Annotated in this window: 45 protein-coding genes, 1 tRNA gene and 1 pseudogene (1 of these 47 cut by a window edge); 27 read left to right on the top strand and 20 right to left on the bottom strand. The window is 35.3% G+C overall.

Translation table 11 applies throughout. The annotated features are described in order from the left end of the window. The 6 genes from DW721_RS15080 to DW721_RS15055 form a co-directional block, all read right to left on the bottom strand. Nucleotides 1-660, bottom strand: the 5' end (the start) of a protein-coding gene (locus DW721_RS15080) for a carbohydrate ABC transporter substrate-binding protein (protein WP_022013246.1). Its footprint begins 1,053 nt before the window's first position; 660 of the gene's 1,713 nt are visible here — the first part of the coding sequence; the start codon lies at nucleotides 658-660; its stop codon lies off the left edge, out of view. Between the two features lie 192 nt (nucleotides 661-852). Next, on the bottom strand, nucleotides 853-1,638 hold the full coding sequence (locus tag DW721_RS15075) for a DUF624 domain-containing protein (protein ID WP_182436350.1): 786 nt from the start codon (nucleotides 1,636-1,638) through the stop codon (nucleotides 853-855). A gap of 231 nt (nucleotides 1,639-1,869) precedes the next feature. Further along, nucleotides 1,870-2,835 (bottom strand): carbohydrate ABC transporter permease, encoded by a 966-nt coding sequence (locus DW721_RS15070; RefSeq protein ID WP_118746222.1) that lies wholly within the window; start codon nucleotides 2,833-2,835, stop codon nucleotides 1,870-1,872. Nucleotides 2,836-2,849: 14 nt separating this feature from the next. Beyond that, nucleotides 2,850-4,313, bottom strand: coding sequence for an ABC transporter permease subunit (locus tag DW721_RS15065; protein WP_118746221.1), 1,464 nt, complete (start codon nucleotides 4,311-4,313; stop codon nucleotides 2,850-2,852). A 366-nt stretch (nucleotides 4,314-4,679) separates the two neighbouring features. Then, nucleotides 4,680-5,546 carry a hypothetical protein gene (locus DW721_RS15060; protein ID WP_118746220.1) on the bottom strand — a complete coding sequence of 289 codons (867 nt, stop codon included), beginning with the start codon at nucleotides 5,544-5,546 and terminating at the stop codon, nucleotides 4,680-4,682. 178 nt (nucleotides 5,547-5,724) lie between these two features. Next, nucleotides 5,725-7,452: a sensor histidine kinase gene (locus tag DW721_RS15055; protein ID WP_182436349.1), complete on the bottom strand. Its 1,728-nt coding sequence runs from the start codon at nucleotides 7,450-7,452 to the stop codon at nucleotides 5,725-5,727. 312 nt (nucleotides 7,453-7,764) lie between these two features. Here DW721_RS15055 and DW721_RS15050 point away from each other — a divergent pair, with 312 nt between their 5' ends. Then, the gene (locus DW721_RS15050) at nucleotides 7,765-10,281 is read left to right on the top strand and encodes a hypothetical protein (RefSeq protein WP_147355420.1); all 2,517 of its coding nucleotides are present in this window, start codon (nucleotides 7,765-7,767) and stop codon (nucleotides 10,279-10,281) included. A gap of 155 nt (nucleotides 10,282-10,436) precedes the next feature. Here the strand turns inward: DW721_RS15050 and DW721_RS15045 are convergent, their stop codons facing one another. Then, entirely contained in the window at nucleotides 10,437-10,778 is a 342-nt protein-coding gene (locus DW721_RS15045; protein WP_022015471.1) for an Ig-like domain-containing protein, read from the bottom strand. Between the two features lie 367 nt (nucleotides 10,779-11,145). On the opposite strand from DW721_RS15045, the gene DW721_RS15040 reads away from it, so the two are divergent. The 11 genes and pseudogenes from DW721_RS15040 (at nucleotide 11,146) to rsmI (ending at nucleotide 24,062) form a co-directional block, all read left to right on the top strand. Further along, nucleotides 11,146-11,871 carry a flavin reductase family protein gene (locus tag DW721_RS15040; RefSeq protein ID WP_118746217.1) on the top strand — a complete coding sequence of 242 codons (726 nt, stop codon included), beginning with the start codon at nucleotides 11,146-11,148 and terminating at the stop codon, nucleotides 11,869-11,871. Nucleotides 11,872-11,978: 107 nt separating this feature from the next. Next, the gene (locus tag DW721_RS15035; protein WP_118746216.1) at nucleotides 11,979-13,838 is read left to right on the top strand and encodes an AAA family ATPase; all 1,860 of its coding nucleotides are present in this window, start codon (nucleotides 11,979-11,981) and stop codon (nucleotides 13,836-13,838) included. Between the two features lie 364 nt (nucleotides 13,839-14,202). Continuing rightward, on the top strand, nucleotides 14,203-15,504 hold the full coding sequence (locus tag DW721_RS15030) for a UDP-N-acetylglucosamine 1-carboxyvinyltransferase (protein ID WP_022015474.1): 1,302 nt from the start codon (nucleotides 14,203-14,205) through the stop codon (nucleotides 15,502-15,504). A gap of 40 nt (nucleotides 15,505-15,544) precedes the next feature. Continuing rightward, nucleotides 15,545-16,720 (top strand): DnaJ domain-containing protein, encoded by a 1,176-nt coding sequence (locus DW721_RS15025; protein WP_082440858.1) that lies wholly within the window; start codon nucleotides 15,545-15,547, stop codon nucleotides 16,718-16,720. A 183-nt stretch (nucleotides 16,721-16,903) separates the two neighbouring features. Continuing rightward, nucleotides 16,904-19,006, top strand: a complete 2,103-nt coding sequence (locus DW721_RS15020) for a hypothetical protein (RefSeq protein ID WP_118746215.1) — start codon at nucleotides 16,904-16,906, stop codon at nucleotides 19,004-19,006. A 35-nt stretch (nucleotides 19,007-19,041) separates the two neighbouring features. Next, nucleotides 19,042-19,671, top strand: a complete 630-nt coding sequence (tmk, locus tag DW721_RS15015) for a dTMP kinase (protein WP_118746214.1) — start codon at nucleotides 19,042-19,044, stop codon at nucleotides 19,669-19,671. An 87-nt stretch (nucleotides 19,672-19,758) separates the two neighbouring features. Continuing rightward, the gene (locus tag DW721_RS15010; protein ID WP_022015478.1) at nucleotides 19,759-20,199 is read left to right on the top strand and encodes a YaaR family protein; all 441 of its coding nucleotides are present in this window, start codon (nucleotides 19,759-19,761) and stop codon (nucleotides 20,197-20,199) included. A gap of 14 nt (nucleotides 20,200-20,213) precedes the next feature. Then, complete coding sequence (gene holB, locus DW721_RS15005; protein WP_022015479.1) at nucleotides 20,214-21,203, top strand: DNA polymerase III subunit delta'; 990 nt, start codon at nucleotides 20,214-20,216, stop codon at nucleotides 21,201-21,203. A gap of 18 nt (nucleotides 21,204-21,221) precedes the next feature. Further along, nucleotides 21,222-22,142, top strand: a pseudogene (locus DW721_RS15000) (stage 0 sporulation family protein); the annotation flags it as partial. A 281-nt stretch (nucleotides 22,143-22,423) separates the two neighbouring features. Next, nucleotides 22,424-23,188, top strand: coding sequence for a tRNA1(Val) (adenine(37)-N6)-methyltransferase (locus DW721_RS14995; protein WP_118746213.1), 765 nt, complete (start codon nucleotides 22,424-22,426; stop codon nucleotides 23,186-23,188). A gap of 22 nt (nucleotides 23,189-23,210) precedes the next feature. Beyond that, nucleotides 23,211-24,062, top strand: coding sequence for a 16S rRNA (cytidine(1402)-2'-O)-methyltransferase (rsmI, locus tag DW721_RS14990; RefSeq protein ID WP_055946672.1), 852 nt, complete (start codon nucleotides 23,211-23,213; stop codon nucleotides 24,060-24,062). Here the strand turns inward: rsmI and DW721_RS14985 are convergent. Next, nucleotides 24,054-24,470 carry a hypothetical protein gene (locus DW721_RS14985; RefSeq protein WP_118746212.1) on the bottom strand — a complete coding sequence of 139 codons (417 nt, stop codon included), beginning with the start codon at nucleotides 24,468-24,470 and terminating at the stop codon, nucleotides 24,054-24,056. The genes rsmI and DW721_RS14985 overlap by 9 nt on opposite strands. A gap of 300 nt (nucleotides 24,471-24,770) precedes the next feature. Here DW721_RS14985 and DW721_RS14980 point away from each other — a divergent pair, with 300 nt between their 5' ends. From DW721_RS14980 to DW721_RS14955, 6 genes are all read left to right on the top strand, one after another. Beyond that, nucleotides 24,771-27,281 carry a hypothetical protein gene (locus tag DW721_RS14980; protein WP_118746211.1) on the top strand — a complete coding sequence of 837 codons (2,511 nt, stop codon included), beginning with the start codon at nucleotides 24,771-24,773 and terminating at the stop codon, nucleotides 27,279-27,281. Nucleotides 27,282-27,748: 467 nt separating this feature from the next. Next, nucleotides 27,749-28,816: a hypothetical protein gene (locus DW721_RS14975; RefSeq protein WP_147355419.1), complete on the top strand. Its 1,068-nt coding sequence runs from the start codon at nucleotides 27,749-27,751 to the stop codon at nucleotides 28,814-28,816. Continuing rightward, on the top strand, nucleotides 28,780-30,489 hold the full coding sequence (locus tag DW721_RS14970) for a leucine-rich repeat domain-containing protein (RefSeq protein ID WP_118746209.1): 1,710 nt from the start codon (nucleotides 28,780-28,782) through the stop codon (nucleotides 30,487-30,489). Before DW721_RS14975 ends, DW721_RS14970 begins: the two co-directional genes overlap by 37 nt. A 138-nt stretch (nucleotides 30,490-30,627) precedes the next feature. Then, a complete protein-coding gene (locus DW721_RS14965) occupies nucleotides 30,628-32,685 on the top strand; it encodes a carboxypeptidase-like regulatory domain-containing protein (RefSeq protein WP_182436347.1) in 2,058 nt (685 codons plus the stop codon). 187 nt (nucleotides 32,686-32,872) lie between these two features. Then, the gene (locus tag DW721_RS14960) at nucleotides 32,873-33,889 is read left to right on the top strand and encodes a glycosyltransferase family 2 protein (RefSeq protein WP_022015488.1); all 1,017 of its coding nucleotides are present in this window, start codon (nucleotides 32,873-32,875) and stop codon (nucleotides 33,887-33,889) included. Between the two features lie 363 nt (nucleotides 33,890-34,252). Further along, nucleotides 34,253-34,996, top strand: a complete 744-nt coding sequence (locus DW721_RS14955; RefSeq protein WP_022015489.1) for a GTP pyrophosphokinase family protein — start codon at nucleotides 34,253-34,255, stop codon at nucleotides 34,994-34,996. Nucleotides 34,997-35,289: 293 nt separating this feature from the next. Here the strand turns inward: DW721_RS14955 and DW721_RS14950 are convergent, their stop codons facing one another. From DW721_RS14950 to rpmH, 12 genes are all read right to left on the bottom strand, one after another. Further along, nucleotides 35,290-35,817, bottom strand: coding sequence for a DUF4446 family protein (locus DW721_RS14950; protein ID WP_118746207.1), 528 nt, complete (start codon nucleotides 35,815-35,817; stop codon nucleotides 35,290-35,292). Between the two features lie 2 nt (nucleotides 35,818-35,819). Beyond that, complete coding sequence (locus DW721_RS14945) at nucleotides 35,820-36,764, bottom strand: ParB/RepB/Spo0J family partition protein (RefSeq protein WP_022015491.1); 945 nt, start codon at nucleotides 36,762-36,764, stop codon at nucleotides 35,820-35,822. A 21-nt stretch (nucleotides 36,765-36,785) separates the two neighbouring features. Beyond that, nucleotides 36,786-37,547, bottom strand: a complete 762-nt coding sequence (locus tag DW721_RS14940; protein WP_022015492.1) for an AAA family ATPase — start codon at nucleotides 37,545-37,547, stop codon at nucleotides 36,786-36,788. Nucleotides 37,548-37,878: 331 nt separating this feature from the next. Next, nucleotides 37,879-38,169: an antibiotic biosynthesis monooxygenase gene (locus DW721_RS14935; RefSeq protein WP_118746206.1), complete on the bottom strand. Its 291-nt coding sequence runs from the start codon at nucleotides 38,167-38,169 to the stop codon at nucleotides 37,879-37,881. A gap of 645 nt (nucleotides 38,170-38,814) precedes the next feature. Then, nucleotides 38,815-39,534 carry a 16S rRNA (guanine(527)-N(7))-methyltransferase RsmG gene (gene rsmG, locus DW721_RS14930; RefSeq protein ID WP_118746205.1) on the bottom strand — a complete coding sequence of 240 codons (720 nt, stop codon included), beginning with the start codon at nucleotides 39,532-39,534 and terminating at the stop codon, nucleotides 38,815-38,817. A 111-nt stretch (nucleotides 39,535-39,645) separates the two neighbouring features. After that, a complete protein-coding gene (gene mnmG / locus DW721_RS14925) occupies nucleotides 39,646-41,514 on the bottom strand; it encodes a tRNA uridine-5-carboxymethylaminomethyl(34) synthesis enzyme MnmG (RefSeq protein WP_118746204.1) in 1,869 nt (622 codons plus the stop codon). 16 nt (nucleotides 41,515-41,530) lie between these two features. Further along, the gene (mnmE, locus tag DW721_RS14920) at nucleotides 41,531-42,949 is read right to left on the bottom strand and encodes a tRNA uridine-5-carboxymethylaminomethyl(34) synthesis GTPase MnmE (RefSeq protein WP_022015496.1); all 1,419 of its coding nucleotides are present in this window, start codon (nucleotides 42,947-42,949) and stop codon (nucleotides 41,531-41,533) included. A gap of 81 nt (nucleotides 42,950-43,030) precedes the next feature. Then, complete coding sequence (gene jag, locus DW721_RS14915; protein ID WP_118746203.1) at nucleotides 43,031-43,831, bottom strand: RNA-binding cell elongation regulator Jag/EloR; 801 nt, start codon at nucleotides 43,829-43,831, stop codon at nucleotides 43,031-43,033. A gap of 69 nt (nucleotides 43,832-43,900) precedes the next feature. Continuing rightward, nucleotides 43,901-45,226 (bottom strand): YidC/Oxa1 family membrane protein insertase, encoded by a 1,326-nt coding sequence (gene yidC, locus DW721_RS14910; RefSeq protein ID WP_118746202.1) that lies wholly within the window; start codon nucleotides 45,224-45,226, stop codon nucleotides 43,901-43,903. Nucleotides 45,227-45,264: 38 nt separating this feature from the next. Next, on the bottom strand, nucleotides 45,265-45,477 hold the full coding sequence (gene yidD, locus DW721_RS14905) for a membrane protein insertion efficiency factor YidD (RefSeq protein WP_022015499.1): 213 nt from the start codon (nucleotides 45,475-45,477) through the stop codon (nucleotides 45,265-45,267). Next, entirely contained in the window at nucleotides 45,474-45,815 is a 342-nt protein-coding gene (gene rnpA / locus DW721_RS14900; RefSeq protein ID WP_055946637.1) for a ribonuclease P protein component, read from the bottom strand. The genes yidD and rnpA overlap by 4 nt, the downstream gene beginning before the upstream one ends. A 60-nt stretch (nucleotides 45,816-45,875) precedes the next feature. Then, nucleotides 45,876-46,010 (bottom strand): 50S ribosomal protein L34, encoded by a 135-nt coding sequence (gene rpmH, locus DW721_RS14895; RefSeq protein WP_022015501.1) that lies wholly within the window; start codon nucleotides 46,008-46,010, stop codon nucleotides 45,876-45,878. A gap of 920 nt (nucleotides 46,011-46,930) precedes the next feature. On the opposite strand from rpmH, the gene dnaA reads away from it, so the two are divergent. From dnaA to DW721_RS14850, 9 genes are all read left to right on the top strand, one after another. Then, on the top strand, nucleotides 46,931-48,310 hold the full coding sequence (gene dnaA, locus DW721_RS14890) for a chromosomal replication initiator protein DnaA (RefSeq protein ID WP_022015502.1): 1,380 nt from the start codon (nucleotides 46,931-46,933) through the stop codon (nucleotides 48,308-48,310). A gap of 346 nt (nucleotides 48,311-48,656) precedes the next feature. Continuing rightward, entirely contained in the window at nucleotides 48,657-49,757 is a 1,101-nt protein-coding gene (gene dnaN / locus DW721_RS14885) for a DNA polymerase III subunit beta (RefSeq protein WP_055946632.1), read from the top strand. A 17-nt stretch (nucleotides 49,758-49,774) separates the two neighbouring features. Next, a complete protein-coding gene (locus tag DW721_RS14880) occupies nucleotides 49,775-49,987 on the top strand; it encodes an RNA-binding S4 domain-containing protein (protein ID WP_055946629.1) in 213 nt (70 codons plus the stop codon). Between the two features lie 11 nt (nucleotides 49,988-49,998). Then, nucleotides 49,999-51,084 carry a DNA replication/repair protein RecF gene (gene recF / locus DW721_RS14875; protein WP_118746201.1) on the top strand — a complete coding sequence of 362 codons (1,086 nt, stop codon included), beginning with the start codon at nucleotides 49,999-50,001 and terminating at the stop codon, nucleotides 51,082-51,084. Between the two features lie 49 nt (nucleotides 51,085-51,133). Continuing rightward, nucleotides 51,134-53,056 (top strand): DNA topoisomerase (ATP-hydrolyzing) subunit B, encoded by a 1,923-nt coding sequence (gene gyrB / locus DW721_RS14870; protein WP_118746200.1) that lies wholly within the window; start codon nucleotides 51,134-51,136, stop codon nucleotides 53,054-53,056. A 106-nt stretch (nucleotides 53,057-53,162) separates the two neighbouring features. After that, nucleotides 53,163-55,658: a DNA gyrase subunit A gene (gene gyrA, locus DW721_RS14865; protein WP_022015507.1), complete on the top strand. Its 2,496-nt coding sequence runs from the start codon at nucleotides 53,163-53,165 to the stop codon at nucleotides 55,656-55,658. Nucleotides 55,659-55,739: 81 nt separating this feature from the next. Continuing rightward, nucleotides 55,740-56,582, top strand: coding sequence for a fumarate hydratase (locus tag DW721_RS14860; protein WP_118746199.1), 843 nt, complete (start codon nucleotides 55,740-55,742; stop codon nucleotides 56,580-56,582). A gap of 250 nt (nucleotides 56,583-56,832) precedes the next feature. After that, nucleotides 56,833-57,366 (top strand): Fe-S-containing hydro-lyase, encoded by a 534-nt coding sequence (locus DW721_RS14855; RefSeq protein WP_055946610.1) that lies wholly within the window; start codon nucleotides 56,833-56,835, stop codon nucleotides 57,364-57,366. A 133-nt stretch (nucleotides 57,367-57,499) separates the two neighbouring features. Then, a tRNA-Ser gene (locus tag DW721_RS14850) sits at nucleotides 57,500-57,587 on the top strand. The last annotated feature ends 84 nt before the right edge of the window (nucleotides 57,588-57,671 follow it).

Below are 57,671 nucleotides of genomic sequence, written 5' to 3'. Positions count from 1 at the left end.
GAGTGAAACGGCATATGTAGGATTTCCGTTATCATCCTTAGGACAAATTTCGTGCATCTTAATAAGCATATTCTTGAATTCATCAAGATTTTTAACCTTCGGGTAACCCATCTTCTTATATAAATCCCAACGAGTATCCCATGTATAGAAGAATGCATCATGATCCTTACTGCTTGTTGCGATACTGTGTCCAATACCATAAGTAGTATCTCTTTCGCCATCTGTAATTGTCTTTGTAAGACCACTGTTCTTCTTAAGAGCATCTGACATATGCTTCTTAATATATGGTCCGCAGTCTGTAAGAAGATCATCTTCGTTCCAGTCGAGGAGAAGGTTGTTCTTAACAGCATCTACATAATCCTTTGAATCACTTCCCCAGATAACGATGTCTCCAAGGTCACCTTTCTGGGCACGTGTCTGGTAAACACCATCTGCATCAGGAATAATATTAAGCTCAACATTGAACTTTTCTTTAAGCACATCTGCTCCCCATCCTGTCTGCATACCCTGTGTGTTAGCCAACTGGCTGTAAACATCTAATTTAACGACGCCGTTTTTCTTTTTAGTACCACATCCGGAAAGCACTGATGCAGAACCTACAACCATACTGCCTGCAAGCAATACAGAAAGCATTTTTTTACTAAATGCACCTTTTCTCATAATTTTCCTCTTTTCTGTGTTGTATAATAAATCTCATATAAATTTGTGCACAACACAACACAAATTCATTTGTCTTATGTATATATTTTACATTTTCAAGGGCAAATGTGCAATATTTTTAAGCACTTTTATTACCCTCACTTTTTTTGAAACTTTATATTATTATTTCTACATTTTTTGTTTACATATAGTTTATTCGTTCTTTTTTGCTCTCTGAGCAAGTTTTTCATAATCTATAGTCTCATATTCAGATACATCTACATCCTCTTCTGTTTCTTCTTCCTCATCATCAGAACCGCTGTTATCTTTTTCAATCCGGAGGAATATCGGTTTTGCCATTCCGCTTATCGTAAACATTATACATACCGGTCCAATAATAAGTCCAATAAACTCTGTTGTACCCGACCATACAAACAACAGGATTTCAAATGCAACAACCAAAAATATAAGTATCGTTTTCTTAAAATATCTGAGAGAAATCGTAAATGAATTTCTAAGCGTATTTATAACGGTATTCTCATATCTTCCCATAAGTGCATACGCATAAACATAATGCGTAAATAATAATATCAGCCCCAGTATAAAGACTATAAGAAACATTATATTTGAATCTTTGACATTATTAAAAAGCTGGAAATCAAGATACAGTGCATATACTGCAAATGTCTGTATCATGCCTGCTATTCCACCCTTGAAGAAACTCGCTTTAAACTCTTTAAAGAAAGGTTTAAATATATAACCCTCCTCGTCATCCACCATTTTAAGCGTAATCGAAAATGCCGCCACCGATGCAGCTCCCATGGTAAACGCTCCTATGATACCACATGGTATCCAGAACAATCCGAGCCACTTAGGAAAAGCAAGTGCCAGCAATAACGGCAGACTGCAAAAGAGCCATAAAAAATTGAGTTCGAGCACATCCACAAGTCTTGTGCCAAATTTGTATAACGGGCTTTCAAAGAAACCATTTTTGAACATATAAATATTATCCCTCATTTCTGCACACGTTTTTTGTGCATATTAAGTTTGTGTCAAGTGTGCGCAGACACAAATCTTGTGTGCGAAAAATCTTGCATATATGGATTTTTCACACTATCCCCACTATCTGACTGTAAATTTTTTAATGGGTGACTGTTTACACAATCACCCATTTATAAAAACTATAATCAGATTATCAAATCTTGAACCAAATTGCAATACATTACAGCATCAACCCTTGACTGCACCGAGCATGATACCTTTCTCGAAGTATCTCTGCATAAACGGATATACGCAAAGGATAGGAATAACTGATACCATTGAGATAGTGTACTTAATAACCTTTGAATTCATAGCCTGTTCCATTGCATTCTTAGCTGTAGATGAATCTGCACCGTCCATCAATGTGCCGAGATTTGATGACTGGTTCAGGTAAATGTAAAGTCTGTGCTGCAATGTAAAGAGTTTTGAATCACTCATAAGTATTAAAGAATCCTGGAATGAGTTCCAATGACCTACCGCACCGAAAATTGCGATTGTCGCAAGGATTGGTTTACTAAGAGGCCATATAAGTTTCCTAAATACCATCATATATGAAGCACCATCAATAAATGCACTTTCCTCAAGTTCCGCCGGAATCGACTCTATGTATGTCTTTACCAGAATGATATTATACGGAGCCACAATAGCAGGTATAATATATGCTGAGTAATGATTTGTCATACCGAGCATTGCAAAGTTCATGTACCATGGAATAAGACCTGCATTAAAATACATTGTAATAACAAGGAAACGATACCAGAAACTTCTGTGCCACATTTCCTGTTTAGTAACGAGATAACCTATAAACGCCGATGCAATTACCATAAGTGCAGTACCAATAAGTGTTCTTGATACTGATATAATAAATGCTGAACCAAGGTCACTAACCTCTTTAAGTGCAAGGTAATTTTGAATATTAAATCCCTTTGGCCAGAAGTTTACGATACCTCTCTGAACATAATCATTTCTTGATACTGTATTTACAAACAGATACCAGAATGGGAATATACAAGTAATTGTAAACAAAGTAAAGAACAAATAGTTAAAAATATAAAATACTATATCACCAGGTGTAAGACGATATTTTCTTTTATGCTTCTTTTCATACTCTCTTTCTCTCTTAGCATCTTCTTTTTCCTGTTTTGTCTTTGCCATATCGTACTCACCTCCTATATGATACTCTCACCACGAAGCAGCTTAGATGCTCCATTGGCAACAAACAACAATACTACGGATATTACTGATTTAAACATACCTACAACCGTTGACAACGGAATACTTCCGCTGCTTCCCATACCTAACTGGTAAACATAAAGGTCAAGAACTCTGATTGACTGTGCGTTCTGTGCGTTTGTGAAGCAGAGGTACTGGTCAAGACCGTTTGTAAGGATGTTTGCGATTGACATAAGTAAAAGTACAAAGAATGTTGGCAGAAGTCCCGGAAGTGTAACATGCCACATCTTCTGGAATCTTCCGGCACCATCAACCGTCGCCGCCTCATAAAGACTCTGGTCGATACCTGAAATACCTGCTATATAGATAATGGCACTCCAGCCGACACCTTTCCATGTGCCCCACGCCCACATCTTAATCCACATATGTGAGTCAGCCATCAGATAGTTCTTACCCTGTGCATTCTGTGCTAACATTCCAAACTCTTTCATGAATGTATTGATGAAACCATCTGTAGAGAAGATAGCTATAGCTATAGCATATACAAGTACCCAGCTTATGAAGTTAGGGATTGTTGTAAATGTCTGTACAAAACGACGGAATCTGAGACTCTTAATCTCGCAGAGAAATACAGCGAACATCATAGGAATCCAGCTTGTCAATACATTTAACATACTAAGACCAAGTGTATTTTTAATAACATTTATAAGGTCACGCCTTGTAGCTTCATTCTTAAATAAATATGTAAACCACTTAAAACCTACAAAATTGCTCATTGATAAAGTTCCACCGGCTTTGTAATCGAAGAATGCATATCTCCAGCCCCAAAGTGGTAAATAGCAGAATACGAAAGCAAGTGCTGCAAATGGAAGGAACATAAGGAAAAGCTTATATTTTGATTCCATTTCAAATTTCTCATTCTTGTCTGCCTTAGGCATACCCGCCATAAGGATAAGTGTTGTAACAAGAAGTATAATTGCAAATACTGCATATAAAATCATTCCATTAGGGAATACAGGTTTTACGCGTTTTACATTTTCACTGTTCTGAATCATGTTGTAACTTATATAACAAAAGACAACACCGACAATCTCAGCTAACGAACCGCCAAAAGAAAACTTAAGTCCAAGTCTCTGTAATCTGAGATTTCCTAATGACATACATCCCCCTGCAATCGCAAGGCAAATACCAATCATCAATACAAGTGAACCAATAAATACTACAACAAATACAGTTTCATCAACCCATTCCATACGAAGTGCTCTGCTCGCACCGTCTGTAAGACTTGAGTATGAAACACCTGATGTAAACAATGAAATCGTGTCGTCGATCAATTTTGTAATTCTTGATGGACTAAATGCCGGAAAGAACGCTGCAACTATGGCTAAAATAGTAACAAGTCTCTGAACTATATAAACATAGTCTAGCGTGCCTCTCCTTTCCTTTTTTTCTTCTTTCATAATGACCTCCTAAGTTATGATTGGATAATCTTTTTGGCTATATAAATCTTTTATAACCATTTATCTTTTATCTGACCTTCTTCTTGATTTAATTATATAAATTTGGGGTGTAAAATACTACCACAAATTATTGACCGAAAATACATTTATTTTTCATACAAGTTTAATATTAGTTTATTTTTTGAATGTATTTTTAATATATTTCAATAACCTGTATATTTACTGATACATACATTTTCCTTTAAGCACCTACACCGCAGATACACATCAAAAAACCGCCGCATCAGCACGATACGGCAGTTTTATTTAAACATTTATTATCCTTATAATAAATCCTAACTAAAGGTCATATGTTTTTATTTCTGATTAGTTTTTCTTTTTCTTAACGAATACTATAACACCTGCGACAACTACTACTGCAACAACTACAACTACTGCAACTGCTGTTGTGTTTGTACCTCCATTACTTTCAGTACTGCTTTTTGATGAAGTTGATGATGATGCACTTGAGTCTGCTGCCGGTGTAGGAGTAGCTGCAACTGCATTAGGATTGTCATTTGTAAATCCGCTTATAGTAAATGTAATCTGGATAGAATCAGATGGGCAAAGGATTGAAGGATTTTCAAACTGATCCTTTTTGTATGTATTTGTGCAGTCAAACTGGTAAAGTTTAACAAGCTCTGTATCCTCGTTTGTATAAGGCTCTCCTGAGAATGCCTCTCTGCCGTCGATAGACATCTTTACATCTGAAATCTTAACTGTGCCGTCTTTGATAGCACTGATAGGAATATCTGTTGATGCGTAAATCATTGATATAGGGTTTGCATCAAGGTCTGTGTCGATACAACCGTTAAGACCTGTTACACCGATAGTGTAAGTACCGTTTCCTGTAATCTCGGCATCAGTAACGGTTCCGTCCTTCTTTAATACTTTTCCATCTTTTGACTGAAGAATACTTGCATAATCATTTCCTGCAAGGTCAGTTCCCTTTACACCTAATGTAGGGCTGAACCACTGATCACGGAAAATCCATGTATTCTGCTGCTGAAGTCCGAAGTATGCATGATATGTTCCATCAGGATTAAATTTTGCTTTACCTGCTTTTTCACCGTCTTTTGTGCACTGTGGTTTTACTGCCGCATTTGCTGCATTTGGAACTGCACCAACCGTAAGTGCCATTGCGAGAGCACATCCTGCGATTGCTGCTGAAATTTTTCTTAAAGATTTTCTCATAGTAAATCTTCCTCCTATACTTTTTTGTCCGGTGACCTTACTTTTACCTGATAATCATGTAGCCACCACATTTCCAATATCTTAACATAATTCTAGGGGTAAATACCGTAAAATAAAACCATACTTTTTTGACATATTTACCCCTAGAATTAGTTAAATTATTTGATTTTAAGCAACATTACTCCCCAAAAACAAACGGCATCATTATTGTTATTTTTGTTCCTTTTCCAAGAGTGCTGTCTACCGTAACTCCAAACTGCTCTCCATATTGCAGCTTAAGTCTTTGATTTACATTGCTTACACCTATATGACCTTTTTCTGCCGCCTCACCTGAATTTATGGCATATCTCAATTTTCCAAGCTGATAATAGTCCATTCCGACACCGTCATCCTCTATTGTCACGACGATGACTCCCATGTCACGGCTCACATGCACTGTAAGATTTCCACCGTCCTCACTTGACTCCAGACCATGCACAAAGGCATTTTCGACAAACGGCTGTATTATAAGAGGAAGAACTTTTGCATCCTGTTCCACATCATCATCAACGATAACCTGCGAATGTATCCTGTCTCCAAACCTGTAATTTTGTATTTTTAAATAATATTCTATAAGCTGGACTTCCGATTTAAGAGTGACCTTTTTGTCGCTTACCTGAATATTTCTTCTCATTATCTTTGCAAGCATCTTTACAAGTTCCTCTATTTCAGGCTCTTTGTTTATTTTTGCTTTCATTCTTATTGTTTCGAGTGTGTTGTAAAGGAAATGCGGATTTATCTGACTGGCAAGCATCTTAAATTCCACTTCTCTTTGTTTCGTATGAATCTTTTCTTTCTGAACCTGTTCCTCAACAATTTTTTGCATAAGTTCACGATTGTCATCCCGCATCTTTTCGACTTCCTTATAAAGTTCAGCAATCTCGTCAGTCCCCTCAATAGGCGTAACCTTATCATATTCTCCAATAGCAACATAATGCATCTGTTTACGCAAAAGTTCCATTCGATTTGAATACATTTTGGAAAACACAAGTATCAGAATAACTGACGCAAAAAGCCCTACGATAACAGCAGTATAACTTTTCAGGCTGTTAATATTTATACTTGATGTAAGATCCTGAAATCTCTCTATCGTTGTAATTGTAAAATGCGGCGGGTCTTCATACTCATATCCCTTTATCCGTGGATATATCTTATTATAAACAAGAAGATAGTCTTCAACTCCGACCGTAATCTGTCCTGCATACTCATGCTGCTTCTTTTTTTTAAGCCGTTCTGCCAAAAACGGTGTATCATCATCCATGGCATAATTTGTGTATATTATTTCACTATCATTATACAAAAGCACCGTATGCATAGAGCGTTCTGATATGGTATCTATAATAAAATCATTTTGTAACTGCACACACAATACCGCTATAATCTTTCCATATTTGTCCTTCATTGCCCTTGTTACCTGGATATGTTTCTGTCTGGTAGTTCGTCCAACGCCATAATTCCAGCATACATCTCCGTTTCTTTCAATCGTCGGCTTATACCAGTTCTCTGTCTTTACGGCATCACCCAGATAAAAGAAATACTTATTTGCACTTATCGGCTTATTATCAACAAATATCTTTATATCAGATATATCTCTTTTATAATAAGACAGATAGCGGTCAATAATCCCAAGTCTTGCATTGCACTCGTTTTCAAAATCAGATATGCTGTCGTAAGTTTTTCTTGTAACATCATTGACTGCCGAACTTACATATAATTGATTTAACACATCAACGGCCACAGTCATTGACTCTGAAATCTGCCGTTTTAGTATTTCAATCTCACTTTCCTGAGTATTTTTATTTAATTTTATCATGTTAGATTGGTTTTTTGCATTTGTATATAAACTTGCAGCTATAAAAGGGAGCATTCCACCTATAATATATATTAGAAGCATCCTGTTATGCAGTCTCAGGCCGCCTTTAACTTTATTTTTAATTTTTTGTCTTAAACCCATTGCTATATTTCCTTAACTTTTATTTTTATGTATGACCTATTATTGCCATTTTTTTATTTTACCATATTTATACTATTATTTATAGAAAAAATTTGCCATTATTTGAATTTTATTTTATACTTATATATATTTTTGTAAGGTGTTTTAACTAATGGTATTTTTAGTTTTCCACCTAAGTATAATAATTTGGGTAAAAGCCTTTTTGGGGGCAGAATGGAGTTTTATATGTTTAATAAGAAAAAGAAGAAGAAAATATTTATTTTTTTTGAAGCCGCACTTGCACTTTCAATATGCTGTTTTGCAGCCCGTATGATAAAGGCACACGCCTCATCAACCGACTCTGCCGACAGCTTACCTAATAAATTTATCAGCATTTTCTCGGAAACATTTTCGGATAATTCATCATCAGACGGCTCACCATCAGACAACACAACCGATGTGACACCTGAAGCCACCCCGGAACCTACGATTCCTGCAGCCCTCGAGGGCACAGTTACGGAATCTCACACCACATCCGCCACGACTTCTGCCGTGTCTATAGAATGGACACCAGTCGAAGATGCCGAGGGTTACAGTCTCACCCTTACATATAACAACAATACAACTACAATCGAAACTACTGAAAACACTTACAATATAACAGATTTGTCACCTGCAACAGTTATTTCTTATCATCTGAGCTTTTATAAGACAATTTTAGGTCAAAAAGTTTACAGTTCTCCATCTGCAGAGTTTTCCACAAGTTCTTCCGTGACAAAAGTCACCGGATTGACACTTACAGATAGGACTTCACCTTTAGAAGATAACGGTCAGGTTACTTTGAGCTGGGATGCCATGAGCAACGCTCTTTACAATGTTTACTACAAACAAAAAAATGCTTCTGACTATACTTTAGCCGGAACTGCAACAACCAATTCACTCGTCATTTCGCAGCTTAAAGCATCTGAAAACTATGATTTTTATGTTCAGGCATATTGTCTTTCACCGGACAATGTTGGCGAAGCCTCAGATGTTATTTCCGTTACAACGCTCCCTTACACCGTATATGGTTTTTCTGCTGACTTGGAAACTGAAACACAGATTGACCTTTCGTGGGACGAAAATACAAGCGGTAATTACTACAAAATATACAGAAGTGTCAATGACGGACCTGCAGAATTTCTTTTACAGACTGAACAGACATCTTATTCGGACACAAATCTGGAGCCCGGAACTGTCTGCTCATATCAGATTTCTGTCGTAAACACAACTACAGGACTTGAGAGTACATTAACCAGTGTTTTGCGTTGTGCATCACGCCCAACTGCCGTAACAGGTGCAGCTATAGAAAAAAGCACTGCTACGACCATCTCTTTTAACTGGGAGCAAAACACCTCTGCCACAGGATATATTATATACAGAAAAAAGGGGTCCGGCTCATATGTATATCTCACAAGCACGACTGAGACATCATATACAGACACTTCCCTTGCATCAGGCTCAAATTACAGATATAAACTTCTTGCATATGCAGATACCGAACAGCATCCAAGTTTAAACTATTCTAATGAAATAAAAACTTCTACTTTACCTGCAAGACTTACGGTAAAAGGAAAAGCCGGCTACGGAAAACTCAGGCTTTCATGGACTGCCACCACAGGTGCGAGCGGTTACTATATTTATCAGCTTAAAGCTGGCAGTTACGAACTCATAGATACCTTAGAGGGCAAATCAAATGTATCTAAAGTTTACGAAAATATGACTATAGGCACTTTCTACAAATACAAAGTAACTGCTTATAGAAATGCATTCAGTCAGAAATTTATCGGTCAGAATTCTGTTGTAACAACCGTAAAACCGGTAAAAACAAAGAAAACACTTACAACACCAAGTTACTACTCCACAAAGAAAGCATTGACTTCAAGCTATGCGTGGAGCAAAGTTCCTTATGTTAAAAAATATGCTAATTACAAAAAATGCATAACTATTCCCGGTATCCGTTCAACAAATGTTGCCGGATTTGAGAGTACAAAAATGTGTCCTCAGGCAATTACATTTGCCGGAAAATATCTGCTTATAACAGCATATGACACTTACTCAGAAGAAAAATCAGTAATATATGTAATGAACAAATATAACAGAAAACTGCTTACGGTTATCGTGCTTCCAAACAAGACACATGGCGGCGGCATATGTTATGACGGCAAGACCGTATGGGTTACAAACGGTCAAAAGATAAGCGGTATTGCTTTTACCGACATAAACTATGCGGCATCTAAAAGACTTGCCTACAAAGAAGTTGAATATACGAAAACACTTGCAACAAACTATAAGTGTTCATTCCTTACATATTATAAGAAGCAGATTTGGACAGGTAACTTTGAATATACAAAAAATGGAACACTCAGAAGTTACACTATTATCAATCCAAATTCAGAAAATACAACATTAAAAGAGCGTTCAAGCGTAACCATCCCTCCTGCAGTTCAGGGTATCACTTTTGCAACCGGCGGAAAGCTTATCGTTTCAAGAGCATACGGATATACAAATGAGCTTGACATTTACAAACCGGCAAAACCGGGAACAACTTCCATGCGTCTTGGCAAGAGACTAAAAAAGATAACAATGCCTGCATTAAATGAGGGAATCGCCATAAACGGTGCATATTTATATGTAAACTTTGAATCAGGTCTTCCGGGTTCACTCGCACTTAATCATATGGATCGTATCCTCGCACTCAAACTTAAGGCGATATTAAAGTAAACTGATGCCGCTTTCTAAAATGCTGCAATACAGGGCATCAGTCCGCAGTGAAATAAACAATAAAATTAAAGCGAAACACTTATATAAGTGCTTCGCTTTAATTTTATTGTTTTGCTTTTATATTATTTGAATTAATATTAACAATACTTCACAGATTAATCAATCTTAAACTGAACCTGTATCGGCTCTTTAAGTGGTTTTCCGTTTAAAGACTTTACATTTGTCGTAATGTTTAAAATATAAGATTCATTCTGTGCGTATGCCTCCATAGGCTCTATTTCTATCTCATTTTCAAGTGAATTATATCTTATAGCAGTCTTTAACGGCGAAAGATTTAATGATGTAACATAAAGATTTACATTATTTACCGTCTTAGGATCAAGTGGAACATTAAACTTAATCTTCCATACAAAATTGCCTGTCTTAAACTTGAGATCCTGCTTTACCTTATTTTCCATACCTGCACTCATGGACTCAAACTCCAAATAGTTTGCCATACCTTATCCCCTGCCTTTCATTATGTATATTAAAATAATTTTATTTTTATCTTATAAGGCTTCATGCTCCACATGAAGTATTTTTCCAATTTAGATATATCTCGCAATTTCTATTACAATTCTATCACAATTATTTTCTTTTGAATAGTGTTTTTGAACACAAGATTTGTTATACTATATATAATATGGTTAGGTAATTGCGAAGCTAACTATATGCTGTGATAATTGCACACTTGTAACACTATCAGATAAATTCTTTTGGATAGTGTTATGAGCAAGCAGCAGAGCGGATTACGAATATCCGTTTGACCAGCATATTACAAGAGTTCCGCAAATATCTATATGTAGATGTAAGAAAGGAAAAAGAATGAGCAAGATAAATTTTAAACCAGGCAACATGATATATCCGCTTCCTGCGGTCATGGTTTCATGTGGTGATATTGAAACAGAGTCAAATATCCTCACTGTTGCATGGACAGGCACCATATGTACTAATCCGCCGATGGCATACATATCAGTCCGTCCTGAGAGATATTCCTATGACATGATTAAAAAATCAGGTGAATTTGTGATAAATCTCACAACCGAACAGCTTATAAAAGCCACCGATTTTTGTGGTGTGCGCTCCGGCAGGGATGTAGATAAATGGCTCAAATGTAATCTCACAAAAGAAAAAGCCGACACTGTAAAATGTCCTCTTATTGCCGAGTCCCCGGTAAACATTGAGTGCAAAGTGACTGAGATAAAAGAACTTGGCTCTCACCATATGTTTATCGCCAATGTAACCGCTGTCCATGTCGATGAGAGTTATATGGATAAAAACAATTCGTTCCACCTAAATGATTCAAACCTGCTCGCCTACTCACACGGTTCCTATTTTGGACTTGGAAATGAACTTGGAACCTTCGGCTACTCTATCCGAAAAAAGAAGGCAGCGGCAAAGAGTTCACAAAAAGCTGAAAAAAAGTCACACACGGACAAGAAACGAATTGTTAAAGAAAAAAAGAGTATGTCTCAAAAAGTAATGGCAAAGCAAAACATAAAACACAGCAAAGCAACTGTAAAAAACAAACGAATAAAAAAACATAAATAAAAGCACTTACAAAATATAAGACAAAACTTACCGTTTAAACATTATAGCCGGTAACAAAACAGTACCTCAAAACATAAAATTATTATACAAAGAGAGAAGGCAGCCGTATGAAAATAATTTATATAAAAATCAAAAATTTTAAATCAATATCAGAACTTGAAATAAACGACATTGAAAATGCACTTATCCTTGTCGGTAAGAACAATACAGGTAAAACCTCCATAATAGATGCTATACTTTTGGCATCAAACTTAAAAGCTGCATCAGAACATGAGTTTCTCGATATAAACAAACCCATCGAGATTTCCATGCAGATAGAGTTTACCGAAGATGACCTTAATTATTATTATTCAAAAGGAATTTTGTGCAAGGCAAATAATTTTGAAAAGTGGTTTGAAGAATTCAAAGAAAAGATACCGTCTTATAATAATGGAATTGTATCTTTTACTTTCCACAATAACCCAAACGGTGCAACACGCTACAGTGACGGTTTCAGCAAACACAATCCTTATATCGAAAAGATATTTCCACGCATTTACCACATCGACCAGACACGCAATCTCGATGCATTACAAAATGATGTGTTTAGTTTTTATGACAAGGAATCTTTTCAGAAACTTAAAGACAATGAGTGTACCTTTGACCCAAAAAGGAAATGTAACCGTTGTTTCCAGTGTATAGGACTCATCAACAAAAAAACACCTGAGGAGCTGACGCTTTTTGAGACTATACGCCTGCTTCAGTTCAAACTTTTCCACACAAACCTCAGTGCGTTTGAGCATAAAGTCAATGAATATTTTCGTGCTAACGGCAGTCCGTCACAGGAAATACGCTACGAATTAAATTCAAATATCGACAATCTCCTCAAGGTAGAAACAAAAGTCTACAATAAAGAAAGAGAAAAGATAATCGGCTCACTCAATGTACTCGGTGAGGGACTAAAAAGCATCTACACACTCTCATTACTTGAGGCATATATTGATGAGAAAGACACTCTCCCATGTATAATACTTATGGAAGACCCTGAGATTTATCTTCATCCTCAGCTTCAGAAAGTGGCGAGTGAAATATTATATAACCTTTCAAAGAAAAATCAGGTTATCTTCTCAACTCACTCACCAAACCTGATATTCAACTTCTCAACAAAACAGATACGGGAAGTTATATTAAATGAAGAATATTATACTGATATAAGAAAAAATACTGACATTGACATGATACTCAATGACCTCGGATATACGGCAAACGACCTTATGAATGTCAGTTTTGTATTTATCGTTGAGGGCAAACAGGACAGCAACCGTCTGCCTCTCCTGCTCAAAAAATATTACTCTGAGATTTATGACGAAAACGGGCAGTTGCAGAGGATTACAATAATTCCGACAAACAGTTGCACCAATATAAAAACTTACGCAAACCTTAAATATATAAACAAACTTTACCTTAAAGACCAGTTCCTTATGATAAGGGACAGCGACGGCAAAAATCCAAAATATCTAAAAAAACAGTTGTGCAGTTACTACACACAGCGTGCAAAAGAAGATGTTGGAAACCTGCCGAGAGTAGAGCCAAAAAATGTTCTTATATTAAAATATTATTCCTTTGAAAATTATTTTCTCGATCCGAAAATAATGGCAAGGATAGGAGTAATAAAATCAGAAGAAGATTTTTATAACATACTTTTCAAAAAGTATAAGGACTATCTGTATAAGCTTACAAGTGTCAAAAAAATGCAGCGTGTCATCGGCAAACACATAAAGACAAAACAAGACATAAAAGACAATATTGAAAACATAAAAATTTATGTACGCGGTCATAATCTTTTCGATATATTTTACGGCAGGTATCATGGAACGGCAGAACAGGAAATATTACAAAAATATATTGATGTTGCACCAAGGGACACCTTTAAAGATATATTTGATGCTATAGATGCTTTTGTTTATTTTGAAAACAGAAAGAAATAAAATACTTTGTAACAGTTCTACCTAAAAAGATAATAAACAATAAAATAAGCAAGCTTATTTATTGCCAATTATCTTTTTTGTGCTGAACTGTTACAAAGACTTAAACTTTTCTTAATAAAATTTAGGTTGACATAACTGTACATTTGACTATAATAGTTTTATGTGTTGAACTCTGCCTATTGTGATTAAATCACTGTTTTTCAGGGCATTTTACCAACACATATATATACTGCTCACACTTATGTGTATTTGGCAGCTATATTTTTACAAAAGTACAGATATGTATAAAAAAAGATTTACTTGAATATAACAGACTTAATATAGATAGAAAAATAAATAAAAATCCGTTCTAATGAGGTGTAAAATGGAAAATCAGTATATTATAAAAGGTGGCACCCCTCTCAAAGGTGAGGTAACAATCGGAGGTGCAAAAAATGCAGCATTAGGTATTCTTGCCGCTGCTATTATGACAGACGAAACAGTAACTATCGAAAATCTGCCTGATGTCCGTGACATAAATGTATTATTACAGGCAATAGAGGGAATCGGTGCAACAGTTCAGCGTATCAACTCTCACACTGTCAAGATTAACGGTAGTACCATAGGTAATATCACCATAGATTATGATTCAATCAGAAAAATCCGTGCATCCTACTATCTTTTAGGTGCGTTACTCGGAAAATACAACAAAGCACAGGTAGCTCTCCCTGGCGGCTGTGACATAGGAAGTCGCCCTATTGACCAGCATTTAAAGGGCTTTAGGGCACTTGGTGCAACAGTTACCATTGAACATGGCATGATAAACACATTTGCTGACTCACTCGTTGGAAATCATATATTCCTCGATGTTGTATCAGTAGGTGCAACGATAAACATTATGCTTGCTTCATGTATGGCAGAGGGCCGTACAGTCATAGAAAATGCTGCAAAGGAGCCACATATCGTTGATGTTGCAAACTTCTTAAACAGTATGGGTGCAGACATCAAAGGTGCCGGTACAGACAAGATCCGTATAAATGGCGTGAGCAAACTTCATTCGAGCGAGTATTCTATAATTCCCGACCAGATTGAAGCTGGTACTTTTATGGTCGCTGCTGCCGCAACTCACGGTGATGTCCTTATCAAAAATGTTATTCCTAAACATTTAGAGGCAATTTCCGTTAAACTTATCGAAATCGGTGCAACCGTTGAGGAATACGATGATGCAGTCCGTGTATCTGCCGACCACCGTCTCGGTCACACTCAGGTAAAGACTCTCCCATATCCTGGATTTCCTACGGATATGCAGCCACAGATTGCCACTCTTCTCGCTCTTTCAGAGGGTACAAGTACGGTTACGGAAAGCATATTTGAAAACCGTTTTAAATATGTTGATGAACTTGCCCGTATGGGAGCTTCAATAAAAGTTGAGGGCAATGTTGCCATTATCGAGGGTGTTGAGGGCTTTACAGGTGCGGCTATTTCTGCCCCTGACCTTCGTGCCGGTGCTGCACTCGTCGTTGCCGGTCTTGTTGCAGAAGGCTACACTACTATTGATTCAATACACTTTATCGAACGCGGTTACGAAAACTTTGAGGGAAAAATAACCGCCCTAGGTGCGTCCATGGAAAAGATTCCGGTTGATGATGAACGTGCCGTGATGAAATTTAAATTAAAAGTCGGTTAAACCTATATAAGGGCAAGCATCACGCTTGCCCTTGCTTATAATGAGGGGGTGTATTAAAATCAGGCATTTATTTAAAGATTATTATCAGATTTTACAGGTGCATTATGACGCTTCTCCTGATGTTATTAAAGCAGCTTATCGCAAGCTCTGTACCCTGTATCATCCGGATACCAGCCACAACCCAAATGAAGACAAAAGAATGCTCGATATAAACGAAGCCTACAGCATACTTTCAAATCCAGAAAAACGGACAACCTATCATAAACTCTGGCTTCAAAACCGTACAGACCGCTCAAGACAGGTTCACCCCGCTTCTGCTTTTAACGCATCCTTATCAGACATATCGGCAAAGGATGTACTTGACAGATTTTTTCATGCACTTCTTACAAAAAACTGGAAAAACGCTTATGCCTGTCTCACTCTTGAGGACCAGGAACACTTTACCCTTGACGAATTTTCTGCCTGGAAAGATGCAGTAAATTCATGTTTTGAGATGCAGGATTACAGGATTTCTTTTTATAAAAATTATAGCAAATGCCGCATTGAAGGTACCGTATATCCTTTCGTAAAGGAATTTGCAGTCACGATAACTGATACCGACCTTCAGCTTTCACAGACTTCCCAAAATATGTCTCACAAATATGTTGCATATGACGGAAATTCATGGAAAGTATGTCTCGGTATGCACTCTCTTAAACAAGCAACATTAAAATTTAAGCTGATGGCATCAAGAAGACAAAATTATGACCCGATTATGATTTATAATAATGCTGTATCAAGAACAGACCCGCTTACCGGACTGCTAAGTGAAAAAGGCTTTTATGACGATTCATTTAAAGAGATAGAACGACATAAACGCTACCATAATCCGGTCAGTTTTGCCGTCTTTCAGATAGACTGCTACAGACCGGAGCGTGAAATCTACTGTCTTTGCCAATGTGCAAGTATTTTAAAAACGGAATGTCGTATAAATGACATTATAGGCCGTCTCGGAAATAAGCAGATAGTATGTCTTTTTGCCGAGACAAATGAAAAACAGGCAGAAGCAGCCGTAAATAAATTTTTAAAGTCAATAAAAATACGGCAGAGCGAGCCTTTCACCGTAAATGCAGGAATATTGCAATACAACCGGATTCATTCTCTTGAAGATACCGTTTTTACCATATCGTCAAATGTCAGTAAACAGCAGAACACGATAAAAATGAACAATACATAATGTACTCTCTGAATCTTCTGAACGAAGAATTTCGAGATGGATTTTCGATATACAATGACATTTTCGCAGTGCGTACACGGTGTGTACAACGAGAAAATTCAAACAGTATATCGGAAAAGCATCCAAAATGACCCGGTTTGAGAAGATACCTAGAGTACATCACATAAATAAGGGGGACTAAGTATGAATATGACTACTGCAAAAAGAACGACAAATACAATATTTAAAATAGCCGTTTTAAGTATTTTAATAATAGCCGCCGCTGCTCTTTACCTTCCGTCAGAGTCATCGGCAGCTACAAAAAAAACAACTTTAAAAACAAAATCAGCAACAATATATGTAAACGGAAAATACACTATCTCACTTAAAAACAAACTTAAAAATGCTACTTATTTTTATACTTCAAACAAAACATCAATAGCCAAAGTATCTGCAAAAGGTGCTATTACCGGATGCGGTAAAGGTACGGCGAAAATAAGTGTACGATACAAATATAAAAAAGAATTTAAGTCTGTAGGTACATTTAAGGTAACTGTCAAAAAAGCGTCATTAAAAAGCAGCTACAAAAAATTCACTGCTACTGTAGGTGATGTATTCCAGCCGTCTGATTATCTAAACAGCGTAAACAAATCGGCTGAATATCTTTTTACAAACACATCCTCAAAAGTTGCCAGTGCAGTGACAAGCGGTGCTATAACCTGTTTGAAAGCAGGTTATACAAATCTGTCAATCCACGAAGTTTACAACAAAAAAAGCCGCACTATAGGTCATATGGAACTTACTGTAATGGGAGCTTCTCTTCGTGCTGACTCATTTAAACTCGCATATTTAAAACAGCTTCCAATCGATGACATTGTAGAAAATATTGACAACACAGCTACATACAGCTTTACTTCAGACCATCCGGAGCTTTTTGAGCTAAATGACAGTGGAGTTATATCAACCACAACCGGTAACACTGTCCAGACCAGCAATATCACGCTTACCGAGACAACTCCCGACGGCATTAAAAGAGTTCTCGGAACATTTAAAGTTGAACTCACAAACGAGCCGTTTATATCCGCTTCAGACCAGAGTATAACAGTAGGGCTTGGTTCAACCATCCAGGCATCTGATTACGAAGGAATAAGCATTACAAACCCTCGTGCCGGTGCGTCTTATTTCTTCACACCTAAAGATACAAATATAATATCAAATGATATGGTTGCCGTTAATTACGGAACCACCACCGTCGAAGTAAAAGAATATTATAACAACCAGATAACCACTCTTCCCGAGACAGTTCAGGTAACGGTTACTACTGCATCAATAAAGAAATCACTTTCACTAAACGGTTTTACAACAATGGTTGACGGTGATGTTTACGGTGATTACCCTGTTGACTGCCGTAACCATACAAAACTGTATCATTATGAATCTGCCAACACATCAATCTGTACTGTCACGACAGGTGGGGACAAACAGGATCAGGATTATCTTGTTATATCACCACTCAAGGTTGGAATAACTTCAATATCAGTTTACGAAACTGTTTCCGGTGAGTCAGATAAAACAAAAATCGGAAGCTTTAAAGTAACAGTAAAAGAAGATACAAGTGATCTTCCTGACCTTGATACACTCAAAGCAAGCCAGATTTTTAGAAGCATTGCTTACACACACAATGATAAAACAATAAATGGTGTTGTAAATACCAACTCATTATCATGCAGTTTCTATGACAGCTATGGCGGATATATTGACTATGGTACTGATTTTTCAAGTCTTACAGCCGGCAGCTTTACATATGTACTCAAAAAATCAAAATACAAGGTTACAAATGTTGAGACAATTGACGGTGGCATGAACTGGACATTCACCATTGATCTCGGTGACACAGACCACACACTTGTAAATGTACCGGTTACATTATCACCGGCACAGCTTGACACAAGCACAATTATTGACAATATCGTTGTCAAACTCGGAACAACGACAAACCGGATAACAGATATAAAAGCCGCAGATTCATCATTTGAAACAACATTTACTGCCGCACAGTACATTGCAGCCGGTGCAACAGAATACAGTAATACTGCCGTAAAACCTGTCGCACTGAGTGATCTCACAAATGTAACCTGCACCGTAACACAAAAAACTTACAATGCGGTAAACACACCTAACGCAAATATAGCAGTGAAACATATTACTGAGCCTGCAACAAAAGACAACAAAACATGGCTGTTTACAGTAACTTTTGAAGATGGCACAAGCAAAGATTACACTGTTACATTAGGATTAAAAAAGTAAAAAACATCAAATTAAACACACGGAGGAAAACGGACATGGCATCAAAAAAGGGAAAATTTATTGTATTTGAGGGAATTGACGGGAGTGGCAAAACCACACAGATAAATCTCCTCAAACAAAAAATTGAGAACACGGGAACAAAATGTTTAGAAACCCGTGAGCCATCAGATGGTCCTGTCGGTGTCATGATCCGCCAGTGCCTTACCGGACGAATGAAGATAGACGAAGCGGCTCTGGCAGCACTTTTTGCCGCAGACAGACTTGACCATATTAACAACTCCGTAAACGGTCTGAAATCAAAAATTGATGAGGGCATATCCGTAATATCTGACAGATTTGTGCTCTCAAACTATGCATACCAGAGCGTGAAAGCCCCGCTCGAATGGGTGATGGAGTTAAACCGCATATCACTTGATACTCTCCGCCCCGACTGTCACATATACATTGATGTAGACCCTGAGATAACACTCGACCGTATGCAAAACGGCCGTTTCCAGACGGAACTTTTTGAAAACAAAAAAAGACTTACCGAGGTAAGAAACCGTTATCTCGAACTGATAGAAAAATTAAAAGAAACAGAAAACATTATTGTTATTGATGGAAACAATTCAATAGAAGATATTTCCGCTGCGATATGGGATAAAGTCGCTCATTTTTACAAATAAGAAAATACTTATATATATTCCAAAGATTGCTACCTCATATAAATTTGTGGTACAATAATATACATAAAAATGAAAGGAGGCACCTGTTTGGATCTTAAAATAACACCTATGCAGCAGCTACAGCAAATTGAACAGGCTGCAAAAACAAACGAATCAGATGGTTCCTTTCGCTTTACTCTGCTTAGTACCATAGAAGAGCAGGAACTTCAGGCTACCCTTTTTACCATGATGGAGGAGATAACCCAGCAGGGTGACAAACTCGGCAAACGCATGGACATAAGAGATATGAAAAACTACCGCAGGCTCATCAAAGAATTTATGAACGAGATAGCCTCACATACACATGAATTCAGCCGCGAAAATTTTCTCGACAAAAAAGGCCGCCACCGTGTATATGGTATTGTAAAACAGATAAATCAGACCTTAGACGAACTGGCCGCAGAACTTCTCAAAGAAGAAAAAGACCACTTGGCGATACTTGGAAAAATTGATGAGATTCGAGGTCTGATACTTGATATTATCACATAATTGGAGGTTTAGTTATGGCAAACTTTAAAGACATTATTGGCCAGGAAAGTATAAAAAAACATTTGCAGACAGCTATCAAAACAGGCAATCTGTCACACGCATATATAATCAACGGAGAATACGGTTCAGGACGGCAGACTATTGCTTCTGCACTCGCAAAGACAATTCAGTGCCAGTCAAAAACAGACGATACTGATGCCTGCGGAGTGTGCACATCATGCAAACAGGCTGAATCGCACAATCACCCTGATATTAAATATATCACTCATGACAAGACCAGCATAAGTGTAAATGATATTCGAGAGCAGCTCAACAACGATATTTCCATTAAACCATACAGCAGCGAATATAAGATTTACATTATACCTGATGCAAATAAAATGACTGAGCAGGCACAGAACGCACTTTTAAAAACAATAGAAGAACCACCCGTGTATGCAATTATTATATTGCTCACGGAAAATTGCGACAGTCTTTTACCAACAATAAGATCGCGTTGTGTCACTCTCACGATGAATCCTGTAGAAAAAGACAAAATATGCACCTACCTTGAAAATAAATTTCAATTAGAACCCGAACAGGCACAGATAGCAGCAAATTATTGTCAGGGAAATATAGGAAAAGCAATCCGTTTTGCAAGTTCAAGTGATTTTATAGAGATGAAAAATCAGGTATTAAAATTACTTAAAAATCTCGACTCAATGGATATTGCTTCAATAATAGATACAATTAAAGAATTTTCAACGCACAAAAATGATATAAATGATTATCTTGACCTTATGCTTTTATGGTATCGCGATGTACTTATGTTTAAAGTTACAAAAGATGCAAATCTTTTATTATACAGCGATGAATATTCTGCCATTTCCGAGCAGGCAACAAAACGCGATTATGAAAATATTGAAAACATTATTGCTGCCATTGACAAGGCAAAAGTTCGTCTCAAAGCAAATGTAAACTTTGATGTGACAATAGAATTAATGATTCTTGCAATGAAAGATTAATTGTATATGGAGGAAAAAATGATTTTAATTATTGGAGTAAGGTTCCGTAAATCCGGCAAAGTGTACTATTTTGCCCCAAACGGACTTGATATAAAAAAAGGCGATCATGTCATAGTTGAAACGGCACGAGGAATAGAATACGGACTTGTTGTTCTCGGTCAAAAAGAAGTCACTGATGACAAAGTTGTCCAGCCATTAAAAGATGTTATCAGAATAGCAACAGAGAGTGATTATGAAATACACGCTGAGAACGAAGAAAAAGAAAAAGAAGCATATAAAATATGCCTTGAAAAAATAGCAAAGCATGAACTTCAGATGAAACTTATCGACTGTGAATACACCTTTGATAAAAACAAGCTTCTATTTTACTTTACGGCAGATGGCAGAATAGATTTCAGAGAACTTGTAAAAGACCTTGCTTCTATTTTCAGAACAAGAATAGAACTTCGTCAGATTGGTGTTCGTGATGAGACAAAACTTATAGGTGGCATAGGTATATGCGGAAGACCACTCTGCTGCCACACATATCTTTCAGATTTCGCCCCTGTGTCTATCAAAATGGCAAAGGAACAAAATCTTTCGCTTAATCCAAGCAAAATATCAGGTGTATGCGGAAGACTTATGTGTTGTCTGAAAAACGAGGAAGAAGCCTACGAATATCTCAATGCAAAACTCCCTCACATAAATGAAGATGTAAAAACCATAGACGGTTACAACGGTATTGTGCAGAGCGTAAGTGTATTAAAACAGCTTGTAAAAGTAATTATCACAAAAGACAATGACGAAAAAGAAGTCCGTGAATATCATGTTGACGACCTTAAATTTGAGAAATCAGCTTCAAGAACTTCCGTATCGCCGGGACAAGCTTTACCCGATGAGGAATTAGACGAAAATGCCTTAAAAGAACTTGAGCAGATGGAAAAAGGCGATATTGAAGATATGACCGAAGAAGAAGAACAGAATAAAAAGTACAAAAACAATCACTACCAGAAAAAGAATTTCAATAAACGCCCTAAATATCCGGATACAAAAAATAAACCGGCTGAAAATTTTTCAGGAAAAAAAGGTAAACACTATAACCGTGAGCGTGATAACAATAACTATCGTCACAACAACAATAATAACAATAATCAGCCACGCAAAAATTATCACAAATCATCCGGCGGAAACGGCGGTTATGGTAATGGCTACAACAACATTAAACCTGAATAAGAGATAATATGAAAAAAGAAAATTATTTAAAAGACGGAGAACGCCTTGATGATCTCCAGCTAAACGGTTTGCACATAATACAGAATCCCGAAAAATTCTGCTTTGGCATGGATGCGGTTTTACTGTCATCATTTTGCACTAAAACCATACGAAAAAAAGACAAAGTTCTTGATTTAGGTACAGGTACAGGTATCATTCCGATACTTCTGTCCGCAAAAGCAGAGCCGGCACATATCAGTGCTCTTGAAATTCAGGATGAAAGCGTTGATATGGCAAAAAGAAGTGTAAACTTAAACGGTCTTGACGAAAAAATAGATATTATTCATGGCGATATTAAAACAGCTTCACTAAATTTCGGTGCGGCTGTTTTTGATGCTGTCACAACAAATCCCCCATATATGAATGACAATCACGGCATTAAAAATCCGGATGTTCCAAAAGCGATAGCACGACATGAAATATTATGCAATCTCGATGACATTGCAAGAGAAAGCTCAAAACTTTTAAAGACACAGGGGCGTTTCTATATGGTACACCGCCCGTTCAGAATGACCGAGATAATTTGTACATTAGCTAAATATAAGCTTGAAACAAAACGCATCTGCATGGTTCATCCTTTTGTATCAAAAGAGCCTAATATGCTGCTTATCGAAGCTGTAAAAAATGGAAAACCTTTTGTCAAATTTGAACCTCCGATAATAGTTTATGAAACACCTGGAAAATACACTGAACAATTATTAGAGATATACGGTTTGCAGCAGCATACACCTTAAATCAAATGAAAGGAAAACTGATATGAATACCACCACTCCCGGCACACTTTATCTCTGTGCAACACCTATAGGCAATCTTGAAGACATAACATTCAGAGTTCTTAAAACACTAAAAAAAGTAGACCTTATTGCCGCCGAAGACACAAGAAATACGATAAAACTGTTAAATCATTTTGAGATAAAAACTCCAATGACAAGTTACCACGAATACAATAAAATTGAAAAAGCAAAATATCTTGTCGAAAAAATAACAAACGGAACAGATATTGCACTCGTTACAGATGCCGGAACACCGGGTATATCCGACCCCGGAGAAGAACTCGTCAAACAGGCATATGAAGCCGGCTTAACAGTCACTTCCTTACCCGGAGCCTGTGCCTGCGTTACCGCTCTCACACTTTCCGGTCTCTCAACAAGGCGATTCTGTTTTGAAGCATTTCTTCCTGTTGACAAAAAAGAACGCCGTGCAATACTCGACTCCTTAAAAAAAGAAACACGCACCATTATAATATATGAAGCACCGCACCATTTGAAAGCAACACTTTCAGAACTTTACTCATATCTTGGTGACCGCAAGATAACATTTTGTAAAGAACTCACAAAATTGCACGAAACTGTACAGCAAATGACCTTAAGTCAGGCAATCGAATATTACGGGCAGACTCCGCCAAAAGGCGAATATGTCATGGTTATCGAAGGTATCTCCCATAAAGAACTGGAAAAACAGTCGATACAGGAATGGGAAAAAATCACCATACAGGAACATATGGATATTTATCTTTCACAGGGAATGGATAAAAAATCATCCATGAAACAGGTCGCACTCGACAGAGGCATCCCAAAAAGAGAAGTATATAATACCCTCTTAAAATAATTTATTATTTGATATGCAGGCGTGTCTGTTTTTTCTATAAACAATCACGCCTGACAAAAGTGCATAGATTAACAAATCAGGGTTTTTATCCACAAAATTTATGTTATCTTTCTCATTATTCTTATAATCTTTTAAAACTCTTTCAACAATTCCGTCAATAAATCTCTTATCAGGCAGCTCATCAAACATTGGGCTTCCATCATACTCATATTTATCACATTCATTATTGACATACATAAGTATTATTCTAAGATTGACATGCATAAGATAGTCATACTTTTTTTCGCCTTTTTCCGAAACACACTCCGAACAAACACAGGAATTTTTATTATCTTTCACACCGTCTGCTGCTGCATATATCATCAGATTTCCATTATCATACATCCCTCTTATTATGTTTTCTTTCACAATAAACCTCATTTCCGCTGGCATTTTTTACATATAATATGAAAATTATTATCACACCATAACATAAAAAACATTTTTTAACATATTATATGCTTAAGTTTTCATTAAGTTCATTGCCTTTTTGCTCAAAAAACACTATACTAATTTATTGTACGGAACAGCTTACTTTCTTTTTTTATATTAAGCAGTTTCACACAAAAAAATATAAATAAAATTACTATTCACACAGTAAGTGCCATGGATATTAACAATTCGTTTCGCTGCTTACTCATATAAATAATAAAAATCAGGAGGTATATTTTGAAACATATATATAAATTTTTTGCATTATTTTTAATATTTGGTCTTTCAATTTTTTTATTTAGAAAAATGATACCGGAGGCTTCAGCGGGCACATCAAGTGCCACAACGCTTCAGACAGCAACATTTCCAATAATGTACCTTGAAATAGGCAATGGCTATACCGTAAACACTTTGCACGGTTACAGCAGCGAATTAAACAGTTCCAATGTAAGAGAATGTATTACACCTCTTGAAGCTGACAAATCATTTATTGTTAAATTTAAAGAAAATCAGACAAAAGTAAAAAAACTTACTTTCAATCTCAAAGATATTACAAACAATAAAGTAATCGAGTCAGACACTCTTACTGCTTTTGATAATAAAAAAGGACTTAAAACGCTTAAAATAAAGTTGTCGGAAAGTATTGATACAAGTACCGAATATGGAATGGATATTGTACTTACGACCAATTTAAGCAAAAAAATCCATTACTATACACGAATAAAATATTACGATACTGATTTCTTCCTTAAACAGAAACTCGAATTTGTTACAGGCTTTCATAATGCGACATTTAATCCCGGCAAATCCTTTAAATACGCAAAATACCTTGAAAGCAATACATCAGCAAACAAATCGTATGCCAATGTAGGGATTAATTCCTCTCCTGAGCTCGTTACATGGGGCAAATTAAAGCCAAAACTTCTCTCAGAGACAATTCCTACAATAAAGGAGGTAAATGTCGAGACAGCCGCAATACAATATGTTTATTATGTAAGGGCTAAAACTTCATCCGGCAGCGAAACTTTTCTTGTAAAAGAATTTTATCGTGTACGCTATTCTGGCAGCAGACTTTATCTGTTAAATTTCAGGCGTACGATGGAAGCAGTCTTTAATCCAAAACTTACTTCCGTCAGAAAAAGCCAGTTTAAAATAGGTGTATCCAATGAAAGCAACTTTCAGTTGACTTTAAACGATAAGGCAAATGAGCTTGCATTTGTCCGCAATGGTTCACTCTGGTACTACGACATGGATAAAGACAATCTCCACGAAGTATTTTCTTTTGCACAGAAAAAAACTGATTACTTAAGAGACACCTATGACCAGCACAATATAAAACTCCTTAACTTTGATGACAATAATACAATCAATTTTGTTGTCTATGGTTATATGAACTGCGGTGATTATGAGGGGCGTGTTGCTGTAATACTTTACAATTACGACCCTGCCAAAAATCTTATTACAGAGCGTGTATATATTCCGCTTGAAACAACATATCAGCAGTTAAAAGAGGATTTTGGAAAATATTGCTATGTTAATAAACAAAATATTTTCTACTTCTCAATGAACAATGTCATGTATGCATATAACATTTCATCAAAAAAATACGAACTGCTTACCAAAAATATAGCAAAAGATAATTTTTCAATGATGGAAGATGCAAAATGCTTTGTCTGGTCTAATGCGTCAAAATCGGATTACTCGCAAAAGATTACAATATTAAATCTTGATACGGCAAATAAACTTGAAGTAACCGCACCGGAAAATCAAAGTATCGTAGTTCTCGGAACTATTGATGCAAATGTGGTTTACGGCTTTGTCAAAAATAAAGACATTTATGAAGGCTCAAACGGAGAAACCATACAACCTGCATACAAACTCGTCATTTCCGATTGCAACGGAAATATCATGCGTGAATATAAAAACAAAAATATTTATGTTATTTCGGCAACCGTTGAGAATAATGTAATAACCTTAAAAAGAGTCAGAAAAACAGGCAACGGTTTTAAACCGACAAATCCTGATAGTATATTGAACCAGAAAAAAGCGACAAAAAAGACTGTTCATGTTGCATCAAGAATTACAAAACAGTCACTCGCCGAAAAATATATATGCCTGCCGTCAGGTTACAAAATGAAAAAAACACCTGAAATACAAAAGGCAAAACATGTAATGGTGACAGAAAACACCACTCTTCATCTCGCTGACGAGAGCAGCAGCTCATTTAAATATTATATATATGCCTACGGAGAAGTTACAGCAAGCTTTACAACCCCTGCAAAAGCAATTCAAAAGGCTGATGAGCAGATGGGGGTCGTAATGGATAACAGGTCCCATGTTGTCTGGGAAAGAGGTGGAAAGTTCATATCAAAAGAGGTATCCGGTATGTCATATCCTGACACCGCAGACAGCAAAAAAGCAGCAGTTCTTATGCTGTTGCAGGCAGCCCAGTCAGAAACAGACGAAAGTTCATTAAAAGGCAGTTCGATAATGTCAATGCTAAAAACACATATAAAACAACCTGCTGATCTTACCGGCTGTACCCTTGACGAAGTATTGTATTTTGTAAGCAGCGGCAAACCTGTGATTGGTATGCTAAGCGACTCACACGCAGTTGTCATAACAGGTTACACAACATCGACTGTTACATGGTTAGACCCTGTAACACACAAAAAGAATACTACTTCGCTAACTTCTGCTGAGCATACATTTAAGGATGCTGGATATAGATTTGCAAGTTATATGTAAAAAACAAATAAAAAAAAGCCGATTTGGAAATTCAAACCGGCTTTTTACTTTGCTTTTTCAGAGTGTCGTTCCACGAATATATGTTCCTCATAATGATTTTTTGTGAACATTTCACAAAAAAAAATATTTTTTTTGTATGATTTTAAGCTGGAAAACTCTTACTATATATAATAGAATATGACCATCTTATTTTTATTAGATGATGTGTGGAAAGGAAAGCTATGTACCACACACATTCAAAATTATCATTTATATTATTTTTTTGTAACATAAAAAGTTCAAAAAAATATCATATAAAAACGGCAGCAAATTTATCCGCCGTCTTTATCACAATATTAATCACATTTTTTATAATAACACCACCTATACAAACATTCTGTCATACAAAAACTGACAACACAAATATATCAACGGTGTTTAGTTCTGATGCCGTAAAACAAACACTTACATTATCTGAAACCCACTATATGCTTACAAATTCGGCACAGCTAAAGCAAAATATATTATATAAAGATACCATAAAAAACAATTCAGTAAATTACTATTATATCAACAACCCTGCTGCCACAAATCTATTTTGTATAAAATGTGTATCAGGTAAATTAACCACCACTGAAATACAATTTTTTGATGATGCAAACAACGAAATAAACACCAATATTATAAGACATCAAAATTATTTCTATATAGATGTAAAAAAATTATTAGCAAAAGTCCCCTCTGCCACCCGTATTTATATAACGGCAGGCAGCAGAAAAACAAGCAATATAGAAATTATTTATACCAAAAATATTACGACACCAAAAAGTAATAATAATAATAATGCTGATAAAAAAGGCATTGCCAAATGCAACACACAAAAAAGCATAACCAAAAGTAACACTAAAAAAAAGACATATAAAAAAGATACTAAAAAACGCATAATAAAAAAAGCTGCAAATAAGGAAGATACCAAAACACACGCAACTAAAAAAAGCACTACAAAAAAAGCACCTGCAAAAAACAAGAAAAACATAACTGCAATACACAAAAAAACAGTTCAAAAAAGCAATCCTAAAAAAAATAATATACATAACCAAAACAATAAATCACGCAGAAAAACAAATAACAACGCAACAGCCAAAAAAAGCAACAAAAATAAAATTGCACATCATAAAACAACTGATAAAAATAAGAGCAAAAACAATATTGCACATCATAAAATAACTGATAAAAATAAGAGCAAAAACAATATTACACATCATAAAACAACTGATAAAAATAAGACTAAAAATCAAAATGTAAATAATAAATATGTAAAATTTAATACTAAATTTATTACACTTAAAAGCACTAAAAATACATTTCTTGCATATAGAACAAATATAAAAATAACAAACAAAACCAAGATAATATGGACAAGCAGTAATACAAATATTGTCTCAACAAACAAACATAAAATAACAGCACACCACAAGGGATTAGCTATTATAACACTTACAATAAAAGACAGGACCGTATGCAAAAAGGCAATATGCACAATTCGCGTTATATAAATAATTCTTTTATAAAAAAGGAGGTAACTATGTTTTTAAATAATGCACCTAAAAAACTTTTAAAAAAATATCCGATAACCGACTTAATATACATAACTCATGACTGCTGTGTTTACAAGTCTAAGCAGGCTGACAGCGGCAGCTATAGTATTATTAAGATAACTCCCTATCTTCATAAACAGCACTGCATTTTAAAGTCTGTTTCACATATAAATGATGTGCACCTGCTTACTCCGTTTTCGGTAGAAAAGTATAAGGATTTTACTGTTTCCGTATATCCTTATAAAGTGTCTGTTATAGATAAGATAATTTCCGGTAAACTTTGTTTTGATGAACTTCTAACCCTCGCCCTAGACTTATGCGACGGCATTATCAGGCTTCATTCAAATAATATTCTTCATCTGGATATATCACCAAATAATATATATCTTAATGATGATAATACTTTTTGTATTGGTGACTTTTCATTTTCCCAGAAAAAAAGTAATAATAAAATACGCCGCAATATTTATTTTACAGAAGGCTACTCTCCTCCTGAATTTAAAGCATATTCCAAAAATTTGGTACAGATAAATGAACTGTCTGACGAATATTCACTTGCAAAAACAATTCTGAGTCTTTGCCACGGATATAACACTTCTGCTAAAGACCATCCGGTTCAAGATACAACGGACATTCCTGAATATTTTTTTGATATTTTGAATAAAGCATCCTCTGAAATCCAGGAATATCGTTATCCATCTATCAATGCTTTTAAAACTGAACTGCTCTCTTTTAAAGCTGAATACGATATTTCCGAAATAAAATATTATATTAGTTTTAATTCAGAAAATAACCCTTTCAATAATACAAAAACAAGACCAATGGTAAAACCACATATTGAAGAACCTACTCCTGCAATACAAAAAATTATTAACTCGCCTGCATTTATGACTGTTGCTATTTTATTAGCCGTTATTTTACCAATACTGAGTCTGTATAAAATTTTTTACACTCCTAATAATGCCGATAAAATTGCAGCCCACAACATCCAAAATATATCCATCTCCTATGAGACAAAAGAACCTGTTGCAATTATCGAAGAAAATAAAACTAATAACAAAAACACTGATTCTGCAGAAATTGATTGCAATGACAAAAACACTAATACCACAAAAATTGATTGCAATGACAATGTCGATAACTCAAAAATTAAGAAAGACAACATCAATAAATCTTCTGTTAAAGAAATTGATATTGAGGACAAGAATATTACTTCATTATCTGAAGATTGTATTAAAAGTACACTTAATATTAACTTTGATATAAACTCTGTTACTATTATTTCAGCGAACAATAATACTATCTCTGACATAAGCAGATTATCTGAATTTGTATCAGTCAGAGAACTATATTTATCTGACAACCGTATAAAAAATATCGACTCTCTTAAACAGCTTTTCAATCTAAAAACACTTGTTATATCTTCAAACTTAATTGATGACATAACTTCCTTAAAGGAACTAAAAAACCTTGAGAACCTCGATATATCCAATAACAAAAAACTTAAAAACCTCTCTGCCTTATATGAACTAAAAACGCTAAAGCTATTATGTATTAATGAAACTGCAGTCACTAAAGGTACCATAAAAAAATTAAAAGAAAGCTTGCCTGATTGTGAAATAATATATTAATCCATAACCAAAAAGTTACACTTAAAAAGGCATTAAATTATATTTTAAAATCAATAAAAAGGAGAACTTTATATGAGAAAAACAACTAATAAAAAGACGATACACCCGACAATATTTAAAGCAATTAACCACTGTACATTGAGAGCAAACGGTGCAATATTTTTTTTATTTATTAATATGAGTTTTTGTGCTATTTTTTCGCTGGCTTTATTACTGACATTTCCCCCTATAATCTCTCACGGAAAAACAACCAAAACAAGCTTTGAAAACAGATATAATGCTATATATATTGGAAAAACTTACAAATACAATATTGTCAATCCTCCTAAAAAAGCAAAAATAAAATTTGCTGTCAGCAACAACAAATTAGCAACAATAAATCAAAACTCCGGTATTTTATATCCACGCAAAAAAGGCAGCGTAACCATTAAAGCTTTTGTTACTGATATTAATAAAAATCAAAAACTTACGCTCAAAAAAACAGTTAAAATAAAAGCTTTGAAAACGGTCAAAAAAGATACCTCTGAAATACCATTTTCTCTCCCTTCAACTTATGTCAACAGTATAAACTATACCGTAAAATTAAAAGCAGCAAAAATCATGCAGACATCCGAAGTCAAATCATCTTATATACAACTTGTAAAACAGAAACATGAGCTAAAAGGACAGTTTAAAAATTTATCTGCTAACGGCAGATATATCACCTATGAACTTGATAATGACGCTGTAAAACAGCTTACTCCCGGTGATAGAACAATGGATGGAACTTATACTATGTCCTGCTCTCTTTCTTCACGCAAACTAAACATTAACTATGCAGAACATTTTGTTGGTCAGTCTGTAACAGGTTTTGTCATGACTCCCGAAGGAAATCCGGTTGAAAATGCAAATATAACTATATCCAACAATAATTTTACCGTAAATACAACAAGTGACAAAAACGGTTATTATAATGTTCGCTTTCCAAAACCTGAAACTGTTGTGCTAACTGTATCATGCAACAATTACTATACTCGCACAATAAAAGATATTTACTTGAAAATCCCAAAATCTGTCTGTAAAAACATTGTAATGCATAAAAAGGAAACTTCGGACAAAAACAGCTCTTTACTGTCTGCATATTTTAATATACGGTCATATGATAAACAGCCTGTAAAGCTCGAAATTTCTTCATGTGATGCAACTGCTGATGTTTCATCATCTGATACAACCTCTAACAATTTATCACGCAATTCAAACACCGATACTTTATTATCTGATACAACTGCCAACGCCTTGTCAAACAATTCAACCGCTGATGCTTATAGCGACTCTCAGACTTTTACCACTGATGAGTCAGGCGGACTTTTTATCTCACCGGATGATGCACTCACTTCAAAAAAGCTTCTGTCCGATGCTGACATTATTACACTTTCTTCAACAAATAAAAATATTTCTCATAAAGAAAATATAGAAGCCAAAAACTATCCAGCATTTAGTTATCCATTTTTATATCAGAAAAAATATCATGTGAAAATTTTTAGTTCTGCTAACAAAAGCCTTCAAGCTGACTGTGAATTTTATTTTTCATTTGATAACTTTACTTCATGCAACCTCATATTTGATATAACTCTAAACCAAACTAACAAAACCATTTTTCCGTTATCCTTACTGCCCCTTAATCCGGGCAGTAATATTGATTTAGAAAAGATAAATTATTATCATGCTGATTTATACCAGATTGGCATACCGGCTCCTTTATGTTATTTTAATTTTTGTGAGAACACACCTGCCAATTTTGCATCAAAGATAAACTCATCAGAACTCTATCTTAAAAACGGTAATTTTTATTATGCAGTTTTTAGGGCTTTAGATTATACTAACAACATAATTTTGTCAGACATTCTTGCTCCATTTAAAATTGAAAATAGCATTATGCATTTTGATGATGACTCTCTGATTTTTTCAGACAATAATGCATTTGACATAAAATCAAAACAACTTCCAATTCTTTCCGACATACTTTTGAATGCAGCTAATCTTCCACAGGACAGCAGTTATAAAAATACCGTTTTATGTACTTATGACAGCTATGGAAAAATCAAAAGCACATTCTTTTCATCGCTCTCCTCAACCCTATTGCAAAAAAAATTATCTCAGGCATCATCCGGCTATATTATTTACACTGACTCTGAATCATTTGACATCGGTATTTAATTTTTTTTGCTAAAAAGTTATAAATCACAAATGTTATAAATAATTAAGAATTATTTCCTTTAATATAATTCAATTTCATTATATAATAGTGTTAAAGTAAACTATAAATAACCCAGCTAACAGTTGGAACCTCTTCCTGACTTTCAGCAGGGAAGATTACAATTAATAAATAATGATTGGAGATATTATGAAACTATTAAGCGTAACTATTCCTAGTTATAACTCACAGGAATACATGGAAAAAGCTATTAACTCAGCACTTATAGGTGGGGATGACATTGAAATTCTCGTTGTTGACGACGGTTCATCGGACAACACTCTTGATATAGCACTTAAGTATGAAAAAAAATATCCGGGAATCGTGCGTGCCATCCATAAAGAAAATGGCGGACATGGCTCGGCTGTTAATACGGGTCTTGCAAATGCCACCGGTCTTTACTTCAAAGTTTTAGACAGTGACGACTGGTTCGATAAAGAGAGCCTTGTCAAAGTTCTTGACTTTTTACGCGAAATTGTAACTGATTCCAAACAACTTGATATGCTTATAAGCAATTATGTATATGAAAAACCTAGTGCACATAAACATAAGGCTATTAATTATCACAGTGCAATTCCATGCAATGAATTTATAGGCTGGAAAGATGTAAAACATTTTAAAATGAGTCAAAATTTACTTATGCATTCCATAATTTACAGAACAAAACTTTTAAGAGATTGCAGCCTCAAATTACCTGAGCATACATTTTATGTTGATAACTTATATGCCTACATTCCACTACCATATGTAAACACTATCTTTTACCTCGATGTAGATCTGTATAGGTATTTTATCGGGCGTGAAGACCAGTCTGTAAATGAAGCCATTATGATAAAAAGAATCGACCAGCAGCTTAAAGTTACCAAGCTTATGATTGACTCTCATGATCTTTCATCAATAAAAAATAAAAAGTTACAATCATACATGACAAAATATCTCGCTATGATGATGATAGTCAGTTCTGCTCTGCTTGTTAAAGACGGTACACCTGAAAGTCTTAGAAAAAGACAGGAACTTTGGGATTATTTAAAAAGCAACAGCAAGCGTGTGTATCGAGACATAACAAACAAAAAATTTGGCAGGCCATTACAATTAAAGAGCAAAGTCGGAAGACAGGTGATTATTCTTGGATATCGTTTTTGTAACAAAATTTACGGTTTCAATTAAATAATACCAGGCTTATATTTTAAATTAAAAACAGCTAAACACTATTAGTTAATTTGATATTTCCAATTAACTAATATCAAGTTTATATTTTAAACTGAAAACACAAAACAAAAATCTTTTTATTTTGTTTTCAGCTAATTAATACCAAACTTACTTTTCAAACGGTTAGTAGTACATTTTAATGCACTCTCGGAATTTTCTGAACGAAGAATTTCGAGATGGATTTTTGATATACAATGACATTTTCGCAGTGCGTACACGGTGTGTACGACGAGAAAATGGAAACAGTATATCGGAAATCTAGCCGAAATGACTCGTTTTGAGGAGATACCGAGAGTACATTTAATATCAAGGGGGGTTTTTATGGAAGTACCAATATATTATGATGAAGAAGAAGAATGGCAGCGAGCATTACTGCTTTACGATGCAGTATTAAAAGAAATATGTACCAAGATAGAAATATTAAATAACGAATTTAAACTAGCTCATCAGTATAACCCGATAGAACACATATCTTCGCGTATTAAATCTGCTGACAGTATAGCTCGTAAAATGCGTATAAACAACAGAGAGCTTACCGTAGAAAATATTATCAGATATGTAAATGATGTTGCAGGGGTACGCATCATCTGTACCTTTACTTCAGACATATACCGTATAGCAGATGCTATAGCCAAGCAAAGCGATGTAACTGTACTGCGTGTCAAAGATTATATCGCCAATCCAAAGCCTAATGGATATACAAGCTACCATATGATAGTATCTATTCCTATTTTTCTTTCTAATGACAAAATAGATACAAAGGTTGAAATACAGATACGCACAATAGCTATGGATTTTTGGGCGAGCCTTGAGCATAAGATATATTACAAATTTGACGGAAAAGCTCCTGATGGTATCAGGGAAGAACTTAAAGAATGTGCAAATATTATCTCATTTCTTGACCAGAAAATGTTTTCTATCAACGAAGATGTAAAACACTACCACGATGATTTTAACGGTGGTTCATTTGTTACAGATGACTTGCCTGCACATATTTCAAAAGAAAAATCTGATACTATTCCATCAGAATTAAAATCTCTATATGGCAGTGTAGTATCAGAATAGTGCTGTATATATGCTACATTTATTTTCAAAAAGCATAACACATATATTTATTTACTTATAAGATTATCAGAAGCCATTTTCCTGATAGTCTTATAATGTTATTTATAAAATTATATTTACGAATATACACTAAAATTAAAAGGCTGCTGAATTTTCCAGCAACCTTTTTTCTATATTTCATATACTCTTATTTCATATATTCTTATTTCAGTTTCAAACAGAAAACTTTTTATATCTCACTCTCAGTCTAAAAAATTATTGTATTTCACTCTCCAGAACAATTTTTATATATATTACTCTCCATCTGAAAACTTCTTAAGACCGATATTTGATTTTGCCTCCTCGAGAGCCTGCTGTTCTTCTTCAGATAAAATCACAAAGGCTTCTCCGTTTACAACTTCTTTAGCATATGTAAAACAGCCTTCTCTTGAACTGTGCATAGAATTTATAATAAAACCATTATCCTCTTCAGTAAGCAAAACAAGTACAAAACTAAGTTTTCCACCTATTTCCTTAAATGCATCATATTTTACAAGTCCTATTTTTTGATATGATGAAACAAGTTTCCCAGATACATCTTCAACTCTCTCACTAAGTTCATGGACATCTGCCTCCAGCACATCTACTGTCGAAAACTTATCTAAAATAGCTTTTTCTAGATTTTTTCCATTTTCGCCAGCCATAAATTTTTTATACTTTTTTCTTGTACTACTGTTTTTTGCCATAGTCACAATTAGCATAATAAACATAAGCAATATTACTCCTGCCATACCTAACACAACATATCCAATATCAATTCCAAATTCATTAAATAATTTCATTTTTAGTCAGCCTCTCTCTCGTCTTTAATTCCATGAATTAATTCAAGTATTCTTTCAAATTCACTCTGTGAATAATACTCAATTTCAATTTTTCCCTTATCTTTTGATTTTCTGTTAATATTAACTTTTGTTCCAAAAGTCATTTTTAAATCTTCTTCAAATCTCTTATAAATTATTTCTTCCTGAGGATTTACCTGTTTTTTATTTTCTTTTTTCTTACTCTTTCCGTTCAAAATATTCTTAACAAGTTTTTCTGTATCTCTTACACTTAACTTTTCATCAAAAATTTTCTGTGCAATTTCATATTGCAAATCCCCATCTTCTATTGGAATAAGCGTTCTTGCGTGACCACTTTTTAATTTTTCCTCAATAACCATCCTTCTTACTCTCTCATCCAATTTGAGAAGTCTGAGTGAATTAGTTATAGCCACCCTGCTCTTTGACACTTTTTCAGCAACTTCATCCTGTCTCAGATTATATTCCTTTATAAGCTGTTCATATGCCTCTGCTTCTTCAATGGGATTTAAGTCTTCTCTTTGAATATTCTCAATAAGTGCAATCTCCATTATTTCCTGATTGCTGTAATTTTTCACAACTACCGGAATATCCTTAAGTCCGGCTATTTTTGCAGCCCTCCATCTTCTCTCTCCTGCAATAATTGTATATAACCCTTTTTCGCCCTTTTGCACTACAAGTGGTTGAATGATCCCCCTCAATTTAATTGACTCAGCAAGTTCATGTATAGAATCTTCATCAAAACTCTTTCTAGGCTGATTTTTGTTAGGTTCTATTTTATTAATATCTATGGTATCAACCTCTTTAATAACTTCCTTAACAACCTCTTTGATAACTTCTTTTGTCTTTATATTTTCTTTTTCTGACTTAGTTTTTTCTTTTGCCTGCGGTATCAATACATCGATACCTTTTCCAAGACCTTTCTTAGCCATAATATGTTTTCCTTTCATAACTTATTTTCTTGCAATAACCTCATCTGCTAAAGCCCTGTATGCTTCCGCTCCAGCGGATCTGGGCGAATACAAATTAATTGGCTGTCCATAGCTTGGAGCCTCCGCAAGCCTTACATTTCTTGGAATAATTGATTTATATATTTTCTTATCGATATTCTCTTTTACATTTTCTACAACCTGTAATGACAAACAAGTTCTTGCATCATACATAGTGAATACGATTCCCTCAATTTCAAGTTCATTATTTAATCTCTCTTTAACAAGCTGGATTGTGTACATTAATTCGCTGAGTCCTTCTAATGCATAATACTCACATTGAATAGGTACTATCACCGTATCAGCCGTAGTCATTGCATTAACAGTAAGCGTATTTAATGATGGTGGACAGTCAATTATAATAAAATCATAGTCATCTTTTATTCTTTCAACTTCCTTTTTTAATATAAACTCTCTGTCTACTTTCCCAATAAGTTCAATTTCAGCTCCGGCCAAGCCTCTTTCTGACGGAACTACAAATAACCCATCCATAATTGATTTAGTTATAGCATTTTCTATCTTAGCCTCGCCTAAAAGGACTTCATAACTCGTATCTTCAACTTCATTTTTGTCAATTCCCAACCCACTCGTTGTATTTCCCTGAGGATCCATATCAATTGTCAAAACTTTTTTATCTTTTTCAGCCAGACAAGCTGATAAATTTATTGCAGTAGTAGTTTTACCTACACCACCCTTTTGATTTGATATTGCAATTATTCTCCCCATTTTTTCACCTCATTTCTTTTATCTTGTTAAATATCAGCCGTAAAAAAGAGTAAAACCAGCGTTTTGCTCCCCAAGAATTGTTTCGCTATTCTCGTTGATGCCACACTACTTTACGAGCATTTTCCTGTACAGTAAAATAGTAATATTGATAATGTTATAATGTTTCACGTGAAACATTATAATATTATCAATATTATTTGGTTTCACTAGCTGTATTTTATTTTTGACATTTTCTATTTTACAACAAACAGAACTTTTTTTAAATACAAATACTTATTTTTTTATTTAGTAATAGTTCTTTTTTAAAAATCAACTCTGTGCTTCTATCCATTTATTCTCTGAAACTCTGCACATCAGTCTCTAATATATACTTTTCCTTAATAGCTTTTAACTTTTTCATATGTTCTGTTTTTAAATGTTGTTGTTGTTTTTCTTCAGATATCCACTTTTCTACCAGAAGTAAACTATCAGAATTTGTTACATTATAAAAATATTCATAAGAAATAAATCCATCTTCTTTTTTTATTTTGTCTAAGATTTCACTTTCGATTACTTCATTAACAAATATCTCTCTGGTTTCATGTTTTGCCTTATAATTAACTAATATTGTTATTTGTCCCATTAATTTATTTTGCCTTTCCTTCCCTGATATAATGTAACATTAATATTTCACCAAATAATTTGTATAAATTTTCATCTGCTTCATTGCGTCAACTGTAAACCGCCACATTCTTTTGCACATTTTTCCACCGTGTGTACCGAAAATCCACTCTATGTCGTTTAACTTAAAATCTGGGATACACTACACTGATTTTCAAATTCAAAAATGGTATAATGTTTCACGTGAAACATTATACCATTTTTATTAATAATCTTCTACTGTCCTTTACAAATATTTATTTATTTTTAGTAACAGTTCAGCCATAAAAAGATAATTGGCAATACAATGAGCTTGTTCATTGTATTGTTAAGTACCTTTTTATGGTAGAACTGTTACTATTTTTAAGCAAAAATTGACTCTATTTGAAAATTCAAATTGTTCCTTGTTCCAAAGTTCTGCAGAAATGCTAAAACTTAAAAATCAAGCTTATATTTCAAACAATATTTTTGGATAGTAATTAACTATTTAAAAATAGTTAATTACTCTAAACAGATATTCACAACCATCTCTTTTTTGTCCTTAACACTATCCGCTGTTGCTGGCAGCAAAACACAAAATATTAATATTCTCTGTTTAGTTCCATCTGGGTGATACAAATGAACCATTTTATAAGGGACTCTTTTTTGGCTTACCGCCCTGTCTCGGATATTTTTTATTTAATTCCTTTTTCTTTTCAAACACGACAAAACTTCTGCTTATATCTGTATTTGGGATTGAAAAGCCAATAACATCTTTTATCTTGCAAAACAATTGTTTTTGAGCATTTTTTGATAATTCTATTTCTTCTGTCACATCACCGGATTTATATGACACAAATACACCTCCTACTCTCACAAACGGTATGCAATATTCCAAAAGTGTAGACATATTTGCAACAGCTCTTGAAACACAATAATCGAATTTTTCTCTATACTCCGTATCTCTTCCTAGTTCCTCCGCCCTCGCATGAATTGTTGTAACATTTTTCAAATCACAGATTTCTATTACTTCGTTTAAAAATTTAATTCTTTTATTCAGCGAGTCCATAAGAACAAATTCTGCATTGTCAGTCACGATAGCAAGTGGTATTCCCGGAAACCCTGCTCCTGTTCCCACATCAATAACTTTTTTACCGTCAAAGTTAATCTTTTTAATCAATGCAATACTGTCAATAAAATGCTTATAAACCACATCTCTCTCATCAGTAATGGCAGTAAGATTCATCACTTTATTTTTTTCTATCAAATGTTCATAAAACTTTTCAAACTTATCAAGCTGACTATCAGTCAAATCAATATCTGCTGCCAACGCTCCATCTTTTAGAATTTCTTTTAATTTTTCACCCATTATTCCACCTTTCTTCTAAAAAAACCTAATCTTTCCTTTATAATCAAATCAAGCAATTAAATATAACCTTTATTATTTAACTCAGCAGTATATCACCGTTGTTTACAAAAATCACTTTCCAAGATATATAAGAAGCACCGATATATCCGCCGGTGATACTCCCGATATTCTTGATGCCTGTCCCACTGATGCCGGTCTTAATTCTTTTAGTTTCTGGACTGCTTCTTTTCTAAGGCTATAAACATCATCATAATCAATATCTTCAGGTATTTTTTTATTTTCAAGTTTTTTATACTGCTCTACCTGTCGTAACTGTCTTTTTATATAGCCCTCATATTTAAGTTCAATGTTTACCTGTTCTTTTACATCTTCCGGAAGTTCTTTTCTGTCCTTGTCTATATCCTTGATTATCTCATATGACAATTCCGGTCTTTTCAGTAATTCCGCAAGAGTTGTTCCCGACTGTAACGGTGTACTTTCATATTTTGCAAGAAGTTCCTGTACTTCTGCTCTCGCACCTACAGTTGTCTTTTTCATCCTGTCCACTTCTTCTTCAATAAGTCTTTCTTTTTCAAGCAGCTTTTCGTAACGCTCATCATCTATAAGACCTATCTCATGACCTATTCCCGTCAGACGCATATCTGCATTATCCTGTCTTAGCAAAAGCCTGTACTCTGCTCTTGATGTCATCATTCTGTACGGCTCATTTGTCCCCTTTGTCACAAGATCATCTATAAGCACACCTATATATGCCTGCGATCTGTCCAAAACGACCGGTTCTTTTCCCAAGAACTTTCTTGCCGCATTTATTCCTGCAATTATCCCCTGGGCTGCTGCCTCCTCATATCCTGAGCTTCCATTTGCCTGTCCTGCACTGAAAAATCCTGATATATTTTTAAATTCCAATGATGCTTTTAACTGCAACGGATTTATACAGTCATATTCGATAGCATAAGCATTCCTCACGATTGCTGCGTGTTCAAGCCCCGGAACTGTATGGTACATTCTGTACTGCACATCCTCCGGCAGTGAACTTGACATTCCACCTATATACATCTCATTTGTGTATAGACCCTCAGGCTCTAAAAATACCTGATGTCTTTTTTTGTCAGCAAATCTAACAACTTTATCCTCTATTGACGGACAATATCTGGGACCCGTTCCCTTTATATTTCCAGAGTATATTGGTGACCTGTCAATATTTTCTCTAATAATTTCATGTGTTTCTTCGTTAGTGTAGGTAAGCCAGCACGATACTTGCTCTCTCTCCAACTCTTCAGGTGTATTTGTAAATGAAAACGGAACTATATTTTCATCACCTTTCTGCTCCTCCATTTTAGAAAAGTCAATCGTTCTCTTATCAACTCTTGCCGGTGTACCCGTTTTAAATCTTCTAAGCTCTATTCCGAGGTCTAAAAGCGACTGACTGAGACTGTTAGCCGCACTTAGTCCATTAGGACCTGTATATTGGCTTACATCACCATATATACATCTTGCCTTTAAATATGTTCCCGTACACATGATAACAACATTGCAAGGGTAAATTGCATCAGAAGTTGTCTTAACCCCCGCAACTTTTCCATCTTCCACAAGCACCTGTGCAACCTCACCCTGTTTTATCGTGAGATTATCCGTATTTTCAAGCACTCTTCTCATTGAATTACTGTAATTTTTTTTATCAGCCTGTGCCCTTAAAGAGTGAACAGCCGGACCTTTAGACATATTTAACATTTTCGTCTGAATAAATGTCCTGTCTATGTTTTTTCCCATCTCGCCACCGAGCGCATCTATCTCCCTAACCAAATGCCCTTTTGAACTTCCACCTACATTTGGATTACACGGCATCATTGCAATACTGTCAACGCTAACCGTAAATATAAGCGTTTTTAAGCCAAGCCTTGCTGTCGCTAAAGCAGCTTCGCAGCCGGCATGACCTGCACCTATTACAACCGCATCATAACTTTCATAAGTATATGGCATTTTCTTAACCTCCATCTTATTTTCCCATACAAAATTCTTTAAATATTTTATTGACTAAATCCTCTGATGCCGTTTCACCGTTTATCAGACCAAGTCCCTTATAAGCATCCATCATATCTATTGTAAAGAAATCCTCCGGCATTTCATCGTCTATTGCCTGCAGCACGGCATCTATACTTTCTATTGCAGCCATAACCGCCTCTTTATGCCTTATACCTGTCAAATGTACTTGATCGTTAAACGATATATCTCCGTCAAGGAATGAATTATTAACATAATCTTCTAACTCTTTCATTCCCTGTTTTGTCTCATTGGAAAATGTAATACATTCCCAGTCAAGCCTTTTTTGAATATCGTCGGCAGTCGTAACCGGGTTAAGATCAGACTTATTCATTAATATTACACCCTTTTTCTGCTGCAATATATCAATTATCTGGAAATCTGCATCATCCAGTTTTTCACTTGAATCAACAACATATATTATAAAATCACATTTATCTGCATACTCTATTGCTTTATTTACACCGATATTTTCTACAACATCATCCGTTTCATGTATTCCTGCCGTATCCACAAGATTTAAAATAACATCCCCAAGCTTAACTCGCTCCTCAAGAATGTCCCTTGTCGTACCTGCTACATTTGTGACAATGGCTCTTTCCTCATCGAGAAGCAGATTCATAAGCGAAGACTTTCCGGCATTTGGTTTTCCTACTATAACCGTATTTATCCCCTCTGACTTCATTCTGCCATCATCAAAATGCTCAACAAGCTCATTAAGCTTATCTTTATCCCTCTCAAGTTTATCTCTTAATTCAAACCTAAACTTTCCAAGGTCATAATGTTCAGGGTCGTCAAGTGCAGCTTCTATATATCCCATATCATAAAGTATATCCTGCCTTATATCTTCAATATATTTTGATAAATTTCCTTCAAGCTGGCTCAGTGCACTGTCTAAAGCATAATTATTTTCAGATGATATAAGCTTCATTACAGCCTCAGCCTGTGCAAGATCTATTCTTCCATTAAAAAATGCCCTTTTGGTAAATTCACCCGGCTCAGCAAGAGCAGCCCCGTTTTTCAGTACCGTTTCCAAAATCTTTTTTACTATAAATGGTCCTCCGTGTGAATCAATCTCTATCACATCTTCCCTTGTATAACTGTTAGGTTTTTTCATAACCAAAACCATAACCTCGTCTACAACTTTCCCCTCATCAACGATAAATCCATAATGTATCGTATGTGTATCTGTTTTTTCAAAAAATTTATCATCAGACTGCACATCTTCTTTCTCACATTCTGATGACAGGTCTATCTGACTTCTTTTTCTAAATATCTTACCGGCGATAGTCATAGCATCATCTCCGCTTATTCTTATTACTCCTATTCCACCGCCCATTCCACTTGCAATACTCGCAATAGTTTTTGTATGCATCAAAACCTCCAAATTTAATATAAAGCAAAAGGGACTGAAAACCAGCCCCTTTCCTTATTCATAGTTACCATCTGCCAGCAACTATTCTCCGTCTGTTGCATTTTTTGTTTCATCAAGAACTACATCTTTATTTTCATCGTATCTGTTATAATTTTTCCTATATGAATTATTATACTTTTTATAACCACCATTATTTCTGTATCTTGATTTATTACCATAACCATACTTTTTCTTCTTATCGTATTCCTTTTCAAAGCCCGGCTTTAAAGAAATAACAACTTTTCTATATGGCTCCTCACCTTCACTGTGAGTTTCAACATATTTATCATTCTGAAGTGTAGAATGAATCACTCTTCTCTCATAAGGATTCATCGGCTCTAAAATAACACTCTTATGAATCCTCTTAACCTTATGTGCAAGATTTCTTGCAAGATTTTCAAGAGTTTCCTTTCTTCTCTGACGATAATTTTCTGTATCTATCTTTACTTTAACATACTCTTCTGTCTTTTTGTTTATCACAAGACTTACAAGATACTGAAGCGAATCAAGTGTAACGCCTCTCTTACCGATGAGCATCCCCATCTCATCTCCTGAAAGTTCAATATTCATCTGATTTTCAACTTCATTATATTCAATCTCAATATCGACATCCATCTCCATTGCCTTGAATACATCATTTAAGAATTCTACCGCTGTTTCTCTTATATCATCAAGCTTTTTGACACGGATAACAGCAGCTTTACTGAATAATCCAAGTATTCCTGAACTTCCTTCTTCTAAAACTTCATATTCCACTTTGTCACTTGTAGTTTCCAGTTCAACCAATGCATTTGTCAATGCATCATCAACTGTTTTTCCTGTAAATTCTCTCCAATCTGACATATTCTCCTCCATTTCCATAACAGTCAATGCGATTATTGATATTCACACTAAGTGTTATAAACAGCAACCTTACTTTTTCTTCTCTGTCTGGCTTTTACCGCTGCTCTGCGAATTTATACGATATTCTTTCTTATCTTTGTCACCGGTATCACGAGCCAGCATATTTGCATAAGCCGCTATACTGCCTTTTTTATAATTCTTGTTTCCGCCATTATTAGGTGAGTCTTTTTTACTGACTGTATTTGCATTTTTATTTATCCCGCTGTTTTTATTTGAACTCTTAGCCTGCGTGGTCTTATTGTTAATGGAACTCGTCCTCTGTTTAGCTATATCCTGCATTGTGGTATTAGGATCAAGCCCCATCTTTTCCATGCGCTTTTTATTCTTCTCAACATTTTTTGCCATCTCGGCATCCATATCTATCTTTGAGAAATAGACATTTATTCCAATTCCCTGGAATATACGAAATACATTACCTGCAACCCAGTATATACCAACACCTATTGGGAACATAAAACACATCAAACCGGTAATAAATGGCATTACATTATTCATAGTCTTCATAGACTGTGCCGTAGGATTGTCTGATGCATCCGGTTGCTGTGTTCCTGCCATACTTATCTTCGTGCTGAGTATCTGTGTCACCACCGATAAAATCGGAATAATAACACTTACACTCTTTATTGCCGGAGTATCTGCAATATTCAACCCTAAGAATGTGTTGATATGCTTTGATTTTTCTGCTACTTCCATAATAGCTGTCTTTAAATCAGGGCACTTTGCTGCAAGCTGTGTCCATGCATTCGTATTGAACTGTCCAAGTACATCTACAAAATAACTTATATTATCACTATTTTTTGCTGCTGATACAGCATTTGTAACAACATATGTGCTTGATGAAACCATCTTTGAGAGCTGCTCAACGCTTACTCCCGCACTTTTAATCTGCTGTGCGATTCCGCTGTAAACATCATATACTTGAGGTACATATGCCGGAATATTATAAATAACACGATATAACGCAAATAATATAGGAAATGTTATCAGCATAGGCAGACATCCGCTTGCCGGACTTACTCCATATTTCTGATACACTGCCTGAGTTTCTAAAGACATCTTCTGCTGTGATGCCTGATCTTTCTTATTTTTATATTTTTTCTGAATCGCCTGAATTTCAGGATTCATTATCATCGACATTTTTGAGAATTTCTGCTGTTTGATCTGCATTGGCATCATCAGACCATTTACCAAAAATGTAAACAAAATCATACAAATTCCTGTATTCTCAATACCGAAATTCGCCAATAAAGCATATAATGCCTGTAAAATATAACCCAGAACTCTCGCTATCGGTCCTAAAATAGCACCTTGGTAAGTTGTTAAAATTACATTCATAAATTATAAGTCCTCCTGTGCCAAATCAAAGGGGAATCTCAAGGAACCGGATCGTACCCGCCCTTCGCAAAAGGATGACACCTCAAAATTCTTTTTACAGCCAAAAAACTCCCTTTAAAAAAACCATACTTTTCCAGTGCTTCTATCGCATATTGCGAACAAGTAGGTGTATATATACACGTCGGTCTTCCTTTCAAGGGAGATATATATTTACGATATATTTTTATTATAAATACAAGTATTGATTTCATAGTTGATCATCTCTTAAAATTTTATGCATCTTACCCAAATGTAAAAATGCACTTGCAATATCACTATACTTTTTACCTTTAGCTGTATTTCTAGCAATTATAACAATGTCATAACCCCTGGCAAACTTTTCTTCATTTAATCTGATACTCTCTCTTATCAATCTGGTAACCCTATGCCTGACAACACTGTTTCCAACTTTTTTACTGACTGTAATCCCATATCTGTTATTACTGCTGCCATTTTTTAGTATATACATAACCAAATATCTGTTGGCATAGGATTTACCATGATGATATACATTTAAAAATTCAAAATTTTTTGAAATCGATATAAACACAACTTTTCCCTCTACAAAGGCAAATCTTTATGATAGAAGAAAAGGTCACATAATTGCGACCTATGCGGATAACTTATGTCTTCCTTTTGCTCTTCTGCTTGCTAATACTTTTCTTCCATTAGCTGTCTGCATTCTCTTTCTAAAACCATGAACCTTTGATCTTGATCTTTTCTTTGGCTGAAATGTCATCTTCATTACAAAACACCTCCTTTATTTCTACTTCTACGCATATAATCACGCATATCACATATTATATTAGCAAAAGAGCAATTCGTCAAGTAAAATTCTTGATTTTAGATGAATTTAAGAAATGAAAGGCTGAACTGTTACAAATTTAATAAAATCGGTGCTATTAGTTTTATAAACTCCGCTGGTACAAAGATGTTTATATACCATGATAACTTTAAACATTCCAAAATAACAATATTTACCCATATATCCGATTAATATGAACACTGTTAATATTAACATTAAAATCACATCATTTAACACATTTTCAACAGTTTTATTCACAAGTTAATACTGTTAATCAAAAAAATTGTTTATATGTTGATTGTATCAATAACATATTATAATAGGAAGAAACTTTTTTATTTCTATTTCCACAATTAATATTCCACATTAATAATCAACATCATTAACATAGCTGTTTATATAGTGTAAAGTCCTATAAATACTGTATTTAAGAATGTTGATAAAATGTATGTTCGTCAAGAGTTATGAACAAAATGTGCACAATTTGTGGATAACTCTCCCTCTATGCAACATACTTTCAACAGTTATCCACAAAGTTATTAACATTATCCACTTTTTTGCCGAAATTTCGTGTTTTTTTGTCTTTTCTAATAAATAACAAGTTATGCACAATTTTTGTTAATTTAGTGTTGATAACTGTTAATTAGTTATAAATTTCAGTTTTAACTTCATTTTCAACATTATTAACAACATATCAACAGTTTTTATTAACATCTATGCACTTTTGTTGATAATAACTTGTATTTTATGCCTTTTTGAGATAAAATGATTATATATGATGTGTTATTAGTGCCTATTTTATCTTTATTTAGATAGGTTATTAACATTTTGGAAATTTTTAAGAAATGAGGTACAAAGTCTTGGAAAATGAACTTTATGAAAGATGGGACGAAATCCTTGAGCGGATGAAAGTGGATTTTGATATTTCTGATGTATCCTATCGTACTTTCATTAAAAAATTAAGTTTGTATGGCGTAAAAGACAATACTATTACCATATTAATAGATGATACAAGCATTGGAAGCAACAGCAAACAGTTTATTGAACAGAAATACAACACTTTTCTTTCTGTTGCGATTGAAGAAGTTACTAATGTTCATTATGAACTTACCTACATTTCTTTAACTGAGCTTGATGCCAAAAATTCCACTAATATGCCTGAAAAAGAAGAAAAAAAAGTGAGATTGAACCCATCCATTAACCCAAACTACACCTTTGACACTTTTATTGTCGGCGACAACAATGACTATGCCCATGCTGCATCTTTGAAAGTAGCCGAAGAACCCGGTGATACATACAATCCTCTTTTTATATATGGAGGTGCCGGACTCGGTAAAACCCATCTGATGCACGCCATCGCCAACTATATTTTGGAGCACGACAAGACCAAAAAGGTCGTTTATGTTACAAGCGAAACTTTTACAAACGAAATAGTAGATGCCGTTCGAGACAGCAAAAATGAACATTCCACGGCACGTCAGGATTTTAGAAATAAATATAGAACGGTTGATGTACTCCTTATAGATGATATTCAGTTTATTGAAGGAAAAGAAGCTACGCAGCTTGAATTTTTCCATACATTTAATCATCTTCATGGTTTAGGAAAACAAATTATCATATCCAGCGATAAACATCCTTCTACAATGACTACGCTAGAAGAACGTCTTCGTTCCCGTTTTGAGATGGGACTTACTGTTGATATAAAAACGCCTACCTATGAGACAAGAATGGCGATTCTCCGCAAAAAAGTCATCGAGGAAAATATTGCTATAGACGATTCTATATTAGATTACATTGCTTCTAATATAATATCAAACATACGAGAGTTACAGGGTGCCATAAATAAAGTAATCTCTTTTTCAAACCTATGCGGCAAAGAAGTCACAATGGAACTTGCCAAAGAAGCTTTGTCAGATATGATAAATCCGAATATGAAACGACAAATAACCATTGATTATATTACCGAGACTGTTGCAGATCATTTTGGAATTACAGTTAAAGACCTTATGTCTACTAAGCGTAATTCAAATATTGCATTTCCTCGTCATATCTGTATGTATTTATGCCGCCAGCTTACAAGCAGTCCGCTTGCAGAAATTGGTAATAAACTTGGCAACAGACATCATTCTACTATACTTCATGGTATTGAAATAATAGAGAAGAAATTAAATGATCCGGACAACAATGAGGACCTTATAAAAACTCTTGATGTCCTGAATAAGAAAATTGACCCTCAATGATCTTTTAATTAAGTTTTACTTTATATAAGTAATAACATTTACAGTTTATATCCGACTATGGATGTAATCTGTGTATTTTTGTTGATATAAAATTGACATATCGACAATTTTTGTTGATACAGATTAACATTTTCCCAATTTTCACTTTTGTAATTGTGGATAATTTAGCAGTTATCAACATCAATTCAGATTTTGTTAAGATAGTTATCCATACTGACTAATTCAGTATCCACAGTGGTTTGAGGTACTTTTCAACTTATCAACACCCCCTACTGCTGCTACTGCTGAATTTACTATTATTATTTTTTATTTTTTTCTAAAAAAGTTTTGAAGGGAGTTATACACAATGAACATCATTTGTGATAAAAGTAAATTACTCGATGGTATAAATATTGTTCTTAAAGCTATTCCGGGGAAATCAACTATGGCAATCTTAGAATGTCTTGTTATTGAAGCTGAGAATAATATTATTAAGCTTATTGCCAATGACCTTGAGATTGGTATTGAAACTGTAATTGAAGGTCAAATTGTTGAAGAAGGTAATGTTGCTATAGGAGCAAAAGTATTTTCAGACATTATTCGTAAATTACCATCTGAGCAGGTAGAGATTAACGTTAATGAAAACTATCAATTATTTATTAAATGTGGAAAGGCAAAGTTCAATATTGCAGCTAAACCTACAGATGAATTTCCATACCTCCCACAGATTGTTAAAGAAAAACATGTAGAAATATCTCAATTTACGCTTAAAGATATTATCAGACAGACTGTCTTTAGTATTTCTGATAATGAAAATACTAAAGTTATGACAGGCGAATTATTTGAGATTACTGATAATAAATTAAAGGTTGTTTCTCTTGATGGACATAGAATATCTATAAGAAATGTTGAGTTAAACAACTCCTATGACAATATCAGCGTTATTATTCCAGGTAAAACGCTCATTGAGATTAACAAGATTCTTAATGGAGGTGTTGATGATATTGTTAAGATTTATTTTACGGACAAGCATATACTTTTTGAATTTGAAAATACAGTAGTTCTCTCGAGACTTATAGAGGGGGAGTATTATAAAATAGATAAGATGCTTTCAAGTGATTATGAAACTAAGATTACTGTAAATAAAAAAGAAATGCTCGACAGTATTGACAGAACAACTCTTCTCATGAAGGAATCTGAAAAGAAACCTGTTATTATTGATATAAAGGACAATAGTATGGGACTTGCAATGAATTCGTCTATTGGTTCTATGGATGAAGAAATAGATGCAGTTAAGGAAGGTAAAGATATTCTTATCGGCTTTAATCCACGATTCTTAATTGATGCATTAAGGGTTATAGATGATGAGGAGATTACGCTTTATATGATAAATCCAAAAGCTCCGTGCTTTATCAGAGATAAGGATGAAAGCTATATTTATCTTATATTACCTGTTAATTTTAATTAAAATGATTGGAGGCTAAAATGGAAGCAATACAGATTAGTGATGAATTTATAAAACTTGGTCAGGCTCTTAAACTTGCAAATCTTGTATCATCAGGTGTTGAAGCAAAGATAGTCGTTCAAAATGGTGAGGTTAAAGTTAATGGCGAAGTAGATACAAGAAGGGGAAGAAAACTTTATCCTCAGGATGTATTTGAGTATGACGGAAAGCAAGTTACTGTTATCGGGGAGTAAGGTGGAATGTTATGAAGATTGATTCAATAGAGGTGGGAAATTTCAGAAATTATGATTCTGCCAGACTTGATTTTCATGAGCATACTAATATTTTGTATGGTGACAATGCTCAGGGAAAAACCAACATACTGGAATCTGTCTTTGTAGCCGGAACTACCAAATCTCATAAGGGAAGTAATGATAAGGAACTCATAAAAATAGGCTGTGGCGAAGCTCATATCCGTATGTTTATAACCAAGCGTGGAGTGTCACACCGTATAGATATGCATCTTAGAAAAAATAAGGCGAAGGGAATTGCGATTGACGGAATACCTATCAGACGGTCAAGTGAGCTGTTAGGCATGGTAAATATCATCTTTTTTTCACCGGAGGATTTAAAAATAGTCAAGAATGGACCGTCAGAGAGGAGAAGATTTGTAAATCTCGAATTGTCACAGCTTGACAATGTATATCTTTATGATCTTGGAGAATACAATAAAGTGCTTCACCAGCGAAACAAGCTTTTAAAACAGATGATTTATGAGCCGTCACTTATTGATACGCTTGATATATGGGACGAACAGCTTGTAAATTATGGTATTAGGATAATAAAAACCCGTACAAAATTTTTACAGATGCTTTCTGAGATTGTGACTAAATACAATTCAAGGCTGACCGGCGGAAAAGAGCGGGTTGAAGTTTTTTATGAGCCGGATGTATCATGGGAAAATTTTGCAGACAAGCTTAAGCAGACAAGAAAAAAGGATTTGCATTTTTGTAATACAGGTGTTGGACCTCACAGAGATGATATATGTTTCATGAATGGAGATATAGATATTCGCAGATTTGGTTCGCAGGGACAGCAAAGAACTTGTGCCTTGTCTTTAAAACTTGCGGAGATAGAACTTGTAAAAAAGATAATAGGTGATACACCTGTATTATTACTTGATGATGTGTTGTCAGAGCTTGACAGGAACAGACAAAATTTTTTGATGGAGAGCATAAGTGACATACAGACGATAGTTACTTGTACCGGACTTGAAGAATTTATAGACAAAAGTCTTGCTTTAGACAGAATTTTTAAAGTGACAGATGGTACAGTAAAGATAGAAAAATAAAGTGGAGAGTATTTAGAAGTAATGCAGTTAGCAGGAAATGGAGGAAAAGATGGGAACAGAAGTTAATGGTGAATACGGTGCAGACCAGATTCAGATATTAGAGGGACTTGAGGCTGTGCGTAAAAGACCTGGTATGTATATTGGAAGTACATCTGTAAGAGGACTTCATCATCTGGTCTATGAGATAGTAGATAATTCGGTTGATGAGGCGCTGGCTGGATATTGTACGGAGATAGAGGTATCAATAAATGAGGATAATTCCATCTGTGTAAAGGACAATGGTCGTGGAATTCCTGTAGGTATAAACAAAAAAGCAGGACTGCCTGCGGTAGAAGTTGTATTTACAATCCTTCATGCCGGAGGTAAGTTCGGAGGCGGTGGATACAAAGTATCAGGTGGTCTCCACGGTGTAGGAGCATCTGTTGTAAATGCTTTGTCGGAATGGCTTGAGGTTACGATTCACAAGGACGGAAAAATGTATAGGCAGAGATATGAGCGTGGAAAAGTAATGTATCCGCTCAAAGTGGTCGGAGATACGACAAAGAGAGGAACAGAGGTTGTATTTTTACCTGACAAAGAAATTTTTGAAGAAACTGTTTTTGATTTTGATACGCTCAGGCAGAGACTTCGTGAGATGGCATTTCTTACAAAGGGAATAAAGATAGTACTTATAGATAAAAGACTTGAAGAGCCTAAGATAAGAGCTTTTCACTATGAGGGCGGTATTAAGGAGTATGTTGACTATTTAAATAAAAGTCAGACACCAATCTATGATGATGTTATCTACTGTGAGGGAATTAAAAACAACATATATGTTGAAGTTGCAATGCAGCACAATGATTCATATACAGAAAGTACATACAGCTTTGTAAATAATATCACGACACCTGAGGGAGGAACACATCTTACAGGCTTTAGAAATGCCCTTACAAAGTGCTTTAACGATTATGCGAGAACAAACAAACTTCTCAAAGACAGCGAGCCTAATCTTGCCGGTGAGGATATTAGAGAGGGACTTGCAGCAATCGTCAGCATAAAGATTTCTGAACCTCAGTTTGAAGGTCAGACTAAACAGAAACTTGGAAACAGTGAGGCGAGAGGTGCTGTTGAGAGTGTAGTGAGTGAACAGCTTACCTACTTTCTTGAGCAAAATCCTCAGATTGCAAAGATTATCTGTGACAAAGCTATACTTGCACAGAGAGCAAGGGATGCAGCGAGAAAGGCAAGAGATCTTACAAGAAGAAAGACTGCACTTGAAAGCACAAGTCTTCCGGGAAAACTTGCAGATTGCAGTGATAAAGACCCAAAGAATTGCGAGATTTACATAGTCGAGGGAGATTCAGCCGGTGGAAGTGCAAAGACTGCAAGAAACAGGGCAACACAGGCGATACTTCCGCTTCGTGGTAAGATATTGAATGTTGAGAAATCAAGACTTGACAAGATTCTTGTAAACAATGAAATAAAAGCAATGATAACGGCATTTGGTACTGGTATCGGGGAGGATTTTGACATATCAAAGCTAAGATATGATAAAATAGTCATAATGACTGATGCCGATGTAGACGGTGCTCATATTGCAACACTTATGCTTACATTCCTTTACAGATTTATGCCTGAACTTATCAAGCAGGGACATGTATATCTTGCACAGCCGCCTCTTTACAAGGTAGAGAGAAACAAGGTCGTGCACTATGCTTATGATGACAATGAGCTTGCACAGATACTTGCAGAGATAGGACGAGACAGCAATAACAAGATACAGCGTTACAAAGGTCTTGGAGAGATGGATGCAGAGCAGCTCTGGGATACAACAATGGACCCTGAAAAGAGAATACTTCTCCGTGTAAACATGGACAATGATTCTGAGGCGGAAATGAATGTAGTATTTAATACATTGATGGGCGACAAAGTAGAGCCGCGCCGCCAGTTCATTGAGGAAAATGCTAAGTATGTAAGAAATTTAGATATATAGCGTAAAAATCAATATATTCAGGATTTGTGCTTTGCACAAACTTGTTGTGTGCAAAACAGCACAGGATTAGTATGAAAATCAGCAAAATGCAGAAATGAGGATGAAAATGGACGAAAATATCTTTGATAAGATTAATGAAGTTGACCTTAAAAAGACCATGGAGACCTCATACATAGATTACGCAATGTCGGTAATAGCTGCGAGAGCTTTACCGGATGTAAGGGACGGTCTAAAGCCTGTTCAAAGGCGTATTATGTATGCCATGATAGAATTAAATAACGGACCTGACAAGCCACACCGTAAATGTGCCCGTATTGTCGGTGATACTATGGGTAAATATCATCCACACGGTGACAGCTCTATTTATGGAGCACTTGTAAATCTTGCTCAGGACTGGTCTACAAGATACCCTCTTGTTGACGGACATGGAAACTTCGGCTCAGTTGACGGTGACGGGGCAGCAGCCATGCGTTACACTGAGGCAAGACTCAGCAAGATTTCAATAGAGATGCTTAGAGACATAAAGAAAGATACTGTTGATTTTATACCGAACTTCGATGAGACTGAAAAAGAGCCCGTTGTACTTCCGTCAAGATTTCCGAATCTTCTTGTAAACGGAACAAGTGGTATCGCAGTAGGTATGGCAACAAATATCCCGCCTCACAATCTCCGTGAGGTTATTGACGGTGTCGTAAAGATAATAGACAACTATGAGATAGACAAAAAAACTGAGATAGAAGAATTATTAAAAATAATAAAAGGACCTGATTTCCCAACGGGAGCAGAGATACTTGGAACAAGCGGCATTGAGCAGGCTTACAGAACAGGAAGGGGCAAGATAAGAGTTCGTGCTGTTTCAAACATAGAGCCTATGGAAAACGGCAAAAACAGAATTGTTGTGACTGAACTTCCGTACATGGTAAACAAGGCAAAACTCATAGAAAAAATATCCGAGCTTCACAGGGATAAGAGAGTTGACGGAATAACAGACCTTAGAGATGAGACAAGCCGAGAGGGTATGCGTATTTGTATCGAGCTTAGACGAGATGTAAATCCAAACATAGTTCTTAACCAGCTTTATAAGCATACCCAGTTACAGGACACATTTGGTGTTATCATGCTTGCACTTGTAAATAATGAGCCTGTCGTAATGAACCTTTTGCAGATGCTTCAGTATTATCTGAAACATCAGGAGGAAGTCGTTACCAGAAGGACGCAGTATGACTTAAACAAGGCTGAGGAAAGAGCACATATCGTAGAGGGACTGCTTATTGCCCTCGACAACATAGACGAGGTAATACAGCTTATAAGAGCCTCAAAAACGGCAGCAGAGGCAAAAGAAAAGCTTATGGAGAGATTTTCTCTGTCTGAACCGCAGGCAAACTCCATTGTCGAGATGCGTCTTCGTGCACTTACAGGTCTGGAAAGAGAAAAACTTGAAAATGAGTATGCAGAATTAAAGAAAGTAATTGAAGAATACAGAGCAATTCTTGCAGACCGCAAGGTATTACTTGGTGTTGTCAAAAAAGAGATTATTGAAATCCGTGACAAATACGGTGATGACAGAAGAACATCTATCGGATATGATGAATTTGACATATCAATGGAAGACCTTATACCAAACGAAAATACGGTCATCACAATGACAAAACTCGGATATATCAAGCGTATGTCAGTAGACAACTTTAAGAGCCAGCACCGTGGCGGTAAGGGCATAAAGGGAATGCAGACGATAGATGATGATTACATCGAAAATATGCTTATGACAACGACACACCACTATATAATGTTCTTTACAAACAAAGGAAGAATGTATAGGCTTAAGGTGTATCAGATACCTGAATGTGGCCGTACGGCGAGAGGAACAGCAATAATCAACCTTATTCAGCTAATGCCAGAAGAGAAGATAACAGCGGTTATAACGCTCCGTGATTATGACGAAAATAAATATCTCTTTATGGCAACAAAGAAAGGTATTGTAAAGAAAACATCCATAATGGAATATGCCAATATTAGAAAATCAGGACTTCAGGCGATAAACCTCAGGGATGACGATGATCTGATAGAAGTTAAAGTCACTGACAATACAAAGGACATCTTCCTTGTCACAAAGCATGGTCAGTGTATCAGATTTGATGAAAATGATGTAAGAACGACAGGACGAGTATCTATGGGTGTTATAGGTATGAATCTTTCATATGATGATGAAGTAGTCGCAATGCAGTTAAATACCCAGGGAACGCATATGCTTATCGTATCAGAGTACGGAATGGGCAAGAGAACGGATATAGATGAATTTACCGTACAGCACCGTGGCGGAAAAGGAATTAAGTGCTATAAGATTACCGAAAAGACAGGTAATGTAGTTGCAGCCAAAGCCGTAAATGAAGATACAGAAGTTATGATTATCAATACAGAGGGTATAATCATACAGCTTATGGTAAGTGAAGTGTCAGTTCTTGGGCGTATCACATCGGGCGTAAAGATGATCGAGATGGATTCGGAAAATAAAGAAGTCGTTGTAGCAAGTATGACTCGTGTAAGAGAAACAATTCCTGAAGAAGTTGAGAATGGTCTTATCGAGGAAGATGAAATAAAATAATAAATCTTATTAGCCCGGTTTAATATGACCGGGCTATATTGAAATATATTAAAAAGATTTAATCTAAGAAAGAGGGATAAAATGAGAGAAGTTTCAACAGATGAAATCACAAAGAACATTAAGGAAATGTGTATAGAAGCGAACTATATACTTTCGGATGATGTAAAAAATAAAATAATAAATTCGGCAGCAGTTGAAAATTCAGAAATTGGAAAAAAAATATTGAGCCAGCTTGAAGAAAACATGGAAATTGCTGAAAGGGAGCAGATTCCAATATGTCAGGACACAGGTATGGCAGTCGTATTTATAAAAGTCGGTCAGGAAGTACATATAACAGGCGGAAATCTTGAGGATGCCATAAATCAGGGTGTCAGAGAGGGATATACAGAGGGGTATTTAAGAAAGTCAGTAGTAAAAGACCCGCTTATAAGAGAAAACACAAAAGACAACACACCTGCAATAATACATTATGAGATAATTCCGGGTGACAAAGTAGAGATAACCGTGGCACCAAAAGGATTTGGAAGCGAAAATATGAGCAGGGTATGTATGTTAAAGCCAGCCGATGGCATAGAGGGGGTTAAAAATGCCGTTATAGAGACAGTAAAACTTGCAGGACCAAATGCGTGCCCTCCTGTGGTGGTCGGAGTAGGAATAGGCGGAACATTTGAGAAATGTGCAATGCTTGCAAAAAAAGCACTCACAAGAGATATAAACAGTGAAAGCAGCATAGAATATGTCGCAGAACTTGAAAAGGAACTTTTAGACGAGATAAACAATCTTAATATAGGACCAGGTGGACTTGGGGGTAAGATAACGGCACTCGGTGTAAATATCGAGACTTACCCGACACATATAGCGGGACTTCCTGTTGCCATAAATATGTGCTGTCATGTAAACCGTCATAAAAAGAGAATATTGTAAAAATTATAAATTTTCACACCTGAAATTTATGGCTTACATATGCTATGCACAAAAAATATTGCAAAAATGTGATTCATAAGTATTGTATATAAGGGCTTGAAATTTGTTTCTGAGCAAAAAAATGCTTTTATGGCAGATGGAAATTTGAGATTGACCGTGCCAAAAGCAAGAAATATTTTAATGTTAAAAGTCAGGAAAATTGAGTTTTAGAAAAAATAATTAAACGAAATATAAGGAAATGAGGGATAAAATGGACAGATATATAAATGCACCAATAGATAATGAAATTGTAAATTCATTAAAAGCAGGAGATTGTGTATATATAACGGGAACAATCTATACTGCGAGAGATGCGGCACATAAGAGAATGTATGAAGCAATAAAAAATGGTGAGAACATACCATTTGAACTTAAGAATAACATAATTTATTATCTCGGACCATCTCCGGCGAGAGAAGGACAGGTCATAGGCTCAGCAGGACCAACTACAAGCAGCCGAATGGACAAATATACACCATTGCTGCTTGAGCATGGATTAAAGGGAATGATTGGCAAAGGAAAGCGTTCAGATAATGTCATAGAATCAATGTATAAGAATAATGCAGTATATTTTGCAGCAATAGGTGGGGCCGGTGCATTATTATCAAAATGCATAAAAAAAGCGGAAGTAATAGCATATGATGATCTTGGAACAGAAGCTATAAGAAAACTCGAAGTAGAAAATCTGCCGGCAATAGTTGTAATAGATAATAAAAAGAATAATATGTATGAGTCACATAAATAGTTATCATGTTGTAAAGTAAAATGTTATATAAGCTCAAAAAGGGCAAATAAAAAATAAAAAAAATAAAAAAAGTGATTGACAAGTAGTCATAAAATTGATATACTAGGTATTGCTCAGCGGAAAAACGCTGAATGGAGAAATACTCAAGAGGCTGAAGAGGCGCCCCTGCTAAGGGTGTAGGTCGTTCACGCGGCGCGAGGGTTCAAATCCCTCTTTCTCCGTTGTGGTTTATTCCACTAAATTTCAATTTATTGGACGGTCGTGAGACGAGATACAAAAGATTGAAAAAAAAGTTCTTGACAATG

Origin of the sequence: Clostridium sp. AM27-31LB (genome assembly GCF_003480745.1) — a bacterium.
Lineage (GTDB): Bacteria > Bacillota > Clostridia > Lachnospirales > Lachnospiraceae > Butyribacter > Butyribacter intestini.
The sequence above is the reverse complement of the archived record's forward strand: the minus strand, read 5'-3'. Positions and strand labels throughout refer to the sequence as shown.

What these genes read in the sequence shown, in the direction of transcription:
- DW721_RS14975 (WP_147355419.1), top strand. Translation starts at nt 27,749, where the DNA reads ATGCTTACAAATTCGGCACAGCTAAAGCAAAATATATTATATAAAGAT.
- DW721_RS15030 (WP_022015474.1), top strand. Translation starts at nt 14,203, where the DNA reads ATGGAAAATCAGTATATTATAAAAGGTGGCACCCCTCTCAAAGGTGAG.
- DW721_RS15040 (WP_118746217.1), top strand. Translation starts at nt 11,146, where the DNA reads ATGAGCAAGATAAATTTTAAACCAGGCAACATGATATATCCGCTTCCT.
- DW721_RS15055 (WP_182436349.1), bottom strand. Translation starts at nt 7,452, where the DNA reads ATGCTCCCTTTTATAGCTGCAAGTTTATATACAAATGCAAAAAACCAA.
- rpmH (WP_022015501.1), bottom strand. Translation starts at nt 46,010, where the DNA reads ATGAAGATGACATTTCAGCCAAAGAAAAGATCAAGATCAAAGGTTCAT.
- DW721_RS14950 (WP_118746207.1), bottom strand. Translation starts at nt 35,817, where the DNA reads ATGAAATTATTTAATGAATTTGGAATTGATATTGGATATGTTGTGTTA.
- DW721_RS14970 (WP_118746209.1), top strand. Translation starts at nt 28,780, where the DNA reads ATGCAAAAAGGCAATATGCACAATTCGCGTTATATAAATAATTCTTTT.
- DW721_RS15020 (WP_118746215.1), top strand. Translation starts at nt 16,904, where the DNA reads ATGAATATGACTACTGCAAAAAGAACGACAAATACAATATTTAAAATA.
- mnmE (WP_022015496.1), bottom strand. Translation starts at nt 42,949, where the DNA reads ATGCATACAAAAACTATTGCGAGTATTGCAAGTGGAATGGGCGGTGGA.
- gyrB (WP_118746200.1), top strand. Translation starts at nt 51,134, where the DNA reads ATGGGAACAGAAGTTAATGGTGAATACGGTGCAGACCAGATTCAGATA.
- yidD (WP_022015499.1), bottom strand. Translation starts at nt 45,477, where the DNA reads ATGAAATCAATACTTGTATTTATAATAAAAATATATCGTAAATATATA.
- gyrA (WP_022015507.1), top strand. Translation starts at nt 53,163, where the DNA reads ATGGACGAAAATATCTTTGATAAGATTAATGAAGTTGACCTTAAAAAG.
- DW721_RS14860 (WP_118746199.1), top strand. Translation starts at nt 55,740, where the DNA reads ATGAGAGAAGTTTCAACAGATGAAATCACAAAGAACATTAAGGAAATG.
- yidC (WP_118746202.1), bottom strand. Translation starts at nt 45,226, where the DNA reads ATGAATGTAATTTTAACAACTTACCAAGGTGCTATTTTAGGACCGATA.
- DW721_RS14955 (WP_022015489.1), top strand. Translation starts at nt 34,253, where the DNA reads ATGGAAGTACCAATATATTATGATGAAGAAGAAGAATGGCAGCGAGCA.
- DW721_RS14940 (WP_022015492.1), bottom strand. Translation starts at nt 37,547, where the DNA reads ATGGGGAGAATAATTGCAATATCAAATCAAAAGGGTGGTGTAGGTAAA.
- DW721_RS15075 (WP_182436350.1), bottom strand. Translation starts at nt 1,638, where the DNA reads ATGTTCAAAAATGGTTTCTTTGAAAGCCCGTTATACAAATTTGGCACA.
- jag (WP_118746203.1), bottom strand. Translation starts at nt 43,831, where the DNA reads ATGTCAGATTGGAGAGAATTTACAGGAAAAACAGTTGATGATGCATTG.
- DW721_RS14995 (WP_118746213.1), top strand. Translation starts at nt 22,424, where the DNA reads ATGAAAAAAGAAAATTATTTAAAAGACGGAGAACGCCTTGATGATCTC.
- DW721_RS14880 (WP_055946629.1), top strand. Translation starts at nt 49,775, where the DNA reads ATGGAAGCAATACAGATTAGTGATGAATTTATAAAACTTGGTCAGGCT.
- DW721_RS15035 (WP_118746216.1), top strand. Translation starts at nt 11,979, where the DNA reads ATGAAAATAATTTATATAAAAATCAAAAATTTTAAATCAATATCAGAA.
- DW721_RS14945 (WP_022015491.1), bottom strand. Translation starts at nt 36,764, where the DNA reads ATGGCTAAGAAAGGTCTTGGAAAAGGTATCGATGTATTGATACCGCAG.
- DW721_RS14960 (WP_022015488.1), top strand. Translation starts at nt 32,873, where the DNA reads ATGAAACTATTAAGCGTAACTATTCCTAGTTATAACTCACAGGAATAC.
- DW721_RS15070 (WP_118746222.1), bottom strand. Translation starts at nt 2,835, where the DNA reads ATGGCAAAGACAAAACAGGAAAAAGAAGATGCTAAGAGAGAAAGAGAG.
- tmk (WP_118746214.1), top strand. Translation starts at nt 19,042, where the DNA reads ATGGCATCAAAAAAGGGAAAATTTATTGTATTTGAGGGAATTGACGGG.
- DW721_RS15050 (WP_147355420.1), top strand. Translation starts at nt 7,765, where the DNA reads ATGTTTAATAAGAAAAAGAAGAAGAAAATATTTATTTTTTTTGAAGCC.
- DW721_RS15025 (WP_082440858.1), top strand. Translation starts at nt 15,545, where the DNA reads ATGAGGGGGTGTATTAAAATCAGGCATTTATTTAAAGATTATTATCAG.
- rsmI (WP_055946672.1), top strand. Translation starts at nt 23,211, where the DNA reads ATGAATACCACCACTCCCGGCACACTTTATCTCTGTGCAACACCTATA.
- mnmG (WP_118746204.1), bottom strand. Translation starts at nt 41,514, where the DNA reads ATGCCATATACTTATGAAAGTTATGATGCGGTTGTAATAGGTGCAGGT.
- rsmG (WP_118746205.1), bottom strand. Translation starts at nt 39,534, where the DNA reads ATGGGTGAAAAATTAAAAGAAATTCTAAAAGATGGAGCGTTGGCAGCA.
- recF (WP_118746201.1), top strand. Translation starts at nt 49,999, where the DNA reads ATGAAGATTGATTCAATAGAGGTGGGAAATTTCAGAAATTATGATTCT.
- holB (WP_022015479.1), top strand. Translation starts at nt 20,214, where the DNA reads ATGGCAAACTTTAAAGACATTATTGGCCAGGAAAGTATAAAAAAACAT.
- DW721_RS15060 (WP_118746220.1), bottom strand. Translation starts at nt 5,546, where the DNA reads ATGAGAAAATCTTTAAGAAAAATTTCAGCAGCAATCGCAGGATGTGCT.
- DW721_RS15065 (WP_118746221.1), bottom strand. Translation starts at nt 4,313, where the DNA reads ATGAAAGAAGAAAAAAAGGAAAGGAGAGGCACGCTAGACTATGTTTAT.
- DW721_RS14855 (WP_055946610.1), top strand. Translation starts at nt 56,833, where the DNA reads ATGGACAGATATATAAATGCACCAATAGATAATGAAATTGTAAATTCA.
- DW721_RS15045 (WP_022015471.1), bottom strand. Translation starts at nt 10,778, where the DNA reads ATGGCAAACTATTTGGAGTTTGAGTCCATGAGTGCAGGTATGGAAAAT.
- DW721_RS14935 (WP_118746206.1), bottom strand. Translation starts at nt 38,169, where the DNA reads ATGGGACAAATAACAATATTAGTTAATTATAAGGCAAAACATGAAACC.
- dnaN (WP_055946632.1), top strand. Translation starts at nt 48,657, where the DNA reads ATGAACATCATTTGTGATAAAAGTAAATTACTCGATGGTATAAATATT.